Source organism: Streptomyces muensis (assembly GCF_021474425.1).
GTDB lineage: Bacteria > Actinomycetota > Actinomycetes > Streptomycetales > Streptomycetaceae > Streptomyces > Streptomyces muensis.
Map to the genome: position 1 here is coordinate 1 of NZ_JAKEIP010000035.1, position 52,850 is coordinate 52,850.

Consider the following 52,850-nt stretch of genomic DNA (forward strand, 5'->3'; position numbering starts at 1 on the left):
CTCGGGCTGTCGAACGGGCCGCGTCCGGTGGCGGCGTACGCGAGGACCGAGCCGAGCGAGAAGACGTCGGCGGCCGGCGCCGTCATCCTCGCGGCCCTCGCCACCACGACGGTCGCCCTCACCGGCGACGACACCGACCCGGGCGCCCTGCCCCTCGGCTGGCAGGCCTGGCACAACAAGTCCAAGGACCCGAGCGTCGACAAGGACCCGATAGGCGCCGACGGCCCGTTCAACCGCTGCGCGGCCACCGGTCGCTCCCTCGTCTGCGCGGGCGACGACGTCATGGCGACCCGCTTCGCCCTCGCCGACGGCCGCAACACCTGGGCCCGGCCGATCGACGAGACCGCCGACGACAACGGCAGCAGCAACTCGGGCACGGTCATCGCCGCGCGCAGCGGCCGCGTGTACGTCTACGGCGCCGACGACCGGCCCGCCGGCGCGGACGGGTTCACCTCGTACCGCTACACGATCCAGGCACTCGACGCCGACACCGGCAAGGTCATCTGGAAGACGGTCACCGGCGAAGGCGACGAGGCCTCGGAACCGAACGCCGAACAGGGTGCCTCCATCGGCGTCCCGGAGGGCGTCATCACCGTCCACGGCGCGAAGGGCCAGCAGTACGCCCTGCTTGGCGCCGCCGACGGCAAGGTCCGCTGGAAGCGTCCGATACCCGACTCCGACACCAAGACGTGCCTGCTGCGCAGCGCCGCCCGCAACGCCTACCTGGTGTGCCAGACGTGGGGCGAGGAGGAGGGCGGCGCCACCGGCACGAGCATCTCGCAACTCGACCGGACCACCGGCCGCCCTCGCTGGACGGTGAGCGTCGACGGAGAGAAGGACGTCGTCGGTCAGGCCGACGGGCGCCTGGTGGTGCTCGACACGACCGGCGTCCGCCGCACGCTGACCCTGATCCACGCCACCTCGCACGTCATGACGACCGTACGGCTGTCCCAGCCCCAGCCCGAGGGCACCACCCCCACGCTCCTGGGCGACCGGCTCTACGTCACCTCGCCCAGCGGCGGCGTCCGCGCGGTCGCCCCGGACAGCGGACGCCAGCTCTGGGAGAGCAACTCCACCGTGGAGTCGCCGGGCATCCCCGTCGCCACCGCGTCCCACCTCTACCTGGCGTCCCCGAGCGGTCGCCTGGCGGCCCTGAACCTGCGCACCGGCACCGTGGAGGCCACCCTCCAGGGACGCGACGACGGCGGCACCGCCGACTTCCCCGGCGGCGGCGTCGGACCGCCCCCGACCCTCGCCGGCGACGCCCTCTACGTCCCGTACGGCGTCCGCTCCGTCTACACCGTGGACATCCGCACCCTGCACGACGACTGACCGGCCCCCCGGAAACGATCAGGGCCAGGTCGAGGAATCATCCTCTGACCTGGCCCTGAGCCGTATGGAGCGGGCGACGGGAATCGAACCCGCGTAGCTAGTTTGGAAGACTAGGGCTCTACCATTGAGCTACGCCCGCACAGGACGCGCCGCAGGTCAGGTGACCGCGGCACAGAAGGCATCGTAGCGGGTCGGCACCCCTCGCCGCACACCCCGTTATTGCGGCGGCCGCACCGTCCGCGGGCATGTACCCTACGTGTCGCACCAGCACGGGGTGTGGCGCAGCTTGGTAGCGCGTCCGCTTTGGGAGCGGAAGGCCGTGGGTTCAAATCCCGCCACCCCGACCACCGACCGGCCCGCACCGGTCATCCGCGCGGTCACCTCGCTTGATCGCCTTTGGGGCGTTGAGCGGCTGCGGTTACTATGCAAGCTGCGCGCCCGTGTGTCTCATCCACAGGAACCTCTGGACATCCCCGGACATCCTCTGGACGTCCTCCGGGCGACGAAATCCGCCGGACCAGTCTGGCCCCGGCAGAAACCAAGAAGTCAGCCCCCAAGGAGACCGAACCGTGAAGAGCGCCGTGGAGACCCTGAACCCGACTCGGGTTCGGCTCAGCATCGAGGTGCCCTTCGAGGAGCTCAAGGACAGCCTCGACGCGGCGTACAAGAAGATCAACCAGCAGGTCACGGTGAAGGGCTTCCGCAAGGGCAAGATCCCGGCCCGCGTCATCGACCAGCGGTTCGGCCGTGGCGCCGTGCTGGAGGAGGCCGTCAACGACGCGCTGCCGAAGTTCTACACCGAGGCGGTCAACGAGGCGGAGATCGACGTCCTGGGCCAGCCCGAGGTCGACATCACCGAGCTGAAGGACGGCGAGACGCTGAACTTCACCGCCGAGGTCGACGTCCGCCCGACCATCGAGATCCCGGACTACTCCGGCATCGAGGTCGAGGTCGACGCCGTCGAGGTCACCGACGAGGACATCGACAAGTCGGTCGAGCAGCTCCGCGAGCGCTTTGCCTCCACCTCCCCGGTCGAGCGTGCCGCCGAGGACGGCGACGTCGTCACGATCGACCTTCAGGCCAAGGTCGACGGCGAGGTCCTGGAGGACGGCGTCGCCGAGGGCGTCTCCTACACCATCGGCTCCGGTGAGCTGCTGGACGGCATCGACGACGCCGTGAAGGGCCTGGAGGCCGGTGGCGAGGCCACCTTCACCTCCGAGCTCAAGGGCGGCTCGGCGGCCGGCAAGGCGGCCGAGGTCACCGTCAAGGTCACCCAGGTCGCCGCGCGCGAACTGCCCGAGCTGGACGACGACTTCGCGCAGCTCGCCTCCGAGTTCGACACCCTCGAGGAGCTCAAGGCCGACAGCCGCAAGCGCCTGGAGAACATGAAGCAGTACGACCAGGCCACGCAGGCCCAGGAGCGCGTCCTGGAGAAGCTGCTGGAGCTCGTCGAGGTGCCCGTCCCCGAGAAGCTCCTCGAGGACGAGATCAACACCCGCAAGCACAACCTGGAGCACCACCAGCTCGGCCAGATGGGCCTCGACCTCGAGAAGTACCTCGAGATCCAGGGCAAGACGGCCGAGGAGTTCGACGCCGAGACCAAGGAAGCCGCGGTCAAGGGCATCAAGACGCAGTTCGTCCTCGACGAGCTCGTCAAGCAGGAGAAGCTGAACGTCAACCAGGAGGAGCTCACCGAGCACCTCATGCGCCGCGCCGCCTCCTCCGGCATGTCCCCCGACCAGTTCGCCCAGGCGGTCGTCGAGGGCGGCCAGGTTCCGCTCCTGGTCGGCGAGGTCGCCCGCGGCAAGGCCCTGGCCGTCGTGGTCGAGAAGGCCGTGGTCAAGGACACCAACGGCGAGCTCATCGACCTCGACGACGAGGACGAGGTCGAGCAGGCCACCGAGACGGTCGAGGCCGCCGAGGGCACCGCGGACGCCTCCGACGAGGAGAAGACCGAGGGCTGAGCCCACGGCGCCGCACAGCGCGCACGAAGGGCCCCGGGGAGCACAGTCCCCGGGGCCCTTCTGTCGTACGGCTGGACAGTGCCGCCAAGGGGCGCGGGGCTGTGTCGATGTGCGGCTCCGCCGCGTGGGCGCGAGCCACCACACACGACCCGCAGCCGCCCACTCTCCAGCGGAGCCACGGCGAGAAGTCCCGCCCACCCGGCGGAGCACATGCGCTCACAGCGAACACCCGCTGAACCGGGATTGCGGCACAGGGCCACCGCGTTAGGGTCCATGAGTATGAGGGCAGGGGAGTCCCCGTTGCCCACGCAGAAGACGTGCAGACGGCCCGGCGCCGTCGTAAGACGAGCAGGTGGATACGTGACGAATCTGATGCCTTCCGCCGCCGGCGAGCCCTCCATCGGCGGTGGCCTCGGCGACCATGTCTACAACCGGCTGCTCGGCGAGCGGATCATCTTCCTCGGCCAGCCGGTCGACGACGACATCGCCAACAAGATCACCGCGCAGTTGCTGCTCCTTGCCGCAGACCCGGACAAGGACATCTACATGTACATCAACAGCCCGGGCGGTTCGATCACGGCCGGCATGGCGATCTACGACACCATGCAGTACATCAAGAACGACGTGGTGACCATCGCCATGGGCCTCGCGGCCTCCATGGGCCAGTTCCTGCTCAGCGCGGGCACCCCCGGCAAGCGCTTCGCGCTGCCGAACGCCGAGATCCTGATCCACCAGCCCTCCGCGGGCCTGGCCGGCTCGGCCTCCGACATCAAGATCCACGCAGAGCGGCTGCTGCACACCAAGAAGCGCATGGCCGAGCTCACCTCGCAGCACACCGGCCAGTCGGTCGAGCAGATCACCCGTGACTCGGACCGTGACCGCTGGTTCGACGCCTTCGAGGCCAAGGAGTACGGCCTCATCGACGACGTCATCCCGACGGCCGCCGGGATGCCGGGCGGCGGCGGCACCGGGGCGGCCTGAAGGCCCCCCGCACATCCCCCAGCCGACCGCCTCAGCCCCTAGGAGACAGACAGTGAACGACTTCCCCGGCAGCGGCCTGTACGACCGCTCGCGCGCCGAGTACGCGGGCCCCGTGGCCGAGTCCCGGTACGTCATCCCGCGCTTCGTCGAGCGCACCTCGCAGGGCATCCGCGAGTACGACCCGTACGCGAAGCTCTTCGAGGAGCGCGTGATCTTCCTCGGCGTGCAGATCGACGACGCCTCCGCGAACGACGTCATGGCGCAGCTGCTGTGCCTGGAGTCGATGGACCCCGACCGGGACATCTCGGTCTACATCAACAGCCCGGGCGGTTCCTTCACCGCGCTCACGGCCATCTACGACACGATGCAGTTCGTGAAGCCGGACATCCAGACGGTCTGCATGGGCCAGGCCGCCTCCGCCGCCGCCGTCCTGCTCGCCGCCGGCACCCCCGGCAAGCGCATGGCGCTGCCCAACGCGCGCGTGCTGATCCACCAGCCGTACAGCGAGACCGGCCGCGGCCAGGTCTCCGACCTGGAGATCGCCGCCAACGAGATCCTCCGGATGCGCTCGCAGCTGGAGGAGATGCTGGCCAAGCACTCCACCACGCCGATCGAGAAGATCCGCGAGGACATCGAGCGCGACAAGATCCTCACGGCCGAGGACGCGCTGTCGTACGGGCTGATCGACCAGATCATCTCCACGCGGAAGATGAACAACGCCGACGTTCGCTGACGCGGACCCGGTATTGTCTGCTGCCCCTTGGCACGGTTTGGGACGGTGCACGTCAAAGTGAACCGCGCCAAGGGGGGCCCGAACGGGGGGCCAGGCAAGGTACCGTCGACATAAGGCAGCACCAGGAGCCGCTGGATTCGAAAACGTCCAGGCGTCTCCCAGGCGAAGGGGAAGCACACCGTGGCACGCATCGGTGACGGCGGCGATCTGCTCAAGTGCTCGTTCTGCGGCAAGAGCCAGAAGCAGGTCAAGAAGCTCATCGCAGGCCCTGGTGTGTACATCTGCGACGAGTGCATCGATCTCTGCAACGAGATCATCGAGGAAGAGCTCGCGGAGACCAGTGAGGTCCGCTGGGAGGAACTGCCCAAGCCGCGCGAGATCTACGAGTTCCTCGAGGGCTACGTGGTCGGCCAGGAAGCGGCCAAGAAGGCGCTCTCCGTCGCCGTCTACAACCACTACAAGCGCGTCCAGGCCGGCGAGAACGGCGGCGCCCAAGGCCGCGACGACGCCATCGAGTTGGCGAAGTCCAACATCCTGCTGCTGGGCCCCACGGGCTCCGGCAAGACGCTGCTCGCCCAGACGCTGGCGCGCATGCTGAACGTTCCGTTCGCCATCGCCGACGCCACCGCGCTGACGGAGGCCGGCTATGTCGGTGAGGACGTCGAGAACATCCTGCTGAAACTGATCCAGGCGGCCGACTACGACGTCAAGAAGGCCGAGACCGGGATCATCTACATCGACGAGATCGACAAGGTCGCCCGGAAGAGCGAAAACCCCTCGATCACCCGCGACGTGTCCGGCGAGGGTGTCCAGCAGGCGTTGCTCAAGATCCTCGAAGGCACCACGGCCTCGGTCCCGCCCCAGGGCGGCCGCAAGCACCCCCACCAGGAGTTCATCCAGATCGACACGACGAACGTCCTGTTCATCGTGGGCGGCGCGTTCGCCGGTCTGGAGAAGATCATCGAGTCCCGGGCCGGAGCCAAGGGCATCGGTTTCGGCGCGACGATCCGCTCCAAGCGCGAGCTGGAGGCCAAGGACCAGTTCGAGGACGTCATGCCCGAGGACCTGGTCAAGTTCGGCATGATCCCCGAGTTCATCGGCCGCCTCCCCGTCATCACGAGCGTCCACAACCTGGACCGCGAGGCCCTCCTCCAGATCCTCGTCGAGCCCCGCAACGCCCTGGTGAAGCAGTACCAGCGCCTCTTCGAACTCGACGGCGTGGAGCTGGACTTCGAGCGCGAGGCCCTGGAAGCCATCGCCGACCAGGCCATCCTCCGCCAGACCGGCGCCCGCGGCCTGCGCGCCATCATGGAGGAGGTGCTCCAGGGCGTGATGTACGAGATCCCGTCCCGCAAGGACGTGGCCCGCGTCGTCATCACGGCGGACGTCGTCCACTCGAACGTGAACCCGACGCTGATCCCGAGGGACGCGCGCGGGCGTGGTCCGGGCGAGCAGAAGACGGCGTAGCCGCCCGCAGCACAGACGTACAGCAGACGTAGAGAAGGGGCCCCGGTCGATCGCGACCGGGGCCCCTTCCGCGTGGAGCGTCCTACGGGTGTCAGGCCTTGACGCGGACCTCGGCGCGCACCTTCGTGGTGATGTCGATCGCCACGTCCTTGGAGACGCTTGCCGTGGCGTCACTCGGCGACACCAGCGCGATGGTGCTGTAGTCGGCCCAGGCGCAGAACCAGTTGGTCCTCTCCTGCTTGGTCATCAAGTCCTGGGCCTTGGTCGACTGGCACTTCATGACCGCGCCGTCGAGGTCGGCGGACTCGGGCTCGCCGATCAGCTCGGTCTTGGGGGCGCTGCTGCTTCCGGAGGAGGAATCCTCCTCGGCCTCCTTCTTGAAGGAGGCGAAGAACGCGTCCAGAGCCTTCTCCGGGTCGGCGATCTCGCCGTAGGCGCCCGCGTAGAAGATGCTCTTGGCCTTCGCCAACTCGCCCAGATCGGGCGTGGCGCTGTTCGGGTCGCTGGGGTCGTAACTCGAGAGGTCCGCGGTCGAGTAGATACCGGTCACGTCGGTGCCGTTCTTGACGCCGCTCTTCTCCAGCTCCGACGTCGCGTCGCCGCCGCTGGACCCACCGCCCTCGTCGCCCATCCGCGTGTAGTCGCTGAGCAGCTTCTGCGGAGTCGCCAGCTTGTGCGCGCCGTCGTCCTCCAGGCTGCCGCCCGCGCCGCCACGGCTGCCGCCGAGCGCGAAGTACGCCCCGACGCCGATCGCGGCCACGACCGCCACCGCGCCGATGATCAGGCCGGTCTTCTTGCCGCCGCCACCCGGCGCCGGCGGCTGCGGCATGCCGTACGGGGCCTGGCCGTACGGGGGCTGCTGCTGGCCGTACGGGTTCGGCTGCTGGGGCGGGACGCCCGGGGCCTGCTGAGGGTAGCCGTAACCGGGCTGGGGCTGGGGCGGAGGAGCCTGCTGGGGGTAGCCGTAGCCGGGCTGGGGCGCCTGCGGCTGCTGGCCGTACGGACCTGGCTGGCCGTACGGACCGGGCTGCTGGGGCTGCCCGCCGTACGGGCCCGGCTGGTTGTAGCTCATTTCTGGGTTCCCCTCCAGATGCTTATATGTTCACGACATCCTGGCGCAATCACAGCGCACGCATGGCATCGGGGTGCCCACCGTTACAGAACAAACGCGTTTCGGGACACGCCCGGGACACCCCTAAACTGAGCGGGTGACCGAGAACGCTCAGCAGCAGCCACCAGCGCCCGACACCGAACTGCCGACCCAGTACGCGCCGGCCGATGTAGAGGGGCCGCTGTACGAGCGCTGGGTAGAGCGCGGTTACTTCGAGGCGGACGAGAAGAGCGACAAGCCGCCGTACACCATCGTCATCCCGCCGCCGAACGTCACGGGCAGCCTGCACCTCGGGCACGCCTTCGAGCACACCCTCATCGACGCCCTCACGCGCCGTAAGCGCATGCAGGGTTACGAGACGCTGTGGCAGCCCGGCATGGACCACGCCGGTATCGCCACGCAGAACGTCGTCGAGCGCGAGCTCGGCAAGGAGGGCAAGTCCCGGCACGACCTGGGCCGCGAGGCGTTCGTCGAGCGTGTCTGGCAGTGGAAGGGCGAGTCCGGCGGGCAGATCAGCGGGCAGATGCGGCGCCTCGGCGACGGTGTCGCGTGGTCGCGTGAGCGCTTCACGATGGACGAGGGCCTGTCCCAGGCCGTCCAGACCATCTTCAAGCGGCTCTACGACGACGAGCTGATCTACCGCGCCGAGCGCATCATCAACTGGTGCCCACGCTGTCTGACGGCCATCTCGGACATCGAGGTCGAGTACCAGGACGACGACGGCGAGCTCGTCTCCATCCGGTACGGCGAGGGCGACGACGCCATCGTCGTGGCGACGACCCGTGCCGAGACGATGCTCGGCGACACCGCGGTCGCCGTCCACCCCGAGGACGAGCGCTACCGCCACCTCGTCGGACGCGAGATCGAGCTGCCGCTCACCGGCCGCCGTATCCCCGTCGTGGCCGACGAGCACGTCGACCCCGAGTTCGGCACGGGCGCCGTCAAGGTCACCCCGGCCCACGACCCGAACGACTTCGAGATCGGCCAGCGTCACGACCTGCCGTCCCTCGCAGTGATGGACGAGCACGCGGTCATCACCGCCCACGGCCCCTTCCAGGGCCTGGACCGGCTGGAGGCCCGCTCGGCGATCGTCGCCGCGCTGCGCGCCGAGGGCCGGATCGTCGCCGAGAAGCGGCCGTACGTCCACTCCGTCGGCCACTGCTCGCGCTGCAAGACCACCATCGAGCCGCGCCTGTCCATGCAGTGGTGGGTCAAGGTCGGTCCGCTCGCCAAGGCCGCCGGTGACGCGGTCCGCGACGGCAAGGTCAAGATCCACCCGCAGGAGATGGAGAAGCGGTACTTCGACTGGGTCGACAACCTCCACGACTGGTGTATTTCGCGGCAGTTGTGGTGGGGGCACCGGATTCCGGTCTGGTACGGCCCGAACGGCGAGGTCGTCTGCGTCGGCCTCGACGACGAGGTCCCCACCGGTGAGGGCTGGCGTCAGGACACCGACGTCCTCGACACCTGGTTCTCCTCCGGCCTGTGGCCCTTCTCGACCCTCGGCTGGCCCGAACAGACCGAGTCGCTCGCGAAGTTCTACCCGAACTCCGTCCTGGTCACCGGCTACGACATCCTCTTCTTCTGGGTCGCCCGGATGATGATGTTCGGCCTGTACGCGATGGACGGCACCCCGCCGTTCCACACGATCGCCCTGCACGGCATGGTCCGCGACCAGTTCGGCAAGAAGATGTCGAAGTCCTTCGGCAACGCGGTCAACCCGCTGGACTGGATGGACAAGTACGGCAGCGACGCGCTTCGCTTCACGCTCGCCCGTGGCGCCAACCCGGGCGTCGACGTCCCGATCGGCGAGGACTGGGTCCAGGGATCGCGCAACTTCGCCAACAAGATCTGGAACGCGACCCGCTTCGCGCTGATGAACGGTGCGACGGTCGACGGTCCGCTTCCGGACCCGTCGGCGATGTCGTCTACGGACCGCTGGATCCTCTCCCGCCTGAACTCGGTGGTCGCCGAGGTCGACGCGTTCTACGAGGACTACCAGTTCGCCAAGCTGTCCGACGCCCTCTTCCACTTCGCGTGGGACGAGGTCTTCGACTGGTACGTCGAGCTGTCCAAGACGACGTTCCAGGCGGGCGGCGAGGCGGCCGAGGTCTCCAAGCGCGTCCTCGGCGAGGTCCTCGACGTCACGCTGAAGCTGCTGCACCCGGTGGTCCCGTTCGTCACGGAGACCCTGTGGACCACCCTGACCGGCGGCGAGTCGATCGTGATCGCCGAGTGGCCGGCCGACAGCGGCTTCCGCGACAAGGGGGCGGAGCAGGAGATCGAGTCGCTCCAGTCCGTCATCACCGAGGTCCGCCGCTTCCGTGCCGACCAGGGCCTCCAGCCCGGCCAGCGCGTCCCGGCCCGCCTCACCCTGGACGGCACCGCCCTCGCCCCGCACGAGCCGGCCATCCGCCAGCTGCTGCGCCTCCAGCCGGAGGGCGAGAACTTCGCGGCCACGGCGACGCTGCCCGTCGCGGGCGCCGAGGTCGCGCTGGACCTCTCCGGCGTGATCGACGTCGCGGCCGAGCGCAAGCGCCTCGCGAAGGACCTGGCCGCCGCCGAGAAGGAAAAGGCCCAGGCCACGGCCAAGCTCGGCAACGAGGCCTTCCTGGCGAAGGCCCCGGACAACGTCGTGGAGAAGATCCGCGGCCGCCTCGCGAAGGCGGACGAGGACATCGCCCGCATCGCCGCCCAGCTGGACCGCCTGCCGGAGGCGTGAGTCGTTCTACGCGACTGAAGGCCCCCTGCGCTCCGTGGCGCCGGGGGCCTTTGCCTGGGCAGGGGCGCGGGGCTGTATCGATGTGCGGCTCCGCCGCGTGGGCGCGACCAGCCCCCACCGGCCCGTCAGCCGCCCCACAACTCACACCACCCCACACCCTGGGCGCACTGTCAGTCCCCGTCCGTAGACTGGCCCCGTGAGCGACCAGAACGAGCCCGACCCCCTCGACCCCTTCGACGAGATCATCGCTGAGGAGACCGACCGCGACCCCGACCTGGCGGTCATCGAGGCCGGCAGCCGAACCCTCCGCACCCAGGGCGGCAAGCCCCAGGCAGACGTGCCCGCACGCCCCGAGGACCCCGAGGTCGACAAGGCCCTGCGCGAGGTCGAGACGGAGCTCGCGACCCGCTGGGGCGAGACCAAGCTGGAGCCCTCCGTCAGCCGCATCTCCGCGCTCATGGACGTCCTCGGCGAACCGCAGCGGTCGTACCCCTCGATCCACATCACCGGCACCAACGGCAAGACGTCGACGGCCCGCATGATCGAGGCCCTCCTCGGCGCCTTCGAGCTCCGCACCGGTCGCTACACCTCGCCGCACGTCCAGTCGATCACCGAGCGGATCAGTCTCGACGGCGCCGCGATCTCCGCCGAGCGCTTCATCGAGACGTACCAGGACATCAAGCCGTACATCGAGATGGTCGACGCACAGCAGGAGTACCGGCTGTCGTTCTTCGAGGTGCTCACGGGCATGGCGTACGCCGCCTTCGCCGACGCGCCCGTCGACGTCGCCGTCGTGGAAGTGGGGATGGGCGGCTCCTGGGACGCCACGAACGTCATCGACGGTGACGTCGCCGTCGTGACGCCGATAGACCTCGACCACACCGACCGGCTCGGCGGCACGCCCGGTGAGATCGCCTCCGAGAAGGCCGGCATCATCAAGCAGGACGCCATCGTGATCATGGCCCAGCAGCCGGTGGACGCCGCGCAGGTGCTGCTGAAGAAGGCCGTGGAGGTCGACGCCACAGTGGCCCGTGAGGGCCTGGAGTTCGGGGTCGTGGCACGTCAGGTCGCCGTCGGCGGACAGCTGGTGACGCTGCGCGGACTCGGCGGCGAGTACCCCGAGGTGTATCTGCCGCTGCACGGCGCGCACCAGGCGCACAACGCCGCCGTGGCGCTCGCCGCCGTGGAGGCGTTCTTCGGCGTCGGTGCCGCCCGGGCCGAGTCGCTGGACATCGACACCGTCCGCAAGGCGTTCGCAGCGGTCGCCTCTCCGGGGCGGATGGAGGTCGTACGGCGGTCGCCGACCGTCGTGCTGGACGCGGCCCACAACCCGGCCGGCGCGCGGGTCACCGCCGAGGCGATCGGCGAGGCCTTCGACTTCAGCCGGCTGATCGGGGTCGTCGGCGCGAGCGGCGACAAGAACGTGCGGGGGCTGCTGGAGGCCTTCGAGCCGATCTTCGCCGAGATCGTCGTCACGCAGAACTCCTCGCACCGCGCCATGGACGCCGACGAACTGGCCGCCCTGGCCGTCGAGGTGTTCGGCGACGAGCGCGTGCAGGTCGAGCCGCGGCTGCCGGACGCCCTGGAGGCCGCGATCACGCTGGCCGAGGAGGAGGGCGAGTTCGCGGGCGGCGGTGTGCTGGTCACCGGGTCCGTCATCACGGTCGGCGAGGCCCGGCTGCTGCTGGGGAAGGGCTGAGTCCCAGATGCGTACGCTCTGTTCCTCGACGCTGATCGGCGAGTTCTTCGTCATCGGCTTCGCCGGTCTGGTCGCCATGAAGGACCCGGACCTGTCCATGTCGACGGTGTGGACGGTCAGTGGTATCGCCATGTTCCTGTGCGTGCTGCTGTGCGGCCTGGTGACCCGCCCCGGCGGTGTCGCTCTCGGCTGGGCGTTGCAGATCGCCCTGATCGCCTCCGGCTTCATCGTGTCGACGATGTTCATCCTGGGCGTGATCTTCGCGGCGCTGTGGTGGGCCTCGGTGCACTACGGGAGGAAGGTCGACGAGGCGAAGGCGAGATTCGCCGCGCAGAGCGACTCCTCTACACCTGACGCTGCGTAACAAGGGCCCGGACACGCCCTGTAACCTCATCCCACCGCACCACCGGCAGTCAGTAAGAAGGAGCCCTCCCGTGACCCAGCGCACCCTCGTCCTGCTCAAGCCCGACGCCGTCCGTCGCGGCCTGACCGGCGAGATCATCAGCCGTATCGAGCGCAAGGCCGGCTGGCAGATCACCGCGCTGGAGCTGCGCACCCTGGACCAGGACACGCTGGAGCAGCACTACGGCGAGCACAAGGGCAAGCCCTTCTACGAGCCGTTGGTGGAGTTCATGGCCTCCGGCCCGGTCGTCGCCCTGATCGTCGAGGGCGAGCGGGTCATCGAGGGGCTGCGCGCGCTGGCCGGTCCGACCGACCCGATCGCCGCCGCGCCGGGCTCCATCCGCGGTGACTTCGGTGTGATCGTCCGGGAGAACCTCATCCACGCCTCCGACTCCGAGGAGTCCGCCGAGCGCGAGGTGAAGATCTTCTTCCCGGGCCGTGCCTGAGCCCACTCACCCGGCCCGACCTGGGGCGGCCGAAGAAACCCGGCCGCCCGGCGGCATATGCGCGGCGATCGAGGGAACGAGTGCCCCCGATGGCCCGTCTCCACAAGCGGGGCGGCTCGCCATCTGCTGACAATGGCGAAGACCCTCCCGCAGTGTTCGCGAAAGCGCGTCTACGATAGAAGCCTTCACGTCACAGCACCCACTTCGCCGACCTGAAAAGCCATCAAAAGCTCCCAGGGAAGGCCAGACGAATCCTGATGGGGAACTCAATGTCGTTCATCGGCCGTGACATGGCTGTCGACCTCGGGACCGCCAACACGCTGGTGTACGTCAGGGGTCGCGGGATCGTACTCAATGAGCCGTCCGTCGTCGCGATCAACACCAACACCGGTGGCATCCTCGCGGTCGGCGCCGAAGCGAAGAAGATGATCGGGCGCACGCCCGGCAACATCGTTGCCGTGCGTCCGCTGAAGGACGGCGTCATCGCCGACTTCGAGATCACCGAGCGGATGCTCCGCTACTTCATCCTGAAGATCCACAAGCGGCGGTATCTGGCTCGTCCGCGGGTCGTCGTCTGTGTGCCCTCGGGCATCACCGGCGTCGAGCGCCGCGCCGTCATCGAGGCGTCGTCCCAGGCCGGCGCCCGCCAGGTGCACATCATCGAGGAGCCCATGGCCGCGGCCATCGGCTCCGGCCTGCCGGTCCACGAGGCCACGGGCAACATGGTGGTGGACATCGGCGGCGGCACCACGGAGGTCGCGGTCATCTCCCTCGGCGGCATCGTCACCGCCCAGTCCATCCGCGTCGCGGGCGACGAACTGGACAACGCGATCATCCAGCACATCAAGAAGGAGTACTCCCTTCTGCTGGGTGAGCGGACGGCCGAGCAGATCAAGATCACGATCGGTTCGGCGTACGACCTCGACGCTGACGAACACACCGAAATCCGCGGCCGGGACCTGGTCTCCGGACTGCCGAAGACCGTCGTCATCTCCGCGGCCGAAGTACGCAAGGCCATCGAGGAACCGGTCAACGCGATCGTGGACGCGGTGAAGACGACCCTCGACAAGTGCCCGCCGGAGCTGTCCGGCGACATCATGGACCGAGGAATCGTTCTGACCGGCGGCGGCGCCCTGCTGCGCGGCCTCGACGAGCGGCTGCGCCGGGAGACCGGCATGCCGATCCACATCGCCGAGGACCCGCTGGACAGCGTGGCGCTCGGCTCCGGCAAGTGCGTCGAGGAGTTCGAGGCGTTGCAGCAGGTGCTCGACGCCCAGCCGCGCAGATGACGTAACTCTTCGATTCCGCCGTACGGGATGATCTCCTCTCGTACGGCGGATCGTTGATATAGAGGCATAAGCTTCCCAAGAGCCGCCAAGCGCGTCATTCAAGCTCGCATACAAGCCCCGTACACAAATTCCGTATATGAACCCCTGGGGTTCCCCTGGGGTTTCCCGAACTCCTATGAGGAAGGGCACGGCCGCCGCACGTGAGGGACACACGAGAGAGCCGGCTGCTCCTGGTGCTGCTGATCGCCATCGCGTTCGCGCTGATCACGGTGGACATCCGCGGCGGTGAGGATTCCCCGGTCGACGGCGCGAGGTCCGCCGCGGCCACGGTCTTCGGCCCGATCGAGAACGGTGTGTCGGCGGCGGTCGACCCGGTCGGCAACGCGGTCGCCGCGATCCGTGACTCCGGCGAGCGCCACGACCGGCTCGCCGCGCTGGAGCAGGAGAACGCCGCTCTCAAGGCCAGGCTCGGCAGCGACGACCGCAACCGCAGCCGGCTGAGGCAGCTGGACAAGATGCTGAAGGTCGCGGGCGCCGGCCAGTACGGCATCAAGGGCGCCGAGGTCATCGCCATAGGAGCGGCCCAGGGCTTCTCCTGGACGATCACCATCGACGTCGGCGAGAACGACGGCATCCGGCGCGACATGACCGTCCTGAACGGGGACGGGCTCGTCGGACGGGTCACCACCGTCGGCCCGAACACCGCGACCGTGCTCCTCGCCAACGACCCCGACTTCACCGTCGGCACCCGTATGGAGGCCAGCGACGAACTCGGCTTCGCCTCCGGCCAGGGCGACCGCCCGCTGCGCGTCGAACTGCTCAACGGCAAGGCCGAGGTGAAGAAGGGCGACCGGCTCGTCACCTTCGGCTCCCAGGCCGACAAGCCCTTCGTGCCCGGCGTCCCCGTCGGTGTCGTCTCCCGCGTCGACCCCTCCGGCGGCGGCCTGACCCGCACCCTCTACGTCACGCCGTACGCCGCGTTCTCCAAACTCGACATCGTCGGCGTCGTCGTCCAGGCCCCCACCAAGGACCCGCGCGACACGGTGCTCCCCGACAAGCCCGAGCCGACCCCCACGCCGACCGTCACGGTCACCGTCACGCCGGGCGCCGACGGCACGGTCGACGGCCAGGACCAGCCCCAGGCGGACGGGCAGAACCAGCCCCAGGCGGACGGTCAGTACGAGCCGCGGGCCGACGGGCAGTATCAGCCTCCGGGCGACGGCCAGAACCAGTACGAGCAAGAAGAGCAGTAGGAGCTGAAGCCCGATGCGCGTCAACCGAATCCTGCTCTCCTCCGCACTGATCGTCGTCGCCCTGGTGATCCAGGTCAGCGTCCTGGCCCGGCTCCACCTCCCGGGCGCCGTCCCCGACCTGCTGCTCCTCACCGTCCTGGGCCTCGCCATGGTCTACGGCCATGTCGGCGGCGCCCTCGTCGGCTTCGGCGCCGGCCTGCTCGCCGACCTCGCCCCGCCCGCCGACCACGCCGCCGGCCGCTATGCGCTGGTGCTGTGTGTCATCGGTTATCTCGCCGGGCTCATCAAGCCCGACAACGGCCGGCTCAAGTCGGCCACCGGGCCGATGGTGGTCGTGGTCGTCGCCGCGATCGGCACGACCCTGCTGTACGCCGGGGTCGGTGCCCTCGTCGGGGACACCGCCGCCCGCCATGTCGGCCTCGGCAGCCTGCTGTTCACCGCCGCGCTGTACGACCTGCTGCTCGCCCCGTTCGTGGTCCCGGGGATCATGGCGCTGGCCCGGCGCGCGGAGAACGACCCGCTCGCCGACAGCAACTCCCAGACGAAGAAGGCCGACATCTCCACCGGCTGGCTCTCCGGCGGGACCGGGCTGCGCATCGGCGGCCAGCGCGGCGGGCTCAAGGGCGGCCTGAAGGTGAAGGCGGCGCGGGTGCGAACGGCACGCGCCGGGCGTATCAAGGGGGTCAAGCGGCTGTGAGGACAGCGGAGTTCAGGACGGTGGAATTCACCCGGGAGGGTGAGTCCGGGAGGAACCGGGCCGCGCAGGCCGGCCGTTCATCACTCGTACACACACAGTCGTATCCGCACTGGTACTCACACCGGTGCATGTACCGGTACTCGCACTGAGAGGGGGAGGCAGCCGCAGTGACCAACATCCCCGAGACCGGCCGGACGCCACGCGTCCAGATCCGGCTCATCGTCATCCAAGTCCTCGTCCTCTCCCTCCTCGGCACCCTCGGCGGCCGCCTGTGGTACCTCCAGATCCGCGAGGGCGACGCCTACGCCAAGGAGGCGTCCGGCAACCACGTCCAGCAGGTCGTCCAGCCCGCCGTGCGCGGCTCGATCCTGGACGCGCGCGGAGTGCCGCTCGCCGACAACGAGACACGGCTGGTGGTCTCCGCCTCCCGCACCGACCTGCTGAAGATGAAGGACGACGGTGAGGCCGTCCTCACCAAGCTGGCCGGCGTGCTGGGCATGACGCCCAAGGAGGTCCAGGAGAAGGTCCGGCTGTGTGACGCCAAGACCCCGCAGCCCTGCTGGAACGGCTCGCCGTACCAGCCGATCCCCATCACCGACGAGGCCACCCCCAAGCAGGCCCTGCAGATCCGCGAGCGCGCCGAGGACTTCCCCGGCATCACCGCCGAGCCACAGGCCCTGCGCCGCTACCCGAGCCCCGGCGAGTCCAACACCGCCCAGGTCCTCGGCTACCTCTCCCCGGTCACCGACACCGAGCTCCAGCAGGCACAGGACACCGACTCCCCGTACCTGCGCTCCGACCAGGTCGGCCGCTCCGGCCTTGAGCGGCAGTACGACAAGGTGCTGCGGGGCAAGGCGGGCGTCACCCGCTACGAGGTCGACAACCTCGGCCGGGTCATCGGCCAGGCCAAGGCGGACGCCGCCCAGCCCGGCTCCAACCTCGTCACCAGCATCGACGCCCGAGTGCAGCGGGTCGCCGAGTACGAGCTGAACGAGGCCATGAAGCAGGCCCGCAAGGAGTGGGACCGCAACACCAACGAGCCCTACAAGGCGGACTCGGGCGCGGTCGTCGTGATGGAGGCCAAGACCGGCCGCGTCGTCGCCATGGCGTCCAACCCGACATACGACCCGAACGCCTGGGTCGGCGGCATCTCCGCCAAGGACTACAAGACGCTGACCGGCAAGTCCTCCAACTACCCGCTGCTCAACCGGGCGATCCAGGGCCAGTCGGCCCCGGGCTCCATCTTCAAGGTCATCCCGACGGCCGCCGCGGTGAACGCGGGCTACTCCTTCGACGGCCCCTACCAGTGCTCCAGCTCCTACTCCATCGGCGGCCAGGTCTTCAAGAACTTCGAGTCCAAGGGGTACGGCCCGATCAGTCTCGGCCGCGCCCTCGAGGTGTCCTGCGACACCGTCTTCTACCGGCTCAGCCACGAGGAGTGGAAGCGGGACGGCGGCACCAAGCCGAAGAAGAACGCGGGCGACTGGTTCTACAAGACGGCCCACCAGTTCGGCCTCGGCGCCGAGACCGGCATCGACCTGCCCAACGAGGTCACCGGCCGTGTCCCGGACCGCCAGTGGAAGCAGGACTACTGGAAGGCCAACAAGGACGCCTGGTGCAAGTACGGCGACAAGGACGGCAGCTACGCCGAGAAGATCGCCTACGAGAACTGCCTCGAAGGCAACCGGCTGCGCGCCGGTGACTCCGTCAACTACTCCATCGGCCAGGGCGACACCCTCGTCACCCCCATCCAGATGGCCACCATCTACGCGGCCATCTCCAACGGCGGCACCCTCTACGACCCCACGGTCGGAAAGGCCGTCGTCAGCGCGGACGGCAAGACCGTCGAGGAGATCAAGCCCAGGTCGCACGGCAAGCTGCCGATAAGCAGGCAGACGCTGGCCGCGATGGACGACGCCCTCGCCGGCGTCGCCACCCGCGGTACCGCCGCATGGCGGTTCGCGCAGGTCGGCTGGCCGCAGGACAAGATCCCGATGCACGCCAAGACCGGTACCGCGGAGGTCTACGGCAAGCAGACGACCTCGTGGTTCGCGACCTACACCAAGGACTACTCGATCGTCATGACGATCTCCCAGGGTGGTACGGGTTCCGGCGCCTCGGGTCCGGCCGTGCGCAACATCTACGACGCGCTGTACGGCGTCTCCGACGACGGCACGATCAACAAGAAGAACGCGCTGCTGCCCACCCCCGCGAAGAGCCTGCCGAAGGTCCGCACGGACGGCACCATCACCTCGCCCAAGGTCTCCAAGGACCCGGCGAAGGACCAGCGGGCCAGCCAGGAGAGTGAGGCAGGGCCCGACGAGCCGCAGCTCGCCGGGACCGTGGCGCCGCCGACGAACGAGAACCGGGACACCCGGCGCAGGCGGCGCGGGAGCCGCCGGCGGGGAAGCCGGAGGATGCTCACATGACCGGCGCCAACAGTTTCCAGGTCTCCGGGTACGGGCCCGAACGGGCGGGCTGGACCCGTCTGTTCGCCCGTGACTCGCTCGCCCGTCGGCTGGACTGGCCGATACTGCTGTCGGCCATCGCGCTGTCGCTGATCGGCTCGGTCCTCGTCTTCTCGGCGACCCGCAACCGCACCGAACTCAACCAGGGCGACCAGTACTACTTCCTGATCCGGCACATCCTCAACACCGGTATCGGGTTCGCGCTGATGATCGGGACCGTGTGGCTGGGCCACCGCGCCCTGCGCACCGCCGTGCCGATCCTGTACGGCGTCTCGGTCTTCCTGATCCTGCTAGTGCTCACCCCGCTCGGCTCCACCATCAACGGCGCCCACTCCTGGATCAAGCTCCCCGGCGGCTTCTCGCTGCAGCCCTCGGAGTTCGTGAAGGTCACGATCATCCTGGGCATGGCGATGCTGCTGGCGACGAGAGTGGACGCGGGCGACAAGCAGTACCCCGACCATCGCACGGTGGTGCAGGCGCTGGGCCTGGCCGCGGTGCCGATGCTGATCGTGCTGCTCATGCCCGACCTCGGCTCGGTCATGGTGATGGTGGTGATCGTGCTGGGCGTGCTGCTCGCGTCCGGGTCCTCCAACCGCTGGGTCTTCGGGCTGATCGGCGCGGGCACCATGGGGGCGGTCGCGGTCTGGCAGCTGGGCGTCCTGGACGACTACCAGATCGCCCGCTTCGCTGCCTTCGCCAACCCCGAGCTCGACCCGGCGGGCGTCGGCTACAACACCAACCAGGCGCGTATCGCGATCGGTTCCGGCGGGCTCACGGGCTCGGGGCTGTTCCACGGCTCGCAGACCACCGGCCAGTTCGTGCCCGAGCAGCAGACCGACTTCGTCTTCACCGTGGCGGGGGAGGAGCTGGGCTTCGTCGGCGGCGGGCTGATCATCCTGTTCCTCGGCGTGATCCTCTGGCGGGCTTGCCGTATCGCCCGCGAGACGACCGAGCTCTACGGGACGATCGTCGCGGCGGGCATCGTGGCGTGGTTCGCCTTCCAGTCCTTCGAGAACATCGGAATGACCCTGGGCATCATGCCGGTGACCGGCCTGCCGCTGCCGTTCGTGTCCTACGGCGGGTCGTCGATGTTCGCGGTGTGGGTGGCGGTGGGGTTGCTGCAGTCGATTCGGGTGCAGCGGCCGATGTCGGCGTAGCCGCTGCGCTGGGCTTGAGCCGGGGGCGGGGCGTTGGCCGGGGTTGCGGTGTCGCCGGGGTCGTGGTGTCGGCACCCCCTGTTCGCCTGGGGTTCATGGCTGGTGAGCTCTGTCGTCAGGTCGGGTCTCCCACTAGATTCGGGTCATGGCGGACACGAAGCGCGAAATCGAGCGGAAGTATGAATCCGACGACAGTGGCTTGCCCGACCTGACCGGCGTCGCAGGGGTCGCGGCCGTCATCGACAAGGGTGTCGCGCATCTGGACGCCACCTACTACGACACCGAGGACCAGCGCCTCGACGCCTCCTCGATCACGCTGCGCCGCAGAACGGGCGGCTCGGACGCCGGCTGGCATCTGAAGTTCCCCGTGGCGCCGGGCGTACGGGACGAGATCCAAGCCCCGTTGTCCGACACCCTGCCCCGCGCCCTCGCCGGTCTCGTCCGCTCCCGGGTCCGGGACGCCGAGCTGGTGCCCGTGGTCCGACTGCGCTCCGACCGTGATGTGCGCCACCTCGTGGACGCCGAGAGCCGGCTGCTCGCCGAGGTCAGTGTGGACGCCGTACGGGCGGAGCGCCTCACCGGAGGCGGCCGTACCGCCCAGTGGACCGAGATCGAGGTGGAACTGGCCGACGGCACCGACCCGGCGTTCCTCGACAAGGTCGAGAAGAAGCTGAAGAAGGCGGGTGTACGGCCCTCCGCCTCGGCCTCGAAGCTGAACCGGGCCCTGGCGGAGACGGCGCCGAAGAAGAAGCGGGGCAAGAAGGCGGGGGAGTCCGAGGCGAAGCCGGTCACCGCCGGGGACCACGTCCTGGCCTACCTGCGCGCACAGCGGGACGCGATCATCGAGCTCGATCCGGCCGTGCGGCGGGACGTGTACGACTCCGTGCACAAGATGCGGATCGCCACCCGGCGGATGCGCAGCGCCCTCAAGTCGTACCGCACGGTCCTCGACCGGGAGGTGACCGACCCGATCGGCGAGGAGCTGAAGTGGCTGGCCGGGGAGCTGGGCGTCGACCGGGACCAGGAGGTGCTCACCGAGCGGCTGACGGCGGCCGTCGACGAACTGCCGCGCGCGCTGACGGTCGGCCCGGTCCGTACCCGGCTGCGTACCTGGTCGCGTGCCCGCGGCGGGGGATCGCGGCGGCGTCTGACCGCCGTGCTCGACGGCACGCGCTATCTGCGGCTGCTGGAGTCCCTCGACGCCCTGGTGGCCGATCCGCCGCTGCTGAAGGCGGCCGGCGGCAAGCCGGAGAAGGCGGTCGGGAAGGCCGTACGGAAGGATCTGGCTCAGGTGTCCCGGCTGGTCGAGCAGGGGCTTGAGCTGGAGCCCGGCCAGGAGCGGGATCTCGCGCTGCACGAGGCGCGGAAGAAGGCCAAGCGGACTCGGTACGCGGCGGAGTCGGCGGTCCCGGCGCTGGGTGCCCCGGCCACCGCCCTGGTGAAGTCGATGAAGAGCCTCCAGAACCTCCTCGGCGACCACCAGGACAGCGTGATGACCCGGGAGGCCCTGCGGGAGCTGGCCCGGCAGGCGCACGGGGCGGGGGAGCCGTCGTTCACGTACGGGCTGCTGTACGGGCGTGAGGAGCGGCGGGCGGCCGAGGACGAGGCCCGGCTGCCCGGGCTGTGGCAGGAGATCAAGGGCGGGACGAGCATCTGAACGTGCGGGGTGCCGTCGCGGTCGCGTTAGGCTAGATGGTCACCCCTGTCAGTTCAGTCCAGCTCACGAAGGTTCGCGAGATGTCTGCCGAAGTCGCTGCGGCCGCCGAGTCCGTGTTTCCGCAGCTCGAAGCTCTGCTCCCGCATGTGCAGAAGCCGATCCAGTACGTCGGCGGAGAGCTCAACTCCACGGTCAAGCCGTGGGAGTCGTGCGACGTCCGCTGGGCGCTCATGTACCCCGACGCCTACGAGGTCGGGCTGCCCAACCAGGGCGTCATGATCCTCTACGAGGTGCTGAACGAGCAGGAGGGCGTCCTCGCCGAGCGCACGTACAGCGTGTGGCCGGACCTGGAGGCGCTGATGCGGGAGCACGGCGTGCCGCAGTTCACGGTGGACAGCCACCGGCCGGTGAAGGCCTTCGACGTGTTCGGGCTCAGCTTCTCCACCGAGCTCGGTTACACGAACATGCTCACGGCCCTGGACCTCGCAGGGATCCCCCTGGAGTCCAAGGACCGGACGATCGACGACCCGATCGTCCTGGCCGGCGGCCACGCGGCCTTCAACCCCGAGCCGATCGCCGACTTCATCGACGCGGCGATCATCGGCGACGGCGAGCAGGCCGTGCTCGACATGACGAAGATCATCCGTGACTGGAAGGCGGAGGGCCGCCCCGGCGGCCGCGAGGAGGTCCTGTTCCGCCTCGCGAAGACGGGCTCGGTGTACATCCCGGCGTTCTACGACGTCGAGTACCTCGCGGACGGCCGTATCGCCCGTGTCGTACCGAACAAGAGCGGTGTCCCGTGGCGTGTGTCCAAGCACACCGTCATGGACCTGGACGAGTGGCCCTACCCCAAGCAGCCCCTGGTCCCGCTCGCCGAGACGGTCCACGAGCGGATGTCGGTCGAGATCTTCCGCGGCTGCACCCGCGGCTGCCGCTTCTGCCAGGCCGGCATGATCACCCGCCCGGTGCGCGAGCGCTCCATCACCGGCATCGGCGAGATGGTCGAGAAGGGCCTGAAGGCGACCGGCTTCGAGGAGGTCGGCCTGCTGTCGCTCTCCTCGGCCGACCACAGCGAGATCGGCGACATCGCCAAGGGCCTGGCGGACCGCTACGAGGAGGACAAGATCGGTCTGTCCCTCCCGTCGACCCGCGTGGACGCCTTCAACGTCGACCTGGCCAACGAGCTGACCCGCAACGGCCGCCGCTCCGGACTGACCTTCGCCCCCGAGGGCGGCAGCGAGCGCATGCGCAAGGTCATCAACAAGATGGTGAGCGAAGAGGACCTGATCAGGACCGTCGCCACCGCCTACGGCAACGGCTGGCGGCAGGTGAAGCTGTACTTCATGTGCGGCCTGCCGACGGAGACGGACGAGGACGTCCTGCAGATCGCGGACATGGCGATGAACGTGATCGCCAAGGGCCGCGAGGTCTCGCGCTCCAACGACATCCGCTGCACGGTCTCGATCGGCGGCTTCGTCCCCAAGCCCCACACCCCGTTCCAGTGGGCCCCGCAGCTCTCCGCCGAGGAGACGGACGCCCGCCTGGAGAAGCTCCGCGACAAGATCCGCGGCGACAAGAAGTACGGCCGCTCGATCGGCTTCCGCTACCACGACGGCAAGCCCGGCATCGTCGAGGGCCTCCTCTCCCGCGGCGACCGCCGCATCGGCGCCGTCATCCGCGCGGTCTACGAGGACGGCGGCCGCTTCGACGGCTGGCGCGAGCACTTCTCCTACGACCGCTGGATGAGCTGCGCCGACAAGGCACTGGCCCCCTTCGGCGTCGACGTCGACTGGTACACCACCCGCGAGCGCACCTACGAGGAGGTCCTCCCCTGGGACCACCTGGACTCCGGCCTCGACAAGGACTGGCTCTGGGAGGACTGGCAGGACGCCCTCGACGAGACCGAGGTCGAGGACTGCCGGTGGACGCCGTGCTTCGACTGCGGGGTGTGCCCGCAGATGGATACGGCTATACAAATCGGCCCGACCGGTAAGAAGCTGCTGCCGCTGACGGTCAAGAACGCGGCGACGGCGCCTGGCGGGCACTCGCACTGAGGTGGGCGACGCTCGATCGGGGGATTGCGGCCCTGGCTGAAGCGAGCGAGGAAGAGGTGGCCGCCGCGCTGGCTGCTGTCGGAGCTGCTCAGGCCTCGCTGAGGCCCCGTACTGCAATATTGAGGCCCCTCTCTACAGACGGGCCTCAATGCTGTCCGACGCCGGTGAGCTGCCTGAATGGTCGGCTCAGCTTGCCTTTGGCAAGTTGATATCCAGGATGGTGATTGCTGGATAAAGTCGGATTGTTACTACTGGTTGCGGGGGTGACCAGGTTTTGGTCGGCGGTGCCGACGTCCCTGGGGAGGGCAGGTAGCGCATGAGTCGTCGCTCTGCTGGTTTGGTCGGCGTCTGGGCTGAGACACAGCGTCAGCAACAGCGCCAGATGGAAGCCGAGGCGAGGCAGCGCAGGGAGGAAGCCCGGCAGGTGCGGGCTTACCAGCGGCTCGCTGCTCAGGGGCATCGGGAGTTCCGGCAGGCGGAGGCCAGGCGACGTACGGAGGAGATCGAAGCCCAGGTCGTGTCCTTACAAGGGCTACTGGTCGCCGGTTGCCAGACCCCAGTCTTCAGAGCATCGTCCTTGATGCGCCCGGAAGAGATCGCGCCGTTCGATCCAGGGCCGCTTGCGTGGCCTGTGCGCATGCCGGATCAGAGCCAGTACCAGGCGCAGGGCGGCTGGACAGCAAGTCGGCGTGCACAAGCTCAGGCCGAGGCGCGCGCTCATTTCGAACGCGACTGGCACGCGGCGCAGGCTGCCGAAGCGCAGCGGCAACAGCAGTTAGCGGCCGCACAGCGGGACTATGAGCGGGACGCGGAGGCTCAGCGGTCGGAAATACGTAGGCACAACGCCGGCATCGTCGAGGTGACCGCGGGGGTGAGGCGAGGCGAGCCGGACTCCGTGATCGAGTATTTCTCGGCGGCGCTCTACTCGTCGACCGCCTGGCCCGAAGGGTTCCCGCGGCAGGTTGCCGCAGCTTTTGACCCAGCGGCCCGACAACTCGTCCTGGACTGGGAGATGCCCACGTACGACGTGGTACCTGAGGCGAAGTCGGTGAGGTACGTCCCTTCTCAGGATCAGGACAAGGTGACCGCTCGTCCCGTGACTCAGCGTCGGGCGCTGTACCGGGAGGTGCTGGCGCAGAGCATGCTGCTGGTGTTGCGTCAGCTGTTCGCCGCTGATGAGTACGGCATCCTCGACTCGGTCGCTTTGAACGGCTTCGTGGACGCACCCGACCCGGCGACGGGACGGCCATCGCACATCTTTCTGGCTACTGTCATGGCCGGACGGTCGGGCTTCACCGAACTGCATCTGGAGCAGGTGGATCCCGTCAGCTGTCTGACCGACGCTTTGCGCGGACAACTCGCCACTCGCCCCGATCAGCTCAGCTCGGTGCGGCCGAGCCGTCAGCCTCGGGACGTTGGTAACCACGTCGTCACCCATGGCGGGAATGAGGAGCCGGATCTGTACGACATGGATCCGATCGCCTTCGAGTCTCTGGTCGCGGAGTTGTTCCGTGCGATGGGGATGCAGGCGGTGACGACCGAGCGTTCGAACGACGGAGGCGTCGATGTCGACGCGATGGACCCGACACCGATCCGAGGCGGCAAGATCGTCGTACAGGTGAAGCGCTACCGGGCAACGGTGCCTCCAACGGCTGTGCGTGACCTGTACGGCACAGTCCAGGACCGCGGCGCCAACAAGGGTGTTCTGGTGACCACCTCGGCTTTCGGACCCGGCTCGCACACCTTCGCCCGTGGTAAGCCCCTGGAGCTCATCTCGGGCAGTGAGCTTGTCGATCTGCTGCACAGGCACGGGCTTCGTGGCCGTTTGGGAGAAGGACGGCGAGCGGCACCCACGCAGACGGCTTCGTCCGGGCCGGTAACCCCGCCTGACGACTACAACGTGCTGGGCATGATGTGGTCGGGGAACGTCGCTCTTGACGTGTGCGCACTCGTATGTCGGGGCAGTCGGGTCCTGAGCGAAGAGCACTTCGTGTTCTTCAACAACCCCCAGACTCCGGATGGTTCGGTGCGAGCTGTGCCGGCGCAAGCGCCGGACAAGGCAGCGATTCGTGTTTCCTTCGACGCGCTCCCGCAGGAGGCGGATCGGTTCGTGCTCGTGGCTGCTGTTGACCCAGAGGTGAATCCTGACGCCGACTTGTCAGGCTTCACCGAGGCCTGCATCCGGCTGCTGGACCCGGCGAGAGCGGAACTCGGCCGACTTGACGTCTCGGATGGCCGTTGCGGGGAGACAGCTCTGGTACTGGGCTCCTTCCGGCACCGGCCGAACGGTGACTGGGACTTCGTCCTCGGCGGAAAGGGCTACCCACGAGGTCTGGAACAGCTCCTTCAGGACTACGGCATCGAGGTGGAGTAGCACCACGCAGAACGCGGCGGCGGCGCCCGGCGGGCACTCGCGCTGAGGTGGGCGATGCTCGATCGGGTGGTTGAGGCCCTGGCGGGGACGAGTGAGGACGAGGTCGTGGCTGCGCTTGCCGCGGTAGGCGCTTCGCATGCTCGCCTCGCGGTACCGACAGCGGCCGCCGAACGCCGCTCCCGGGCCCTGCTGAGCGGGTCGGGTAGCCGGTGCTGTGCATCGATTTTGTCCGACCAGGCCAGGTGCCGCGCTCGGCCACGCTGGTTGTGACCGAGCGCCCTGTATGGCAGCGGGACGGGAGGGGCTCCTACCCGAGGTGGTGTCGGAATTCGCCACTAGGCTCCAGTGCCATGACCAGTGATCTCGGGTTCACCTGCTCGTGCTGCGGTGCCCACCACGCTGAGCTGCCGATGAACTACTCTGCCGAGGCCCCGGCTGTGTGGGATCCGGCGTTCGCCGACGCCGACGACTGCCTGCTCTCCTCGGACCAGTGCGTGGTACATGCGCAGCACTACTTCGTGAAGGGCATGATCGAGATACCGATCATCGACAGCGACGAGGTGTTCTCCTGGGGCGTCTGGGTTTCGCTCAGCCGCGAGAACTTCTCCCGCTCGGCGGACTTGTGGGACACGCTGGGCCGGGAGACCGAGAAGCCGTACTTCGGCTGGATGACCACTGATCTGCCGGTCTATTCGCCCACGACGCTCAATCTCAAGACCCACGTCCACACCCGCCCGGTTGGCGAGCGCCCCTACGTCGAACTGGAGCCCACTGAGCATCCCCTCGCCGTCGAACAGCGCACGGGGATCACCATGGACCGCGTGCGGGAGATCGCGGAGTCCGTGCTCCACGCCGACAGCAGCGAGGAGCAGTGATGGCCGGTGCATCGGCGTCGCCGATCCCGGTCGCGCCTTCAGGCTTGAGCCGCAGAGCCCAGAGGTTCCTTGAAGTGGCCGGCATCCGTGTCCCGGTGCAGGACCGCCGGCGGCACCACGAGGCCCGGGGCCGGTACGGGATCCCCGCGGCGGAGATCGCCCGGGCCGCGGAGTTTCAGGACCGCTGGGGCGGCCTTGCTCTGCCGCCGGCCCCGTTCTACGAGGGCGGCCCACGCATCCTGGACGCCGGCCATCCCGAGGGCTCGGCGACAGAGGGCTGGTCGTTCTCGGCCGGGAGCGGTCGGGTGTCCATGGCCTACGGATTCATGATCGGACCTGAAGGCGAGTTCGGGATTGATGCCAACCGCTGGACACCCCTGCACACCAGCACAGAAGGATGGGTGGAGTCCCTGGCGCTCGCCGCCCATGCCGGACGCTGGGCCAGGACCGTCACCAAGATCAGGGGCAAGGCCGTCGAGTCCCTGGACCTCGGTGGGTATGAGCCGGTGCCTGAGGTGCAGGGCCTGACCGATATGTGGTGGCGAGGCGAGGACTCGCTGATCGCCCTGTACCGCGGCGAAGCCGTCGGCCTTGACGCACCGCAATGCCTTGAGGCTCACGTCTACGGAGGCCTCGACGAGTGGGGCCTCCACGGCGGCTGACCGTTCACCAGCGCCTCCGGATCTGAGCACACAGTTGGCCGCAGATGGACACCCACATCCAGATCGGCCCGACCGGCAAGAAGCTGCTGCCGCTGACGGTCAAGAACGCGGCGGGGGCGCCTGGCGGGCACTCGCACTGACCGAGGTTCGCGAAGCGGCCACACACGTAGGACAGCCCCTGACCGGGAGAGGCCGGTCAGGGGCTGTCGTGCGTTCCCGGTCGCGAGCGGTGAGTCGGGAGCTGACCATGGGACAAGGCCGGGCCGCCCTCTGTGGATCTGTCGAGGAGAGAACATGGCTGACCAGCGCGACGGGACGGACCGCATCGTGGTCGGGGTGGACGGCTGGGACTCGTCGAAGCAGGCGCTGCGGTGGGCGGTGCGGCAGGCGGAGCTCACGCGCGGCGAGGTGCTGGCGGTGACCGCCTGGGACATGCCGCAGTTTCATGGCGCGCTCGGCTGGCTGCCCCCGTCCAGCAGCGACGAAGAGGCGCTGGAAGGCCGGGCGCGTGACGATCTCAAGCGGGCTGTCGAGGAGGCCGTGGGGTCGCGGCCACCGGTGGAGGTGCGGACCGAGGTGCACTACGGCACGCCCGCCAGTGTGCTGCTCCGCATGGCCCGGGACGCGTCCCTGCTCGTGGTCGGGAGCCGGGGGCTCGGGGGGTTCGCGGGGCTGCTGTTGGGGTCCGTCGCCCAGCACTGTGCGCAGCATGCGGCGTGTCCGGTCGTCGTGTTCCGGGAGGGTGGCGATCATGCCGGTGGCGATGGCGATGGGCCTCGCGGTGGACAGTGAGGCCGGTCGACGGTCCCGGCGTGCGGTCTGTCGGAGCAGATCAACCCGTCCACAGGAGAGTTCATGGGCAACTTCCCTCAGACGTTCCGCCGTGTCGGGATCATCGCCAGGGGCATGAAGCTCGGCCGGGCGAAGGCAGGTGCGTGGGCATGATCGACCGGCTCGCCGTCTTCGGTGCGACCGGGGACCTCACCGCCCGCTACCTGCTGCCGGCGCTGGCCGCGCTTCAGGAGGCGGGGCATCTCGGTGACCGGTTCCGGCTGACCGGTGCGAGCAGGGAGGAGTGGAGCAGTGAGCAGTTCCGGGAGTGGATCGGCGCCCAGCTCGACCGGCACGGCGGAGCGTATGCGGCGCAGGCGAGGGAGGCGATCGTGGGCGGGGCTCGCTATGTGCGGGCCGATGTCACCGGCTCCGCGGACATCGCCGAGGCCGGCATCGCCGAGGCCGTCGCCGGCGACGGACCGGTCGCCGTTTATCTCGCCCTCCCGCCGGCCCTCTTCCCGCGCGCGGTCACCGCACTGCACGAGGTGGGCCTGCCGAAGGGCAGCCGGATCGTGCTGGAGAAGCCGTTCGGCGAGGACCTGGCGAGCGCGCGGGAGCTGAACGGGCTGCTCGCCGACCTGGTGCCGGAGCAGGCGGTGTTCCGCGTCGACCACTTCCTGGCCATGACGACCGTCCAGAACGTGCTCGGCAGCCGCCTGGCCAACCGGATGCTGGAGCCCATCTGGAACAGCACGCACATCGCCGAAGTGGAGATCATCTGGGACGAGACGCTCGCGCTGGAAGGCAGGGCCGGCTACTACGACCACGTCGGCGCGCTCAAGGACATGATCCAGAACCACCTCCTCCAACTGCTCTGCCTGGTGGCCATGGAACCGCCGATCACCCTCGGCGAACGCGACCTGCGCGACCGGAAGGTCGACGTACTGCGTTCGGTGCGGCTGCTGACCGAGTACGACGTCGTGCACCGCACCCGCCGTGCGCGCTATCTGCCCGGCCGGATCGACGGCCACGACATTCCGGCCTACGTCGACGAGGAGGGCGTGAGCAGCGAGCGCCGTACCGAGACGTTCGCGGAGGTGGAGCTGGAACTGGACAGCTGGCGCTGGGCCGGCACCACCTTCCGGCTCCGCAGCGGCAAGGCCCTCAAGGAGGACCGCAAGGAGGTGGCGGTGCGCTTCCGCGCCGTGCCCCATCTGCCGTTCGGCCACCGTGGCGAAGCCCTGCCCAATGTGCTGCGCTTCCAGCTCGAACCGGAGGGTCTGACCCTCGATCTGACGGGCATCGGCTCCCAGGCGCACGAACTGACCCCGCTCTCGCTGACCGCGGCGATGGAACCCCCGGGCCTGCCCGCCTACGGCCGGCTGCTGCTCGACGTCCTGCGGGGCGACCCCGCTCTGTCCATCCGCGCTGACGAGGCCGAGGAGGCGTGGCGGGTCCTCGAACCCGTACTGGACGCCTGGGAGAAGGACCTCGTCCCGCTGGAGGAGTACCCGGCCGGCTCGGACGGGCCACCGCCGCCCTCGCCGTACGAGGAGGGCCTCCAGCGGCGGGAGGACCTGCTGCACGAGCCGGCGGCCCCGTCGGACGACATCTGAAGGCCCCCTCACCAGGGTGACGAGGACGTTCAGCCGCCGTCCCTTGCGGATGCCGCGTCCGCCAGGCGGCCGTCCGCGCGGTCCAGCCAGTGGCGGCGCAGGGCTTCCAGGACGATCGAGACGTCGAAGGAGGTCACGCCGGGGAGTTCGGCGAGGTCGTGGGTGAGGAAGTCGGCGAGGGCGCGTTCGTCGCGGAAGACGCCCTGGTGGACCACGCAGGAGTGGCCCGCGGTGGTGGAGACGTAGCGTGCCGAGGGGTGGGTGGACAGGGCCGTGGCGACGTCGGTGATCGCGCCGGGGGAGACCGTGAGGGCGACGACCGCCTCCAGGGCGTAGCCGAGCAGGGACGGTTCGATCTCCACGCGGGGGCGGACCAGGCCGCGTTGGAGCAGGGACTGGGTGAGGCGGTAGGCCGTGGACTGCCCGATGGCCAGTCGGCGGGAGATCTGGGCGGCGGTGGTACGGCCGTCCGCGGCGAGCAGGCCCAGGGTGCGCAGTTCGTCGTCGGTGAGCGGGGCGGGGCCGGGTGGCGGGCCGGTGGGGGTGTCCGGTGCCGCGTGGACGCTGAGGCGGTGGATCTGGGCGTCGGTGAGGCGGGGCAGGCGCCAGGCGTCGGACTTGGCGGTGGCGGAGAGGACGAGTTCGGAGCGGGCCGAGCGGACGCCGGGGGTGGCGGGGATGCTCCGGGTGAGCAGGTCGCGGACGTCGGCCCGGCGCTCGGGGAGGACCGAGCAGTAGACGTCCGTCGTGCCGGCGGTGACGGCGACCAGGGTCGTGCCGGGCAACTCGGCGAGCCGGCGGGCGACTTCGGGGGCGCCGCCCGGTTCCGCCGTCACCCAGACGTGCCAGGGATGGCCCTCGCCGGACACCGACCAGTCGAGCTGGCCGATCACCCGCAGCAGCCGGTCCGACTCCAGCCGGGCCAATCGGCGCCCCACGGTGCTCGCCGACACCCCCAGCGCCTCGGCGAGCAGGCTGAGGGGGGCACGCGGGGCGTGCTGGAGTGCGGCGACGAGGTCGAGGTCGTCAGCGTCCAGGAGCGACATGCCGTACATCGTCGTACATCCTGCCTGGACCGAATCGGTCAGGGGCTGATTTTTCTATGAACGATACGCTCGAAACTGACGCCGTTCTTGCATGAATCCTTCGGCTGGGGAGTCAATGGAAGGGTGGCTTCCAACCAGACCACCGAACAGGCCCCGCTCACCGGGCTGATGGCCCTGCTGGTCCGTGTCGAGCGAGTGGGCAACAAACTCCCCCACCCCTTCTGGCTGTTCGGCGTCCTCAGCGTCGTACTGGCCCTCGTCAGCTGGGCGTTGTCCGCCGCCGGCGCCTCCGCGGTGAACCCGGCCGGCGGCAGGACCGTCACCGTGCGCAGCCTCGTCTCGGGCGAGGGGCTGCGGATGATGATCGACGACGCGGTGACGAACTACGCCACCTTCCCGCCGCTCGGCACCATCCTGGTCGTCATGCTCGGCGTGGCCGTCGCCGACCGCTCGGGCCTGCTCCCGGCGATGCTGCGGGGCGCCGTCGCCCGGGTCCCGGCCCGGTGGCTGACGTTCACGCTGGCGTTCACCGCGATGGTCGCGCACGCCGCGTCCGACGCGGCCTACGTGGTGCTGGTGCCGCTCGGCGCGCTGGCCTTCAGGGCCGTCGGACGCAGCCCGATGCTCGGCGCGGTCGTGGCGTTCGTGTCGGTGTCCGCCGGATACGACGCGAGCCCGCTGGTCACCCCGACCGACGCCGTGCTCGCCGGGCTCACCACCGCCGCCGCGCAGACCGTCGACCCATCCTATGTCGTCAACCCGCTGTCCAACTACTTCTTCTCCATCGGGTCCTCGGTGGTGCTCGCCGCCGTCATCACCGTCGTCACCGAGAAGGTCATCGCCCGCCGCGTCGCGGCCATGCCGGACGAGCCCGAGCCCATGGACCAGGACACCGACGGCGACGAGCACACGCCCGCGCCCCTCACCCTCGGTGCCGACGAGCGGCGCGGGCTGCGCAACGCCGGATGGGCGCTGCTGGCGTCCGTCACGGTCGTCGTCGTGGCGATGATCCCGGGCTCCTCGCCCCTGCGGGGCGAGGGCGGCAGCATCGTGCGGTCGCCGGTGCTGACCGGGATCGCGGTGGTGCTCGCGGTGGCGTTCCTGATCGCGGGCGCCGTGTACGGGCGGGCCGTCGGCACCGTGCGCACCGGACAGGACATCCCCGACCACATGGCGAAGGGACTGCGCGAGATGGCGCCGATCCTGGTGCTGTTCTTCGCGGTCTCCCAGTTCCTGGCCTACTTCAAGTGGACCGGCGTGGGCGAGGTCATGGCGATCCGCGGCGCCGACCTGCTCAAGTCGGCGGGTATCACCGGAGGATGGGCGTTCCTCGGCATCCTCCTCGTCTGCACGGTGATCAACCTGCTCGTCACCAGCGGCTCCGCACAATGGGCCCTGGTCGGCCCGGTGTTCGTGCCGATGTTCATGCTGCTCGACATCCCGCCCGAGGTGACCCAGGCGGTCTACCGCATCGCCGACTCCTGCACCAACGCGGCCACCCCGATGAGCGCCTACTTCGTCATGACGCTCGGCGTCGTCCAGCGCTACCGCCGCTCGGCCGGCATCGGCACGCTTCTCTCCCTGACCCTGCCGCTGTGCCTGACCATGCTGGCCGCCTGGACGCTGCTGTTCTACGCCTGGTGGGCACTCGGCATACCGCTGGGCCCGGGAGTCCCCGTCCGCTGACCGCCACCGCCATCACACCCGTACGAGGAGAACCGCCCGTGCCGCCGCGCCGCATCGAGTCCCTGGCCCGCACCGCCCTGCCCGAGATCACCGACGACCTGCGCACCCTGGTCGAACTGGAAACCCCCAGCCACGACAAGGAACTGCTGGACAAGGGCCTGGCGGCCGTCGAACAGTGGACGCACCGCAGACTCGGCCCGCCCGACCGGGTACGACGCCATGACGGCGGCCCGCACGGCGACATGCTGGAGCTGTCGTACGGCGGAACAGCCCCGGCGACCGTCCTGGTGCTGTGCCACTACGACACCGTGTGGCCGGCCGACACCCTCGCCGAGTGGCCGTTCCGGGTGACCGAGGACGGCTCGGCGAGCGGGCCCGGCGCGTTCGACATGAAGCTGGGCCTGGTGCAGGCCGTGTGGGCGCTGCGGCTGCTGCGCGAACTGGAGCTGCCGCACCCCTCGGTACGCCTCTTCCTCAACGGCGACGAGGAGATCGGCAGCCCCGCCTCCCGCCCGCACATCGAACGGCTGAGCGAGGACGCGGCGGCCACGCTGGTGTGCGAGGCGGCGGCCGGACCGGAGGGGGCGCTGAAGACCTCCCGCAAGGGCGTCGGGCTGTTCGAGGTGACCGTGACGGGCGTCGAGGCGCACGCGGGCCTCGACCCCTACGCGGGCGCGAGCGCCGTGCACGCCCTCGCCGAACTGGTCACCCGGATCGCCGCCCTGGGCTCCCGGGAGCGCGGCACGACCGTCAACGTCGGCGTGATCAGCGGCGGTACCGGCACCAACGTCATCGCCGGGCACGCCCACTGCGCCATCGACGTGCGCATCGCCGTCCCCGCCGAGGCGGCCCGTATCGACGCCGCGCTGGCCGCCCTGCGGCCCGCCGACCCGCGCGTCCGGGTCACCGTCACCGGCGGCTGGAACCGCCCGCCCATGGTGCCCGACCCCGGCTCCCAGCTCCTGTTCAAACAGGCGCAGTCGATCGCCGGCGAGCTGGGGTGGCGGCTCGCGGAGACCTCCGTCGGCGGCGCCAGCGACGGCAACTTCGTCGCCGCCCTCGGCCGGCCCGTCCTGGACGGCCTCGGCGCGGTCGGCGGCGGCGCCCACGCCCGCCACGAGCACGTCCTGCTGGACCACGTCCCCGCGCGGACGGCACTGCTGGCGGGGCTGCTCACGGCGTGCGCGCAGTAGCCACTCAGGAGCCGGCGAAGTAGTTGCCGGATCGTGTCCCCGACCCGCATCCGAGCGGCCCGCTCCCCGCGTCTACGACGGTATGGATCTCGAGAAGCCACCACCGCCGCCCCGCCCGGCACCCCAGGAACCCCAGGGGTGCCTGGTGGCCGCGATCCGCATACCGGTGCGGATCGTCGTGCTCGTGCTGGTCGTGCCGGTGCGGATGGCGTGGGACGCGCTCGTCGTCGCCGGACGCTTCCTGAACGACACCGTGCTGCGGCCGGTGGGCCGGGCGCTGCTGTGGCTCGGGCGGGCGCTGTTCGTGTGGCCGTTCGTGGCGCTGTGGCGATACGTCGTGGTCCCCGTGGCGCGGGGGCTCGCCTGGCTCGGGAACATCCTCTTCGTCGTGCCCCTCGTGTGGCTGTACCGGTACGTCCTGACTCCGGTCGGGCACGCGTGCGCGTGGCTGGCGCGAGGGATCGGGGCCGGCCTGGCGTGGCTCTACGCGCGCGTGCTCACTCCGATCGGGCATGCGGTGATGTGGGTCCTGCGCGGCCTGGGCGCCGTGCTCGCCGCGATCGGGCTCGGCCTCTTCGCCGCGGTGGCCTGGCTGGCGCGGTACCTCCTCGTCGTCCCGGCACTGTGGGTGTACGAGTGGATCCTCACGCCGGTCGGCCGGGCCGTCGCCTGGTGCGCGAGGGGCCTCGTATGGCTGCTGGGCACGATCTTCACCGGCATCGGGATCTCCCTGTACTGGATCGCGCGCGTGCTGCTCGTCCTGCCCGCGCTGGCCCTGTACCGCTGGGTCCTCGCCCCCGTCGGCCGCGTCCTCGCCGTCGTCGGCAAGGAGATCTGGGACGCGCTCGGTCACGCCTGGCGGGTCGCCGGGCGGATCTCGCTCGCCGTCGGACGGTTCCTCGCGAACCTCTTCCGGTGGACCTTCGTGGAGCCGGTGCGCTGGGTGTACCGGACGGTGCTGACACCGGTCGGACACGTCGTCCGGGACGCCGTGCTGCGGCCCGTCGCCGAGGCCGCGCGCAGTGTGGGACGCGCCACCCGGCAGGCCCTCACCGCCGCCCGCGAGTCCGTACGGCAGGCCCGGGCCGACTTCCGCCGGATGCTCTTCGGCGAGCCGAAGCAGCCCGAAGCAGTCGCCCGGCGGGAACCTCCGGGCCGCGAGACACGTACTCTTGGTAGCAGTACGACCGCTCTCACGAAGGACTGAACGACACTGGGCAAGCGACAGCCCGTAGGCCCGCCGCCCGCACCCGCGGTGCAGCGCATCCGACTGCGCTACACCAAGCGCGGCCGCCTCCGGTTCACCAGCCACCGTGACTTCCAGCGCGCCTTCGAGCGTGCGCTGCGCCGTGCCGAGGTGCCGATGGCGTACTCGGCGGGGTTCACGCCGCATCCGAAGGTGTCGTACGCCAATGCCGCACCCACCGGCACGGGCAGTGAGGCGGAGTACCTGGAGATCGCGCTCACCGAGGCGCGCGATCCGGAGCAGCTCAGGCTGCTCCTCGACGAGTCGATGCCCGCCGGGCTCGATGTCGTCGAGTCGGTCGAGGCCCGCACCTCAGGGCTCGCCGACCGGCTCACGGCGTCGGTCTGGGAGCTGCGGCTCGACGGCGTGGACCCGGCCGAGGCCGACCGCGCGGTCGCCGCCTTCAACGCCGCCGAGGCCGTCGAGGTCCAGCGCATGACCAAGAACGGCGTACGCACCTTCGACGCCCGTCCGGCGGTCGTCCACCTGAAAAGCACCAACGGAACAGAAACGCACAGTTCGGCCGCTGATAGGCCGACCGACCAGCCCTGTGCGATACTGCGGCTGGTTGTTCGGCACGTGACGCCTGCCGTACGACCCGACGACGTCCTGTCCGGTCTCCGCGCCGTGGCCGACCTGGCGCCGCCGGTCCCCGCAGCGGTGACCAGGCTGGCGCAGGGGCTGTTCGATGAAGAGACCGGCACGGTGACCGACCCGCTCGCGCCCGACCGCGAGGCAGCGACGGCCCCAACCGAGGCCGAGACCGCTGCCGCCGCGACGGCGCCGGCGTAAGGAAGGTTCCGCGTAGGGACGGACGTCGAAGCGCCGCCCTCGTACTCGGGAGCCACCTGGGTCGGGCAGCGCACCGACCAGAAGACTTTCGCCAGGCCGTACGCATTCGGCGTACGGAACCGGCGAGACAGGACACAGAGAGCTCCCGTGCGGCGCCCGCGCCCCGGACGGCGGCAGTCGCGCAACGCGCGAGCCGCGGACGTCACCGGCATATCGCCGGACCAGGTGCGGCGCCCGGGAGCCTGACGGGAGAAACGCCCGCATGCTCGAACCGACCGAACCCACTCAGGGTTCCGAAGAACTGAACACGCCCAGCGACACCCTGCCGCCGCGTCGCCGGCGCCGTGCCGCTTCCCGCCCGGCGGGCCCGCCGGCGGCTGGCGCCGAGGCCCAGCTCGCAGAGGTTGTCGAGCCGGCCATACCGGTCGCCGAGACCGCCGATCTGGCGGCGCTGAGCGACGAGACCGAGACGGCCGAGAAGCCGGACGAGAGCGTCGAGGCAGTCGAGGCCGAGGAGAGCGCGGAGACCACGGAAGCCGAAGCGGCGGAAGAGGTGGCGGAAGCCGCACCTGCCGGCCGTACGCGTCGCCGTGCGGTGCGGCGCGCGTCCGCGCCCGTCGGGGCGCCGGCCGCCGCGGAGGCCGCCGAGACCGTGGTGCCCGTGGCCGCCGCCGCGCCGGTCGCCGAGGAGGCCCCGGCCGCCGCCGAGAGCACCGAGGTGACCGAGGAGGCGGCGCCGCCCCGTACCCGTCGCCGTGCGGTGCGCCGCGCGTCCGCCCCGGCCGGCGCTCCCGCTGCCGCCGAGGCCGCCGAGAGCACCGCCCCCGCCGAGGTGCCCGCCACCGCTGAGGCGGAGGAGACCACCGAGACGGCCGAGGTCGCCGAGGAAGCCGCCCCGCGTCGTACGCGTCGCCGTGCCACGCGTCGGGTGTCCGCGCCCGCCGGTGCTCCGGCCGACGAGAGCGCCGAGGCGCCCGTGAGTGCCGAAGCCCCCGCTGAGCCGGAGACGGAGGAGACCGCTGAGGTCGCCGAGGAGGCCGCCCCGCGTCGTACGCGTCGGCGTGCCACCCGCCGGGTCTCCGCGCCCGCCGAGGCCGCTGCCGAGCAGGCCGCCGAGGAGGCGCCCGCCGAGACCGCCGTGACGGCGGAGACGCCCGTCACCCCCGGTATCGAGACCGAGGCAGCCGCCGTCGCCGGTGTCACCGCGCCCGCCGAGGCGCCCGCCGCCGAGGCCGACGAGGAGGCCGGCCCCCGCCGTCGTCGTCGGGCCGTCCGTCGGGCCGCCGCCGGGTTCGCCGAGCCCGCCCAGTCCGCCGCAGCCGAGGCCCCCGAGGCTCCGCGCCCGGCGCGCCCCGCCATGGCCGTGTTCCAGGCGCCCGTGTTCACCGAGCCGCAGTTCCAGACGCCCCAGCGGGCTGCCGCCGAGGCGGCGGCCGAGGTCGCGGAGCCCGAGGACGTGGACGTGGACGTGGCGGAGGCTCCCGCGGAGGAGCAGCCCGCTGCCGCGCGGCGTCGTCGTCGGCGCCGTGGCGCCGGGTACGGCGAGGAGGCCGAGGCCCAGGCCGTCGGGACCGCCACCGAGGACGAGACCGAGGAGGCCGAGGAGGCCGCCGAGGACGTCGTCGAGGGCGAGGACACCGACGAGACCGAGGAGACCGGGTCGCGTCGGCGCCGTCGGCGCGGTGGTCGCCGCCGCCGTCGCGGTGAGGCCTCGGACGCCGAGTCCGAGGGCGGTGACGCCGAAGGCGACGAGGTCGCCGCCGAGCAGGCCGCGCAGGACGCCGAGGACACCGCCGAGCAGGAGGAAGAGGACGAGGAGGACGCTCGCGGCGAGGAAGGCGGCGGGTCCAGCTCCAGCAGCCGTCGCCGGCGTCGTCGGCGCCGTCGTGCCGGGGACTCCTCCGTCGACACCGAGCCCGGTGACGGCGACCCCGAGCGCACCGTCGTCAAGGTCCGCGAGCCCCGCCCGAAGTCCGAGCCGTCCGACGAGGTGCAGTCCATCAAGGGCTCCACACGTCTGGAGGCCAAGAAGCAGCGCCGCCGCGAGGGCCGTGAGCAGGGCCGCCGCCGCGTCCCGATCATCACCGAGGCCGAGTTCCTCGCCCGCCGCGAGGCCGTCGAGCGCGTGATGGTCGTCCGCCAGCACGGCGACCGTACGCAGATCGGCGTCCTCGAGGACAACGTGCTCGTCGAGCACTACGTCAACAAGGAGCAGGCCACCTCGTACGTCGGCAACGTCTACCTGGGCAAGGTCCAGAACGTGCTGCCGTCGATGGAGGCCGCCTTCATCGACATCGGCAAGGGACGCAATGCCGTCCTGTACGCGGGTGAGGTGAACTTCGAGGCGCTCGGCATGGCCAACGGCCCCCGGCGCATCGAGTCCGCCCTGAAGTCCGGCCAGTCGGTCCTGGTCCAGGTGACGAAGGACCCGATCGGCCACAAGGGCGCCCGACTGACCAGCCAGGTCTCCCTCCCGGGCCGCTACCTCGTGTACGTCCCCGAGGGCTCGATGACCGGGATCAGCCGCAAGCTGCCCGACACCGAGCGCGCCCGGCTGAAGACGATCCTCAAGAAGATCGTCCCGGAGGACGCGGGCGTCATCGTGCGCACCGCCGCCGAGGGCGCGAGCGAGGACGAGCTGCGCCGCGACGTCGAGCGGCTCCAGGCGCAGTGGGAGGACATCCAGAAGAAGTCGAAGAACGGCAACGCGCCGACGCTGCTGTACGGCGAGCCGGACATGACCGTCCGGGTCGTCCGGGACATCTTCAACGAGGACTTCTCCAAGGTCGTCGTCAGCGGTGACGAGGCCTGGGAGACCGTCCACGGGTATGTCTCCCACGTGGCGCCGGACCTCGCGGAGCGGCTCCAGAAGTGGACGAGCGAGGTCGACGTCTTCGCCACGTACCGGATCGACGAGCAGCTCGCCAAGGCGCTGGACCGCAAGGTGTGGCTGCCCAGCGGTGGTTCGCTGGTGATCGACCGGACCGAGGCGATGGTCGTCGTCGACGTCAACACCGGCAAGTTCACCGGTCAGGGCGGCAACCTGGAAGAGACCGTCACCAGGAACAACCTGGAGGCGGCCGAGGAGATCGTCCGCCAGCTGCGGCTGCGCGACCTCGGCGGCATCATCGTCATCGACTTCATCGACATGGTGCTGGAGTCCAACCGGGACCTGGTGCTGCGGCGCCTGCTGGAGTGCCTGGGCCGGGACCGTACGAAGCACCAGGTGGCGGAGGTGACCTCGCTGGGGCTCGTGCAGATGACCCGCAAGCGGGTCGGGCAGGGTCTGCTGGAGTCGTTCTCCGAGACCTGCGTCCACTGCAACGGCCGCGGTGTCATCGTGCACATGGAGCAGCCGACGGCCGCCGGTGGTGGCGGCAAGCGCAAGAAGCGCGCGCGGGCCGGTGCCGGTCCCGAGCACGTCCACGAGGCCGCCGTCGCCGTCGAGCCGGTCGAGACGGCCGAGGAGGAGGCGGAGACCGAGGCCGAGGTGGCTGCCGAGGCCGCCGAGCCCGCCGCGCTCCCGGAGCCCGCGTTCGCGCCGGACGAGGAGCTGTACAGCAGCGTCGCCGAGGCGGAGGCCGCGGCCGGCCGCGGTGGCCGTTCGCGGCGCCGTGGCGGTCGGCGGGCGTCGGCCCCTGCGGGTGCGCCCAGGAAGTCCGAGGCCGTTCCCACGGCCCAGGACGTGACCGTCGCCGACGAGGTCGCGCGTCCGGTGCAGCCGGAGTCGGCCGCCGAGGCGAAGGCCGAGCCGGTGGCGGTGGAGGACGCGGTCGTCGGGGCCCCGGCCACCGAGGCCCCGGCTGTCGAGGAGGCGGCGCCCAAGGGGCGTACGCGGCGTCGCGCCACCCGTAAGGTGTCCGCGCCCGCCGGGTCGCCCGCGGGGGCCGAGGCCACCGTGGTGACCGTCGCCGAGACCGCGTCGCCGGCGCCCGAGCAGGTGGCGCAGGCCCCGGCCGAGGCTCCGGTGGAGCAGGCGGAGGCGCCTGCGGTCGAGGCGGTCGCCGAGAGCGCGGCTCCGGCCCGGCCGCGGCGCCGAGCCGTGCGCAAGGCCACCGCGCCGACCGCCTCCGAGGACACGGCCGTCGTGGTCGTCCCGGCCGCGGAGAGCGAGGCCGCCGAGGAGGGCGTCGAGGAGACGGCTCCGGCCAAGAAGACGGCCCGTAAGACGGCCAAGAAGGCGACGGCGAAGAAGGCCGCCACCAAGAAGACCGCGGCCAAGAAGACGGTCGCGAAGAAGGCGACGGCCAAGAAGGCGGCGAAGACCGCCAAGACGGCCGCGGCCAAGTCGGCGGCGAAGAAGACCGTGGCGGCGGAGCAGAAGGCGTCGTCCGTCTCGGCCTCGACGGAGGACTGACCGGCACGGCTGGTCGGCACGACTGACCGGCACAACTGAAGGGCCTCGGGGTCACCAGACCTCGGGATCACCCGGCCCGACGCGAGCGCGGGGCACTGGAACTCATCCGGTGCCCCGCGCTTCGGCGTTCATGGCTTCCACCGCCGGTGCGGGCGGTCACCTTCTCGTCACTTCCCGGTCACTGTATGTATCGCTTGTGATGGACAGCACGCCAGGCCAACGTTTCGCTGTGGTAACCATGAGGAAATTTCTCGTACTTGTGCTGATAACGTGACCACGGTCCCGGCAGCTGAGACGCCCGCCGCCGTAGACCCAGCCGAGCACGCCCGGTCGTCCGACGCGGACCACGGCTGACCTCCCGCAAGGCACCCCACTGGGGGGTGGAGTGCTGCGCGAAAGCCGTTCGCCGCCGCGACAGAGTCGGCGAACGTCCAGGGACGTGGACGTGCTGCGCTCGACAAACGTCCCTCCCGACCCGGCACGACGTGGTGCGCCCCTTGAGGTCGCCGAAGAGGAGGGGGAGTCGATGAGTGACGCCCAGGAGTTGATACCGGCTGCCAAGCCCGTCATCGACGAGCAGGAGATCGAGGCCGCGGTGCGCGTGCTGCGCAGCGGCAGGGTCGTCCAGGGCCCCGAGGTGGCGGCCTTCGAGGAGGAGTTCTCGGAGCTGGTGGACGGACGACACTGCGTCGCGGTCAACTCCGGCACCTCCGCGCTGCATCTGACGCTGATGGCGCTGGGCCTCGGCCCGGGCGACGAGGTGATCGTCCCGTCGTTCTCGTTCGCCGCCTCCGCCAACGCCGTACGGCTCGTCGGCGCGGACGTGGTCTTCGCCGACATCGACGCCGACACCTTCTGCCTCGACCCGGCCGCCGTCGAGGCCGCGATCACCCCGCGCACCGCCGCGATCATGCCGGTGCACCTGTACGGCCACCCCGCCGCCATGGACAAGATCATGGTGATCGCCGAGAAGCACGGACTGGCCGTCGTCGAGGACGCCTGCCAGGCGCACGCGGCCGCGCTGAACGGCACGCCGGTCGGCGCGTTCGGCAGCGGCGGAACGTTCAGCTTCTACCCGACCAAGAACATGCACAGCCTCGAGGGCGGCATGGTCTCCACCGGCGACGCCGAGATCGCCCGCACCCTGCGGCTGCTGCGCAACCAGGGCATGGAGCAGCGCTACGCCAACGAGATCGTCGGCGCCAACGTCCGGATGACCGACGTCTCCGCCGCGATCGGCCGGGTGCAGCTGGGCAAGCTGCCCGGCTGGACCGAGCGCCGGATCGCCAACGCCGCCTACCTCACCGAGCACATCACCGCGCCGAACGTGGTCACGCCGAAGGCCGCCGAGGGCGCCCGGCACGTCTACCACCAGTACACGGTGCGCGTCCTGGGGGACCGCGAGGCCGCCATGGCCCGGCTGACCGAGGCCGGGATCGGCAACGCGGTGTACTACCCGACCCCGATCCACCGGCTGAAGCCGTACTGGGAGCCGGACCAGAAGGCCGGCCGCACCTGGGACCTGCCCGAGACCGAGCGCGCGGCCGCCGAGGTCGTCTCGCTCCCGGTCCACCCTGCTCTGACCCAGCAGGACCTGGACCGCGTCGTGACCGCTGTGAACACCCTGGGGGAGAAGCTGTGAGCAACGGAAGACCCTTGCGGGCCGGACTGGTCGGCCTCGGTTCGATGGGGCGCCACCACGCCCGTGTCCTGGCCGGTCTGGACGGTGTCGACTTCGTCGGCGTCGTCGACCCGATGGGCGACACGTACGGCGCCGCGCAGGGCGCGCCGGTGCTCGACACCGTGGAGCAGCTGCTCGCGCTCGGCGTCGACTACACCGTCGTCGCCTGCCCCACGGCCCTGCACGAGGAGGTCGGCCTCCAGCTCGCCGAGGCCGGGGTGTGCGCGCTGGTCGAGAAGCCGGTCGCCGACACCGTCGAGGGCGCCCGCCGCATGGTCGAGGCGTTCGAGTCGCGCGGCCTGGTGGCCGGCGTCGGCCACATCGAGCGCTGCAACCCGGCGCTGCGTTCGCTGCGCGCCCGCCTGGAGGCCGGTGAACTGGGCGACGTCTACCAGGTCGTCACCCGTCGTCAGGGCCCCTTCCCGCACCGAATAGCCGACGTCGGTGTGGTCAAGGACCTGGCCACGCACGACATCGACCTCACCGGCTGGGTGACGGGGCGCGAGTACGTGTCCATCGCCGCGCACGTCGTCTCCAAGAGCGGCCGCCCGCACGAGGACATGGTCTCCGCGGTCGGCCGCCTGGACGACGGCACGATGGTCAACCACCTGGTGAACTGGCTCAGCCCGCTCAAGGAACGTTTCACCTCGGTCACCGGCGAGCGCGGCTGCTTCATCGCCGACACCCTCACCGCCGACCTCACCTTCCACTCCAACGCGGCCGTCGCCACCGAGTGGGAGGCACTGCAGGCCTTCCGCGGCGTCGCCGAGGGCGACATGATCCGCTACGCCATCCAGAAGCGGGAACCGCTGCTCGTCGAGCACGAACTGTTCCGGGACGCCGTCCTCGGCAAGCCGGCCGACATCTGCACGCTGCGTCAGGGCATGCGGACGGTCGAAGTGGCTGCGGCGGTGCTGGAGTCGGCGGTGTCGGGACGCAGTGTTGATCTTCGGGCGGAGGAACTGGCAACCCATGGCAGCTGAGAACCACGCGGCGGCGCGGCCAGCCACGCGCGGGCGGATCGTCATGCTCGTCGACAACGGCGTCAACGGCGACTCGCGCGTGCAGAAGGAGGCCCGCTCGGCCGCCGAGGCCGGCTGGGACGTCGTCCTGCTGGGCAAGGCCAGGGGCAGGAAGGAAGAGACCTGGCAGATCGGCGATGCCGAGGTCCGCCTGATCCGGGTGCCCGGACCGATGGCCCGGCGGCGCCACGAGTACCGGCGCGCCGTGCTGCGCTCCCCGCTGGCCTACAAGCCCGGGCCGCTGGCCGGGTACCGGCGACAGAGGGTCAAGGCCTGGCGTGCCGATCTCAACATCCGGCTGATCCTCGCCCAGCGGGAGGGCTCGGCCCTCGCCCGGCTGCGGCTGCTGGTGCCGCGTCTGACCGCCCGGCTGATGTACTCCTGGGTGAAGCTGCGGCACCGAAGGACCCTGGCGCTGGAGAAGCGCCGCAAGGCCATGGACTCGGCCCTGGACCGGTTCACCACGGCCTTCTGGCAGAAGACCATGGGCGACCGCAGCTGGCGCCGGCTCGACCCGCACCTGTGGGACTACGAGCTGGCCTATGGCAAGGTCATCGACGAACTCAGGCCGGACCTGATCCACGCCAACGACTTCCGCATGCTCGGCGTCGGCGCCCGCGCCACGCTGCGCGCCCGCGCCCGGGGCAGGAACGTCAAACTGGTCTGGGACGCCCACGAGTTCCTGCCCGGCATCAAGCCGTGGAACCCGCATCCGCGCTGGCATGTCGCCCAGTGCGCGCACGAACGCGAGTACGCCCGGCACGCCGACGCCGTGACGACGGTGTCGGACACTCTCGCCGGGATGCTCCAGGAGCGGCACGGGCTGAAGGCGAAGCCCACCGTCGTCCTCAACGCCCCGGACGCGGAGGTCTCGCCAGAGCAGGCCGCCGAGCCCGTCCCGGACCTGCGGGAGCTGTGCGGCATCGGGCACGACGTGCCGCTCACCGTCTACAGCGGAGCGGCCGCTCCGCAGCGCGGCCTCGACATCATGGTCGAGTCCCTGCCGCTGCTGCCCGAGGTGCACACCGCGTTCGTGGTGCTCAACACCGAGTCCGAGTACATGCGGACCCTGCGGGCGCGGGCGGAGGAACTCGGGGTCGGCGACCGGCTGCACATCCTGCCGTATGTGCCGCACTACCAGGTGGTGCGGTTCCTGTCGGCCGCGGATCTCGGGGTCATCCCGATCCATCACTGGCCGAACCACGAGATAGCGCTCATCACCAAGTTCTTCGAGTACTCCCACGCGCGGCTGCCCCTGGTGGTCAGCGACGTGAAGACGATGGGCGCCATGGTCGAGAAGACCGGCCAGGGCGAGGTGTTCCGGGCCGAGGACTTGGAGGACTACGTGCGTGCGGTGAAGTCGGTGCTCGGCGACGCCGAGCGGTACCGGGGTGTATACGACACGCCCGGTCTCCTCGACCAGTGGACGTGGGAGGCACAGGCCGAGGTGCTGGACTCCGTCTACACCGGGCAACTGCCCGGCAGCGGGTCCCGGCGGACGTCCGACCGGAGTGCGGCGGAGGCGCGGGCATGACCACCCCCGACGTCAGCGTGATCGTCGCTGTCTACAACACCATGCCCTACCTGACGGAGTGCCTGAACTCCCTGGTCGGGCAGAGCATCGGCCGGGAGCGGCTGGAGGTCGTCGCGGTCGACGACGGGTCCACCGACGACAGCGGAGCGGAGCTGGACCGTTTCGCCGCTCTGTACCCGGACACCGTCAAGGTGATCCACCAGGCCAACTCCGGCGGGCCGGCCGCGCCCAGCAACCGGGCCCTCGACGTCGCCACGGGCCGTTACGTCTACTTCATCGGCTCCGACGACTACCTCGGCGAGGAGGCGCTGGAGCGCATGGTGGCGGCCGCCGACGAGCACGGCTCGGACGTCGTAGTCGGCAAGATGGTCGGCACCAACGGGCGGTACGTGCACCAGGCGCTGTACAAGGAGAACGCGGCGGACGTCAGCCTGTACGACTCCGCGCTGCCGTGGACCCTCGCCAACACCAAGCTGTTCCGGCGGGAACTGGTCGAGCAGCACAAGCTGCGCTTCCCCGAGCACCTGCCCGTGGGCAGCGACCAGCCGTTCACCATCGAGGCGTGCGTGCGCGCGAAGCAGATCTCGGTGGTGGCCGACTACACCTGCTACTACGCGGTCAAGCGCGGCGACGCCAGCAACATCACCTACCGGGCCGACCATCTGGCCCGGCTGCGGTGCACCGCGGAGATCATGGACTTCACCGCGGGGATCGTCGAGGAGGGCCCGCGGCGCGACGCCGTGCTGCGCCGGCACTTCACCTGGGAGCTGGCGAAGCTGGTCCAGGACGACTTCCCGGCCCTCGACCGCGAACTGCGGCGGGAGATCTGCGCGGGGATCGCCCGGCTCGCCGACACCTACTTCACCGACGGCATCCGTGACGCCATGGACGTCAAGCGCCGGGTGCGGATCTGCCTGGCGCAGGCCGGCGCGGTCGACGAGCTGTGCGAGGCGATCACCTCGGAGAAGCAGCACGGGGCGCCGCCGTTCGTCGTCGAGGGCGAGCGCGCCTATGCCCGCTACCCCGGCTTCCGCGACCCCCGTATCGGCCTGTCCGACCGCTGCTTCGAACTCGTCGGCGAGGCGGTCCCCGGCCGGCTCGCCAAGGGCACCGAACTGCTCGCCTCCGCCTGGGAGCAGGAGGGTGAGGGCATCACCTACACGGCCTCGGTCAAGGTCGGTGTCCTCGGTGACGTCGACAGTGCCGTCCTGCGGTTGGCGCAGGGCGCCATGCCCAAGTCGGCCGACAAGCCCGGCGCCAGGAAGCTGCCGGCCGGGCACAGCCTCGCCGCGCCGGTCGGCGAGTTCAGCACGGAGCTCGCTGAGGACGGCGCCGGCACGGTGCTGCACGCCCGCGTCCCGCTGGAGCGGCGTACGGCCAAGCTGGGCGTCCGCCTCTACGTGGACCTCGCGGGTGCGACGTACGAGATCCCGGTGCGCGGCAAGGGCAAGCCGATGCCGCTGGCGCGCCGCTGGGGCGCCTACGAGGACCCGTACCGGGCGTCCGCCCTGGTCAACCCCAAGGGACGCGTGGTGATCGACACCGCCCGGATGTTCCCGCCGAAGCCGTCACTGGCCGAGCGGGTGAAGGCGCGCCTCGCCCGCAGCGTACGGCCCCGACGATCCGCCGCCGCGAAGCCGAGCGGTGCCAAGAGGAAGTAGTAGCGACCGTCCATGAACATCTGTGTAGTAGCGCTCGGCAAAATCGGTCTCCCGCTGGCCGTGCAGTTCGCCTCCAAGGGCCACCGGGTCATCGGCGCGGACGTCAACGAGAAGGTCGTGGAGCTGGTCAACGCCGGCACCGAGCCGTTCCCCGGTGAGCACGACCTGGACGTCAAGCTCAAGCAGGCCGTCGACGCCGGGCTGCTGACCGCGACGACGGACACCGCGGCCGCGGTCGCCGAGTCCGAGGCCGTCGTCGTGGTCGTCCCGCTGTTCGTCGACGCCGAGGGCGTGCCGGACTTCGGCTGGATGGACGCCGCGACGAAGGCCATCGCGCAGGGCCTCAGGCCCGGCACGCTGGTGTCGTACGAGACGACGCTCCCGGTCGGCACCACCCGCACCCGGTGGGCGCCGATGCTCGCCGAGGGCTCCGGCCTCACCGCCGGCGAGGACTTCCACCTGGTCTTCTCGCCCGAACGCGTCCTGACCGGCCGGGTCTTCGCCGATCTGCGCCGCTACCCGAAGCTGGTCGGCGGCATCGACGAGGCGTCGGCGGCCCGCGGTGTGGACTTCTACGAGCAGGTCCTCGACTTCGACGAGCGCGACGACCTGCCGCAGCCCAACGGCGTCTGGGACCTGGGCACCGCCGAGGCCTCGGAGCTCGCCAAGCTCGCCGAGACCACGTACCGCGACGTCAACATCGGCCTGGCGAACCAGTTCGCGCGCTTCGCCGACGCCAACGGCATCGACGTCAAGAAGGTCATCGAGGCCTGCAACTCCCAGCCGTACAGCCACATCCACCAGCCCGGCATCGCCGTCGGCGGCCACTGCATCCCGATCTACCCGCGGATGTACCTGTGGAACGACCCGGCGGCGACCGTCGTGCGCTCCGCCCGCGAGGCCAACGCCGCGATGCCGGAGTACGCCGTCGACCTGCTCGCGGCCGCGTACGGCGACCTGACCGGCGCGGGCGTCCTCGTCCTGGGCGCGGCCTACCGCGGCGGCGTCAAGGAGACCGCCTTCTCCGGCGTCTTCCCGACGGTCGAGGCCCTCAAGGCGCGCGGCGCGGTGCCGTACGTCTCCGACCCGATGTACACGGCGGAGGAACTGACCGCCCTCGGCCTCACCCCGCACGCCGGCGAGAAGGTCACCGCGGCCGTCCTCCAGGCCGACCATGCCGAGTACCGCGAGCTGACGCCGGCGGATCTGCCGGATGTCACGGTGCTGGTGGATGGGCGTCGTACCACCGACCCACAGGCCTGGAAGGGCGTCCGGCGGGTCGTCATCGGCGGCTGACACGACGGTCGTCACAGGATCCGGCCCCGGCCAGCCGGCCGGGGCCACCCCCCCCACTGCCCAGGAACCCCGTACGTGTCCGTCGCCCCCACCGCCCCCACGGCACCGGCCGAGGCACAGACCCCCGCCCGCGTGCTGCGCCACCGGGCTGCCCTTCCCCTGCTGGTCTGCGTCCTGTACGCCGTGCTCCAGCTCGCGGCGGGCCCGCAGTGGACGCTCTTCCCCGACTCCTACCGCTACGCCCGGGCCGCCGAGCAGTACCTCGGCGCCTCGCGCGAGGAGGCGCACGGCACCGCGCTCGCCGCCTACTGCGCGAGCCGCGCCGCGCGCACGGCGCACGAGGAGCGGCTGCAGCCGCTGACCCGGCAGAGCGAGCGCGCGATCGAGGCGGGCGAGGAGCGCGAGTGCCTCGACCGGTGGGCCGACGCCCCCGATATCACCACGGGCGACGCCCGCTACCAGGCCATCTTCTCCACCCGGCCCGGCTATCCGCTGCTCGCGGCGCCCTTCGTGGGCGCCTTCGGGGTGCTGACCGGCATGCGGGTGCTCGGGCTGGTCACGGCCGCGGCGGGCTCGCTCCTGGTGTTCGGGCTGCTGCGCTGCGCGGGACTGGGCAGGAGGGCCGCCGCCGCGGGGCAGGTGGCTTTCCTGGCCACTCCGCTCGGCTGGTGGAGCGCCCAGGCGCTGGGGGAGGGGCTCTTCACGCTCTGCACGCTCGGTGTGCTGTGGGGCGGTCTGCTGCTGATCCGCAACCGGCGGCTGCCGACAGCGATGGCGATCACGGTGGTGTCGTACGTGGCGGCGGTGATCACCCGCTACTCGTCGGTCCTGGTGCTCGCGGCGCTCCTGACCGCCGCCACGGTCGGCGCCCTGTGTGCCTCGCGTCGGCTGCGGCACCGGGGCACGGTCGTGTTCGCGGGGCTGTCCGCCGTTGCCGCCGGCTCCGTCGCCGTGGCGATGCGTGTCCTCGGCCTGCCGTCCTCGCAGATCACCCTTCAGGACACCTTCACCCGGCACTTCACCGCTCCCGAGGTCGCCGACCCATGGGGAGCGCTGTTCGGCCTGGCCGCCGGGTTCTGGCGGCACTGGTTCGCCGAGCAGGCCGCCCTGCCGTACTTCCTGCTGCTCACAGCCCTTGCGGCATGGGCCCTGGCCACATACGGTGACGGGCTCGGCTGGCTCGCGCTCGCGACCGCGCTCACGGGTGCCTGCCTGGTCACCGCACACCCTCTCGTCCAGGAAGCCGACCGGCTCGGAGTCCTGATGTGGATGCCCGTCGTCCTGGGTCTGCCCCTGATCGTCGAACGCCACTGGGCCATGCGTCCGGTGCGGGAGCTGGAGAAACGCCGTGCCGGTGCCTCGGACAGTCGCTGAGAGGCTGATCAGCCTCACCCGCTCGGTGAGCTCCGCCCTGGCCCGGGCGGGGGCGCCGACCGCCGGGGCCCTGCTGCTGGGCTCCCTGGGCCGACGCGCCGGCGGGCGTAGGCGGAAGGCCGACCTGCTGGCCGAGGCAGCGCGGCTGGAGCTGTCGTACGGCCGTACCCCGCGCCGTCTCGTGGACGCCTATGCGGCCGAACTCGCCTGCGCGGACTCGCTGCACAAGCAGGGGGACAAGAAGGCGGCCACCGCCTCGCTGGCCAAGGCGCTGATGCTCGCCTTCCACCGCGTCCCGCATCTCGACGGACTGTCGTCCCCGCTGGCCGAGGATCCGCAGGGCTTCACCGCCCCGCTCCATCGCAGCCGCGTCCTGCGCGCGACAGCGGCCCCGCGCGGCCGCGCGACGCCAGCCGCGCCCCCTCCGGCGGACCGGCCGCTGCGGCTGCTGATCGTCAACCGGTCCAACGCCAACTTCCTCCCCCTCATCACCGCGTACTACGAGCAGCACCCCGACGTCGAGGTCCGCACCCTCGATCTGGCCGCCGACCCGGAACTCGCCCCCCTCGCCAAGGGGCTGCAACGGATGATGGAGCGCTCCGTCGGAGGCCAGGTGCCCTACGGGCGCAAGATCGAGCAGGCACTGCGCCCGCACCTCGACTGGGCCGACACGGTCTTCGTCGACTGGTGCACGGTCGCCGCGGCCTTCGTCACCCTGGTCGACCCCGGCACGACCCGAGTGGTCGTACGGCTGCACAGCTTCGAGGCCCTCAGCTACTGGCCGCACATCATCGACTTCTCGCGTGTCGACGACCTCGTCTTCGTCGGCGCCCACGTGCGCGATCTGGTCACCGCCGCGGTGCCGCGGCTACAGGGCGAGGGCGGCCCTCACCTGCATGTGATCCACAACGCGATGGACCTGCCCGTCTTCCGGCGCCCCAAGCACCCCGATGCCCGCTTCACCCTGGCTCTGGTGGGAATCGGCCAGGTCGCCAAGGACCCCCGCTGGGCGGTCGAGGTGCTGCGGCTGCTGCGCCGGCACGACGACCGCTATCGGTTGCTGCTCGTCGGCAGCGGCATGAACCCCGAGACCGGTCCCGCCGTACGCGCCTACCACGAGCGGTTGGAGCGGGACCTCGCGCGACTGGAACCGTCGGGTGCCGTCCGCCGGACCGGACACACCGACGACATGCCGACCGCGCTCCAGGAGGCCGGGGTGATCCTCAGTACGTCGGTGCGGGAGAGCTTCCACTGCGGGTTCGTCGAGGGCGCCGCCAGCGGTGCCGTGCCCGTCGTACGCGACTGGCCGTTCTTCGCGGGCAGGCCGCAGGGCGCCCGCACGCTCTTCCCACCGGAATGGGTGGTCGGTACGCCCGAGGAGGCGGCGCGGCGGATCCTCGCCACCACCGCCACCGAGGAGACCTGGCTGAAGGCGGGCCAGGCGGCCGCCGAACACGCGCTCTCCGCCTGGGACTGGACCGTCGTACGCGACGATTTCGACCGGCTGCTGCTCGGCGGCCACAGGAAGGTTCAACAGTGAGCTACACCATCAAGCCCACCGCCCAGGTCGACGACAGCGCCGAACTGGGCGACGGGACCACCGTGTGGGAACTCGCGCAGATCCGCGAGAAGGCCCGCCTCGGTGTGGGCTGCGTGATCGGCCGCGGCGCCTACGTCGGCACGGGCGTGCGGATCGGCGACAACGTCAAGCTGCAGAACTACGCCCTGGTGTACGAGCCGGCCGAGCTCGGCGACGGTGTCTTCGTCGGCCCCGCCGTCGTCCTCACCAATGACCACTACCCGCGCTCCGTCGACCCCGAGGGCAAGCAGAAGCGCGGCGGCGACTGGGAGGCCGTCGGCGTCAAGGTGGCCGAAGGGGCCTCCCTCGGCGCCCGTTCGGTCTGTGTCGCCCCGGTCCACATCGGCCGCTGGGCGCTGGTGGCGGCCGGCGCCGTCGTCACCAAGGACGTCCCGGACTTCGCGCTGGTGGCCGGCGTCCCCGCCCGCCGCATCGGCTGGGTCGGCAGGGCCGGGGTGCGCCTCGTCGAACGTGAGGGCGAGCCGGGCACGTGGGAGTGCCCGCAGACCGGCGCCCGGTACGCGGAACGGCCGGTCGAGGGCGCCGATGGCACGACCGTGCTGGTGGAACTGCCGGCCGAGTGAACCACGGCGCCGCCGGCGCGCCCTGGTGCAGGTTGCACGCAGCCCCCATCCGACCGGGATGGGGGCTGCTGAGCGTCCCCATGCGGTGTCGGCCTGCGAGGTGTGAGCAATGAGCGCCGCGCTCCCGAAATCGATCAGGTGGTCAAATGCCGGGCGAGCGCGATGACATGAGTTGTCATCACATATCGGCCCTGCGCGATCGAGGCCCCGTCGACGGTCTTCGCGGGGTATTTGCGTTACTTGTGAGGCCCATGTGACGCATGTCACCATCATTGATCACATACGTGTATTGCGTGTGCACATCAAGTGAAGGAATGATCCTCTGGCCTTTAATCGCTCTTTATCTTGAGGTGTCTGTGCCAAGGGTGGGGAAAACATGGCGGCGCAGTGCGGCCGCCGCTATCGCAGGGGCGTTCCTGGCCTGGGGGGTGGGGACCGGCGGCACGCCCGCCGCGGCCGCCGTCGCCTGCCCGTCGGGCGTCGAATCCGACTTCAACGGTGACGGGACCAGGGACACCGCCGTCGCCGATCCCGAGGCGACCGTCGACGGCGTGGCGAAGGCCGGTGCCGTGCACGTCGTCTACGGCGGCGGCAAGGGGACCACGACGCTGACCCAGGCGCTCGACGCCGTCCCGGGCGTGCCCGAGACGGGCGACCAGTACGGCTACTCGATGGCCGTCTACGACGCCGACCTCGACGGCTGCAGCGACCTGGTGGTCGGCGCGCCCTACGAGGACATCGGCACCGAGCCCGACTCCGGTGCCGTCCATGTGCTCTACGGCTCCACCAGCGGGCTGAACGCCGGCAGCAAGCCGGTCAAGGAGTTCTTCCAGGGCACCGACCGGCCGCTGGGCGGCGGTGCGGAGGCCGACGACTGGGTCGGCTACGCGGTCGCCGCCGGCAAGACCTCGTCCGGCTCGCCGTTCCTGCTGATCGGCTCCCCCGGCGAGTCACTCGGCACCACCGAGGACGCCGGAGCCTTCTACTACGTCAGCGGCACCGCGCAGAACGTCGTGATGGTCCATCAGGACACCGACGTCGCCGGCGCCGTCTCCGGCACGGCCGAACAGGACGACCGCTTCGGCTCCTCCCTGGCCGCGACCCCGACCCACTTCGCGGTCGGCTCGCCCGGCGAGGCACTCGGCTCCGTCACCTTTGCGGGCGGCGTGGGCTACTTCAACCACACGCTCACGTCCGGCTACCCCAAGCCGCTCGGCGGACTCGGCCAGGACCAGGACACGATCAGCGGCGCCGAGGAGGTCGGCGACCAGTTCGGCGACGCGATCAGCATGGTGCCGTACCGGCCCTCGGGCGCCACCTCCACCACCGAGTCGCTGCTCGTCGTCGGCGTTCCGGGCGAGGACCTGTTGACCACCGTCGACGCGGGCGCCGTACAGGTGTTCCGGATCACGTCGAGCGGTTCGTTCTCGCAGACCGCCTGGATCGACCAGAACACCGCGGACGTCCACGAGGAGGCTGAGGCGGGCGACCTCTTCGGCAAGCGGCTCGCCGCCGTCAACGTCTCCCCGAACATCACCTCCACCGGCACCACCACCCGGGTCGCCATCGGCGTGCCCGGCGAGGAGTGGGCCGAGGACAACGCCGACAAGGGCGGCGTCCAGATCGCCCCGCTGGTCGGCGCGCCCGGCGCCTCCGACAGCTGGATCGACCCCGGCTACGGCATTCCGTCCGCCGCCGCACCGCGCATGCTCACCGGCCTCGCCCTGGGCGCCACCCCCTCGCTGCTGTACGTGGGTGTGCCCTACGGCCCCGTCGAGGGGCGGGCCGTCTACGGCTTCCCGTGGAACGTGCCCGCCGGCGGTGCGCCGACGCAGACCTTCAAGCCCGGTGAGGGCGGCATTCCGGCCGGCGGCGTCGCGTTCGGCGCGACGGTCCGCTGATCTGACGGGACAGGAACCATGACACCGATACACAGCGGGCGCGTGCCCGCGCACAGACCCGGCCGGCCGCAGAGCACCGGAGTGCTGCGTCGCGCCGCACTCGCTGCCGTCGTCGCGGGTGCCGTACTCACCGGCACCCTCGCCGCCCTCCCCGGCGGTACCCCC

The 52,850-nt window shown here is 70.5% G+C and carries 37 protein-coding genes and 2 tRNA genes; 36 read left to right on the plus strand and 3 right to left on the minus strand.

Translation table 11 applies throughout. From position 1 onward, the window contains the following. Window positions 1–282 precede the first annotated feature (282 nt). Window positions 283–1,332 carry an outer membrane protein assembly factor BamB family protein gene (locus L0P92_RS12205; protein WP_372497244.1) on the plus strand — a complete coding sequence of 350 codons (1,050 nt, stop codon included), beginning with the start codon at window positions 283–285 and terminating at the stop codon, window positions 1,330–1,332. 65 nt (window positions 1,333–1,397) lie between these two features. Here L0P92_RS12205 and L0P92_RS12210 read toward each other — a convergent pair. Beyond that, window positions 1,398–1,471 (minus strand) — tRNA-Gly (locus L0P92_RS12210). A gap of 131 nt (window positions 1,472–1,602) precedes the next feature. On the opposite strand from L0P92_RS12210, the gene L0P92_RS12215 reads away from it, so the two are divergent. From L0P92_RS12215 to clpX, 5 genes are all read left to right on the plus strand, one after another. Continuing rightward, a tRNA-Pro gene (locus L0P92_RS12215) sits at window positions 1,603–1,679 on the plus strand. A 222-nt stretch (window positions 1,680–1,901) separates the two neighbouring features. Continuing rightward, window positions 1,902–3,296 carry a trigger factor gene (gene tig, locus L0P92_RS12220; protein ID WP_234762589.1) on the plus strand — a complete coding sequence of 465 codons (1,395 nt, stop codon included), beginning with the start codon at window positions 1,902–1,904 and terminating at the stop codon, window positions 3,294–3,296. A 372-nt stretch (window positions 3,297–3,668) separates the two neighbouring features. Then, window positions 3,669–4,277, plus strand: coding sequence for an ATP-dependent Clp protease proteolytic subunit (locus tag L0P92_RS12225; protein ID WP_234762617.1), 609 nt, complete (start codon window positions 3,669–3,671; stop codon window positions 4,275–4,277). A 52-nt stretch (window positions 4,278–4,329) separates the two neighbouring features. Beyond that, on the plus strand, window positions 4,330–5,010 hold the full coding sequence (locus L0P92_RS12230) for an ATP-dependent Clp protease proteolytic subunit (RefSeq protein ID WP_308289709.1): 681 nt from the start codon (window positions 4,330–4,332) through the stop codon (window positions 5,008–5,010). 180 nt (window positions 5,011–5,190) lie between these two features. After that, on the plus strand, window positions 5,191–6,477 hold the full coding sequence (clpX, locus tag L0P92_RS12235; protein ID WP_030052243.1) for an ATP-dependent Clp protease ATP-binding subunit ClpX: 1,287 nt from the start codon (window positions 5,191–5,193) through the stop codon (window positions 6,475–6,477). A gap of 91 nt (window positions 6,478–6,568) precedes the next feature. Here clpX and L0P92_RS12240 read toward each other — a convergent pair whose 3' ends face one another. Further along, window positions 6,569–7,549, minus strand: a complete 981-nt coding sequence (locus tag L0P92_RS12240; protein ID WP_234762590.1) for a hypothetical protein — start codon at window positions 7,547–7,549, stop codon at window positions 6,569–6,571. Between the two features lie 136 nt (window positions 7,550–7,685). Here L0P92_RS12240 and L0P92_RS12245 point away from each other — a divergent pair, with 136 nt between their 5' ends. From L0P92_RS12245 to L0P92_RS12320, 16 genes are all read left to right on the plus strand, one after another. After that, a complete protein-coding gene (locus L0P92_RS12245; RefSeq protein ID WP_234762591.1) occupies window positions 7,686–10,310 on the plus strand; it encodes a valine--tRNA ligase in 2,625 nt (874 codons plus the stop codon). A gap of 196 nt (window positions 10,311–10,506) precedes the next feature. Continuing rightward, a complete protein-coding gene (gene folC / locus L0P92_RS12250; RefSeq protein WP_234762592.1) occupies window positions 10,507–12,009 on the plus strand; it encodes a bifunctional tetrahydrofolate synthase/dihydrofolate synthase in 1,503 nt (500 codons plus the stop codon). A 7-nt stretch (window positions 12,010–12,016) separates the two neighbouring features. Continuing rightward, window positions 12,017–12,373, plus strand: a complete 357-nt coding sequence (locus L0P92_RS12255) for a DUF4233 domain-containing protein (RefSeq protein WP_234762593.1) — start codon at window positions 12,017–12,019, stop codon at window positions 12,371–12,373. Between the two features lie 70 nt (window positions 12,374–12,443). Continuing rightward, entirely contained in the window at window positions 12,444–12,857 is a 414-nt protein-coding gene (gene ndk, locus L0P92_RS12260) for a nucleoside-diphosphate kinase (protein ID WP_062720617.1), read from the plus strand. 269 nt (window positions 12,858–13,126) lie between these two features. Next, window positions 13,127–14,146, plus strand: coding sequence for a rod shape-determining protein (locus tag L0P92_RS12265; protein ID WP_004931372.1), 1,020 nt, complete (start codon window positions 13,127–13,129; stop codon window positions 14,144–14,146). 200 nt (window positions 14,147–14,346) lie between these two features. Beyond that, window positions 14,347–15,399, plus strand: a complete 1,053-nt coding sequence (gene mreC / locus L0P92_RS12270) for a rod shape-determining protein MreC (RefSeq protein ID WP_234762594.1) — start codon at window positions 14,347–14,349, stop codon at window positions 15,397–15,399. Between the two features lie 13 nt (window positions 15,400–15,412). Then, the gene (gene mreD, locus L0P92_RS12275) at window positions 15,413–16,096 is read left to right on the plus strand and encodes a rod shape-determining protein MreD (RefSeq protein WP_217206321.1); all 684 of its coding nucleotides are present in this window, start codon (window positions 15,413–15,415) and stop codon (window positions 16,094–16,096) included. A gap of 167 nt (window positions 16,097–16,263) precedes the next feature. Beyond that, window positions 16,264–18,525, plus strand: a complete 2,262-nt coding sequence (mrdA, locus tag L0P92_RS12280) for a penicillin-binding protein 2 (RefSeq protein ID WP_234762595.1) — start codon at window positions 16,264–16,266, stop codon at window positions 18,523–18,525. Next, the gene (gene rodA, locus L0P92_RS12285) at window positions 18,522–19,721 is read left to right on the plus strand and encodes a rod shape-determining protein RodA (RefSeq protein WP_234762596.1); all 1,200 of its coding nucleotides are present in this window, start codon (window positions 18,522–18,524) and stop codon (window positions 19,719–19,721) included. Before mrdA ends, rodA begins: the two co-directional genes overlap by 4 nt. Window positions 19,722–19,866: 145 nt before the next feature. After that, complete coding sequence (locus L0P92_RS12290; protein ID WP_234762597.1) at window positions 19,867–21,378, plus strand: CYTH and CHAD domain-containing protein; 1,512 nt, start codon at window positions 19,867–19,869, stop codon at window positions 21,376–21,378. An 80-nt stretch (window positions 21,379–21,458) separates the two neighbouring features. Beyond that, entirely contained in the window at window positions 21,459–23,432 is a 1,974-nt protein-coding gene (locus L0P92_RS12295) for a TIGR03960 family B12-binding radical SAM protein (protein WP_234762598.1), read from the plus strand. A gap of 316 nt (window positions 23,433–23,748) precedes the next feature. Continuing rightward, the gene (locus tag L0P92_RS12300; RefSeq protein WP_234762599.1) at window positions 23,749–25,806 is read left to right on the plus strand and encodes a restriction endonuclease; all 2,058 of its coding nucleotides are present in this window, start codon (window positions 23,749–23,751) and stop codon (window positions 25,804–25,806) included. 410 nt (window positions 25,807–26,216) lie between these two features. Further along, a complete protein-coding gene (locus L0P92_RS12305) occupies window positions 26,217–26,681 on the plus strand; it encodes a DUF2199 domain-containing protein (RefSeq protein WP_234762619.1) in 465 nt (154 codons plus the stop codon). Continuing rightward, window positions 26,681–27,343, plus strand: coding sequence for a hypothetical protein (locus tag L0P92_RS12310; protein WP_234762600.1), 663 nt, complete (start codon window positions 26,681–26,683; stop codon window positions 27,341–27,343). The genes L0P92_RS12305 and L0P92_RS12310 overlap by 1 nt, the downstream gene beginning before the upstream one ends. A gap of 294 nt (window positions 27,344–27,637) precedes the next feature. Beyond that, a complete protein-coding gene (locus L0P92_RS12315; protein ID WP_234762601.1) occupies window positions 27,638–28,135 on the plus strand; it encodes a universal stress protein in 498 nt (165 codons plus the stop codon). A 149-nt stretch (window positions 28,136–28,284) separates the two neighbouring features. Beyond that, window positions 28,285–29,733 carry a glucose-6-phosphate dehydrogenase gene (locus L0P92_RS12320; RefSeq protein WP_234762602.1) on the plus strand — a complete coding sequence of 483 codons (1,449 nt, stop codon included), beginning with the start codon at window positions 28,285–28,287 and terminating at the stop codon, window positions 29,731–29,733. A 29-nt stretch (window positions 29,734–29,762) separates the two neighbouring features. Here the strand turns inward: L0P92_RS12320 and L0P92_RS12325 are convergent, their stop codons facing one another. Continuing rightward, complete coding sequence (locus tag L0P92_RS12325) at window positions 29,763–30,779, minus strand: Lrp/AsnC family transcriptional regulator (RefSeq protein ID WP_234762603.1); 1,017 nt, start codon at window positions 30,777–30,779, stop codon at window positions 29,763–29,765. Window positions 30,780–30,902: 123 nt separating this feature from the next. Between L0P92_RS12325 and L0P92_RS12330 the strand changes: the two genes are divergently transcribed. The 14 genes from L0P92_RS12330 (at window position 30,903) to L0P92_RS12395 (ending at window position 52,685) form a co-directional block, all read left to right on the plus strand. Continuing rightward, window positions 30,903–32,465 (plus strand): AbgT family transporter, encoded by a 1,563-nt coding sequence (locus L0P92_RS12330; protein WP_234762604.1) that lies wholly within the window; start codon window positions 30,903–30,905, stop codon window positions 32,463–32,465. A gap of 38 nt (window positions 32,466–32,503) precedes the next feature. Continuing rightward, window positions 32,504–33,658, plus strand: a complete 1,155-nt coding sequence (locus tag L0P92_RS12335; protein ID WP_234762605.1) for a M20 family metallopeptidase — start codon at window positions 32,504–32,506, stop codon at window positions 33,656–33,658. A gap of 82 nt (window positions 33,659–33,740) precedes the next feature. Next, window positions 33,741–34,865, plus strand: a complete 1,125-nt coding sequence (locus tag L0P92_RS12340) for a hypothetical protein (protein ID WP_234762606.1) — start codon at window positions 33,741–33,743, stop codon at window positions 34,863–34,865. A gap of 48 nt (window positions 34,866–34,913) precedes the next feature. Next, a complete protein-coding gene (locus tag L0P92_RS12345) occupies window positions 34,914–35,696 on the plus strand; it encodes a TIGR03936 family radical SAM-associated protein (RefSeq protein WP_234762607.1) in 783 nt (260 codons plus the stop codon). 262 nt (window positions 35,697–35,958) lie between these two features. After that, window positions 35,959–40,053, plus strand: coding sequence for an Rne/Rng family ribonuclease (locus L0P92_RS12350; RefSeq protein ID WP_234762608.1), 4,095 nt, complete (start codon window positions 35,959–35,961; stop codon window positions 40,051–40,053). Window positions 40,054–40,579: 526 nt separating this feature from the next. Next, complete coding sequence (locus L0P92_RS12355) at window positions 40,580–41,695, plus strand: DegT/DnrJ/EryC1/StrS family aminotransferase (RefSeq protein WP_234762609.1); 1,116 nt, start codon at window positions 40,580–40,582, stop codon at window positions 41,693–41,695. A 44-nt stretch (window positions 41,696–41,739) separates the two neighbouring features. Continuing rightward, a complete protein-coding gene (locus L0P92_RS12360; RefSeq protein WP_234762620.1) occupies window positions 41,740–42,717 on the plus strand; it encodes a Gfo/Idh/MocA family protein in 978 nt (325 codons plus the stop codon). Next, window positions 42,707–44,290, plus strand: coding sequence for a glycosyltransferase family 4 protein (locus tag L0P92_RS12365; RefSeq protein WP_234762610.1), 1,584 nt, complete (start codon window positions 42,707–42,709; stop codon window positions 44,288–44,290). Before L0P92_RS12360 ends, L0P92_RS12365 begins: the two co-directional genes overlap by 11 nt. Next, the gene (locus L0P92_RS12370; protein ID WP_234762611.1) at window positions 44,287–45,951 is read left to right on the plus strand and encodes a glycosyltransferase family 2 protein; all 1,665 of its coding nucleotides are present in this window, start codon (window positions 44,287–44,289) and stop codon (window positions 45,949–45,951) included. Before L0P92_RS12365 ends, L0P92_RS12370 begins: the two co-directional genes overlap by 4 nt. A gap of 12 nt (window positions 45,952–45,963) precedes the next feature. Then, on the plus strand, window positions 45,964–47,247 hold the full coding sequence (locus tag L0P92_RS12375) for a nucleotide sugar dehydrogenase (RefSeq protein ID WP_234762612.1): 1,284 nt from the start codon (window positions 45,964–45,966) through the stop codon (window positions 47,245–47,247). Between the two features lie 75 nt (window positions 47,248–47,322). Next, on the plus strand, window positions 47,323–48,621 hold the full coding sequence (locus L0P92_RS12380) for a hypothetical protein (RefSeq protein ID WP_234762613.1): 1,299 nt from the start codon (window positions 47,323–47,325) through the stop codon (window positions 48,619–48,621). Window positions 48,622–48,646: 25 nt separating this feature from the next. Further along, entirely contained in the window at window positions 48,647–50,161 is a 1,515-nt protein-coding gene (locus tag L0P92_RS45465; RefSeq protein WP_234762614.1) for a glycosyltransferase, read from the plus strand. Beyond that, window positions 50,158–50,784 carry an acyltransferase gene (locus L0P92_RS12390; RefSeq protein WP_234762615.1) on the plus strand — a complete coding sequence of 209 codons (627 nt, stop codon included), beginning with the start codon at window positions 50,158–50,160 and terminating at the stop codon, window positions 50,782–50,784. The genes L0P92_RS45465 and L0P92_RS12390 overlap by 4 nt, the downstream gene beginning before the upstream one ends. 365 nt (window positions 50,785–51,149) lie before the next feature. Then, window positions 51,150–52,685 carry an FG-GAP repeat protein gene (locus L0P92_RS12395; RefSeq protein ID WP_234762616.1) on the plus strand — a complete coding sequence of 512 codons (1,536 nt, stop codon included), beginning with the start codon at window positions 51,150–51,152 and terminating at the stop codon, window positions 52,683–52,685. Window positions 52,686–52,850: the final 165 nt, after the last annotated feature.

What these genes read in the sequence shown, in the direction of transcription:
- L0P92_RS12205 (WP_372497244.1), top strand. Translation starts at nt 283, where the DNA reads ATGGCGACCCGCTTCGCCCTCGCCGACGGCCGCAACACCTGGGCCCGG.
- L0P92_RS12225 (WP_234762617.1), top strand. Translation starts at nt 3,669, where the DNA reads ATGCCTTCCGCCGCCGGCGAGCCCTCCATCGGCGGTGGCCTCGGCGAC.
- L0P92_RS12240 (WP_234762590.1), bottom strand. Translation starts at nt 7,549, where the DNA reads ATGAGCTACAACCAGCCGGGCCCGTACGGCGGGCAGCCCCAGCAGCCC.
- L0P92_RS12255 (WP_234762593.1), top strand. Translation starts at nt 12,017, where the DNA reads ATGCGTACGCTCTGTTCCTCGACGCTGATCGGCGAGTTCTTCGTCATC.
- L0P92_RS12265 (WP_004931372.1), top strand. Translation starts at nt 13,127, where the DNA reads ATGTCGTTCATCGGCCGTGACATGGCTGTCGACCTCGGGACCGCCAAC.
- mreD (WP_217206321.1), top strand. Translation starts at nt 15,413, where the DNA reads ATGCGCGTCAACCGAATCCTGCTCTCCTCCGCACTGATCGTCGTCGCC.
- rodA (WP_234762596.1), top strand. Translation starts at nt 18,522, where the DNA reads ATGACCGGCGCCAACAGTTTCCAGGTCTCCGGGTACGGGCCCGAACGG.
- L0P92_RS12290 (WP_234762597.1), top strand. Translation starts at nt 19,867, where the DNA reads ATGGCGGACACGAAGCGCGAAATCGAGCGGAAGTATGAATCCGACGAC.
- L0P92_RS12295 (WP_234762598.1), top strand. Translation starts at nt 21,459, where the DNA reads ATGTCTGCCGAAGTCGCTGCGGCCGCCGAGTCCGTGTTTCCGCAGCTC.
- L0P92_RS12300 (WP_234762599.1), top strand. Translation starts at nt 23,749, where the DNA reads ATGAGTCGTCGCTCTGCTGGTTTGGTCGGCGTCTGGGCTGAGACACAG.
- L0P92_RS12305 (WP_234762619.1), top strand. Translation starts at nt 26,217, where the DNA reads ATGAACTACTCTGCCGAGGCCCCGGCTGTGTGGGATCCGGCGTTCGCC.
- L0P92_RS12310 (WP_234762600.1), top strand. Translation starts at nt 26,681, where the DNA reads ATGGCCGGTGCATCGGCGTCGCCGATCCCGGTCGCGCCTTCAGGCTTG.
- L0P92_RS12315 (WP_234762601.1), top strand. Translation starts at nt 27,638, where the DNA reads ATGGCTGACCAGCGCGACGGGACGGACCGCATCGTGGTCGGGGTGGAC.
- L0P92_RS12320 (WP_234762602.1), top strand. Translation starts at nt 28,285, where the DNA reads ATGATCGACCGGCTCGCCGTCTTCGGTGCGACCGGGGACCTCACCGCC.
- L0P92_RS12325 (WP_234762603.1), bottom strand. Translation starts at nt 30,779, where the DNA reads ATGTCGCTCCTGGACGCTGACGACCTCGACCTCGTCGCCGCACTCCAG.
- L0P92_RS12340 (WP_234762606.1), top strand. Translation starts at nt 33,741, where the DNA reads ATGGATCTCGAGAAGCCACCACCGCCGCCCCGCCCGGCACCCCAGGAA.
- L0P92_RS12350 (WP_234762608.1), top strand. Translation starts at nt 35,959, where the DNA reads ATGCTCGAACCGACCGAACCCACTCAGGGTTCCGAAGAACTGAACACG.
- L0P92_RS12355 (WP_234762609.1), top strand. Translation starts at nt 40,580, where the DNA reads ATGAGTGACGCCCAGGAGTTGATACCGGCTGCCAAGCCCGTCATCGAC.
- L0P92_RS12360 (WP_234762620.1), top strand. Translation starts at nt 41,740, where the DNA reads ATGGGGCGCCACCACGCCCGTGTCCTGGCCGGTCTGGACGGTGTCGAC.
- L0P92_RS12365 (WP_234762610.1), top strand. Translation starts at nt 42,707, where the DNA reads ATGGCAGCTGAGAACCACGCGGCGGCGCGGCCAGCCACGCGCGGGCGG.
- L0P92_RS12370 (WP_234762611.1), top strand. Translation starts at nt 44,287, where the DNA reads ATGACCACCCCCGACGTCAGCGTGATCGTCGCTGTCTACAACACCATG.
- L0P92_RS12375 (WP_234762612.1), top strand. Translation starts at nt 45,964, where the DNA reads ATGAACATCTGTGTAGTAGCGCTCGGCAAAATCGGTCTCCCGCTGGCC.